Source organism: Ruminococcus sp. RTP21204st1_B2_RTP21204_210225 (assembly GCF_040914135.1).
GTDB classification, from domain to species: Bacteria; Bacillota; Clostridia; order Oscillospirales; family Ruminococcaceae; genus Hominimerdicola; species Hominimerdicola aceti.
This window is the reverse complement of record NZ_JBCPGA010000017.1, coordinates 1-47,955: the sequence shown is the minus strand read 5'-3', so window position 1 is coordinate 47,955 and position 47,955 is coordinate 1. Positions and strand designations below refer to the sequence as shown.

Sequence of the window (47,955 nt, the reverse complement as noted above, 5' to 3'; positions counted from 1 at the left end):
AAAATGATCAGTTTAAAAATCAGAGAAAAAGAAACTGAAAAGACAGTAAGGAGGGCGATAAAAATATGCCAAGACAAAGAGAAATCCCGAAAATCAATTCAGTCACTGTTATCTATAATGGCGACGGAAAGACATTTGATACCTTCATGGAGTCCATGATTAACAACTATTTGAATTCAGATAGTATGTCCAAATGCTCCGACTCCGATTTTATTGAAAAGGTAGAACTTGTTGATAAAACAGCGTAATCGCTGGACTTTCAGGTCGGCTTGTGGTAGTGTCAATCTGAACGAAGTTCAGATAGGTAACGCAGACACACCACAGCGTGCCTGCCGAATTTAAAGGAGGTCGATAAAATGAGAGCGTGGCTATACTACAGATTATCTCGTGACGAAGATGAGGAAATGAACAGTCTGCAAAATCAACGACAGATTTTAGTTGATTACGCTGAGCAGAATGGTTACGAAATCGTCGGAGAGAGCTTTGATGACAATGTTTCAGGAATGACGTTTAACAGAAAAGGCTTAGGAGAACTTGAAATTGCTGTTGATGAGGGTAAGATCGATGTTGTTCTAGTCAAGGATCTATCAAGATTAGGACGACACAGAACGCAAACTGAACTGTTTATTGATCACTTGCGACAGAATAACATTAAGGTAATTTCTGTGACTGAGGGAATAGATTCATTCAATGAAAACGACGATTTGCTGATTGGGTTCAAGCAGATCTTCAACGATTTTTATGCTAAGGACATCAGCAAAAAAGTAAAAGCAGGTGTACGTCAAAAGCAGAAAGGAAAAGGTCTGATAGAGTCCTTACCCCTCGGTTACAAGCGTGACCGAAACACAAATACTGTTTTGGTAGACGATGAAACAGCTTGGATAGTGCAGGAAGTATTCAAGCTATACGTTGACGGCTACGGCTTGACCACAATCGCAAAGAAGATGAACGAACGTGGAATAAAATCACCAGAATACTATCAGCGCAGAAAGCTAGCAGATTGGAAACCCGACATCTCTAAAAAATACTTGTGGGTACAAACAGCAGTCAAACGCATTCTCACAAATGAATTATACATTGGCACAATGGTTAATCATAAGACAGTAACTTCAAAAATATACAAAACCAAAACTTTCATTCCGCCCGAAGAACAGTATCGCCATGAGAATTTCTGCGAACCAATAATTGATGAAACAACTTGGAAACAGGCACAGTTTTTACTGGAACAGCGTTCACAGATTAATCCACGTTCGCAAAATGGCAGGAATCTTCATCGCTATTCCGGATTAATAAAATGCTCCGACTGCGGGGCTTGCTTTGTAGCTCGCACAAGAAAATGGAAAGGCAAAGAGTACGTTGAATACACTTGCAACAGCGCACACCGCTACGGCAAGCAATACTGTACTCCGCACACAGTCCGTGAAAATCAGCTTGACGCTTTGATCGAAGATGAAGTCCGAGGACTTCGTGAAACGATACTTGCCGAAAGCGAACGCTACAACAAGATTGTCAAGGATTGGGTAAAGAAAAAGCCGCTGTATGAACGTCAGATACAGCAGCTCAACGATAAGATATTATCACTCCGACAGCAGATCGAAGATTTGATTATAGAGCGAATCGGCGACAGAGAACACGCACAAGTTTACAACAATATGATTACTAAGCGTGAAGAAGAAATATCCGCTATTGAAAAACGGATAACCGACTTGAGGGAATATGACAAAATCTGCAAACAGAGAAAAGAACAGCTTAAAAACACAACACAGATACTTGATGAAATCCTGTCCGAGGGTACGATTTCGGATATCAATCTAAGAATGTTAGTCAAGCGAATTTTCATTCATCAAAATGAAGATAAAAGTCTTGATATCAGATTCGAGATGAACGGAGAGTTTAATGGAACTGTCAGCGTGTTTATTGAGCCAACAGAAGAATTAGAAAGTGCATAGAAATTAAAACGAAATCCGCAGTATCGCCTGCGGATTTGTTCGTTACATATATGAATATATTAACCGACAGACGCATTAGCTATGGTAGTGCGTTTTAGCATAATATCAATTAAAAATTGTTCTTAGAGCCAGCGTGTCTGCCCATTTATTTTTACTGGAGCAAAAGAAAAAAGCCCGATAAAATCGAGCTTTTCGTGGTGCGGATGACGGGACTTGAACCCACATGACCTTGCGATCACTAGCACCTGAAGCTAGCGCGTCTGCCAATTCCGCCACATCCGCATATAAAAATTTGAAACTTTTGCTCGGCTCAAATTCAAAAGCCGAGGTGGGTGCTAATCACACTAATCCACATTTATGATGAACCGAAAAGCAGCCAAGCAAATAAATTCACTATCGTTACGCTGCCTGAAGCCAGCGCGTCTGCCTATTCCGCCATATCCGCATATAAAAATTTGAAACTTCTTACTCGGCTCAAATCTAAAACCGAGGTGGGCTTTTCACAAACAGCTCCACATGATATATGAACAGGAAATCGGCAAGCAGATAAATCCACTGTCGTTACGCTGCCTGAAGCTAGCGCGTCTGCCAATTCCGCCACATCCGCATATAAAAATTTGAAACTTTTACTCGGCTCAAATTCAAAACCGAGGTGGGTGCTTATCACACTAATCCACATTTATGATGAACCAGAAAGCAGCCAAGCAGATAAATCCACTGTCGTTACGCTGCCTGAAGCTAGCGCGTCTGCCAATTCCGCCACATCCGCATATTTAACGTTGCTCAATGCAACGTATATATTATATCATATTACACGTACTTTGTCAATACTTTTTCGCAGTTTTTTCGATAAAAACGCCAAAAAATAAAGCCTGACTAAAAAGTCAGGCTAATTTTTATATCGGAATCGTCACCCATTTTTAAACTGCTCACTAAGAGCCTGATCACTCATGCCGAAAGTCACAAGCTTGCTGAAATACTTGTTCTTCATAAGCGCCTTGATAAGTATTACACCAACTATCGTTACGCATACAAATTCGCCTAAGGCTACCCAGCCCATGTTCACAAGAAGCGGCGTCTTGAAGACATATGTCAGTTCAAAGCCAACTATCACAGCATTTGATATCACTGGGAAAAGCGACGCAACTACAAGATTTACCTTGTTTCTCAGCAGATAGATAAGAACCGCTGCCACAACTGTAGCAAGCGTTCCAAATACTACGTCCACCATTCCGAGCGTACTGAATAGATTGACTATCAAACAACCTATAGAAAGCGAAATGATGTAATCCTTGTTGAAATAACAAAGTAGCATCAAAACCTCAGATATGCGGAACTGTACCTGTCCGTATGCAAGCGAGCTGCAAAGCATCGTAGCCACAACGTATATCGCTGCAATAAGTCCCATGTTTGTTAAACGACGTGCACTGAAAATTTCCATAAAAAAATCTCCTTGTTTTTATTTGTGAGTGGTTGATCTAGGTTACACTCTATTTAATTGGAAAATAAAATAACATAAAAAGGCTGCCGCCGAAACGACAGCCCGTTTATTTACGTTAATTTAGCTATTGATTAAGCCTTGCCAACAGAACCGAAGAGTTCCATCTTCTCCTTGACCTTAGCCTTGATAGCCTCGAAGCCAGGATTGAGAAGCTTTCTTGGGTCAAAGCCCTTGCCCTGAAGATCCTTGCCCTCTTCAATGTACTTTCTTGTAGCTTCCTGGAATGAAAGCTGGCACTCTGTGTTTACGTTGATCTTTGCAACGCCAAGTGAGATTGCCTTCTTGATCATGTCATCAGGAATACCTGTACCGCCGTGAAGTACCAGTGGCATATCGCCAACCTTTTCCTTGATAGCAGCAAGTGTCTCGAATGAAAGACCTGGCCAGTTTGCTGGATACTTACCGTGAATGTTACCGATACCAGCTGCGAGCATTGTAACACCGAGATCAGCGATTGTCTTGCACTCGTCTGGATCTGCGCACTCGCCCATACCTACAACGCCGTCCTCTTCGCCGCCGATAGAACCAACTTCACACTCAATTGAAAGGCCAAGCTGATCTGCAACGTGAACGAGTTCAGTTGACTTAGCAAGGTTCTCATCAAATGGATAATGTGAACCGTCGAACATGATAGATGAGAAACCAGCCTTTACGCACTTGTAGCAGCCCTCATATGTTCCGTGGTCAAGATGAAGTGCAACAGGTACTGTGATACCAAGCTCTTCGTCCATTGCCTTAACCATAGCAGCAACTGTCTTAAAGCCTGTCATGTACTTGCCTGCGCCCTCAGATACACCAAGAATTACAGGTGACTGCAGTTCCTGAGCAGTGAGAAGGATAGCCTTTGTCCACTCAAGGTTGTTAATATTGAACTGACCTACAGCATACTTGCCTGCAAGTGCCTTTGTCATCATTTCCTTAGCTGAAACTAACATTTTTTAACGACCTCCGTTATTTAAAATTTTCCTCTATTATTATACAACATTACACCGTAAATTGCAATAGCGTGACATTAATTTAACAATTATGTAACATTTAAACCTCGTACATCTCGATGACCTTCTGAGCCACCTCGATCTTTGTGCATCTCTTATCCATAGCCTGCTTTTCAAGATATTTATGAGCCTGCTGTTCTGTAAAGCCAAGATACTGCATAAGTGAGCACTTTGCTCTGTTTATCGTTCTTATCTCTTCAAGCTTTTTGTGCAGTTTCAGGTTTTCAGACCTTATGCCCAGCATTCTTTTTCTTGCGGCACTGACAAATTTCATTGAACGGTAAAAATACTGTCTGCCTAGTGGCTTTGGTATCACCATTACGCCGAAATCTTCCAGTTTATCAGCAAGGATATCCGCATTTTCCGACTTTGCGATAGCCACACAGCTTGCGTCAGTTGAGGTGCAGACTATCTCCGCAAGCTCGTTGCCATATTCGTCTGACAATGGACAGTTTATCACGACACAGTCATAACTGCCTGACCCTACCGCACGCCTTGTTTCAAGACCCGTTGCGGCTATAGAAGTCTTGCAGGTGGGAAAGGTTTCTTTTAACAGATTCACAAGCATAGCTGTTGCCTTGTCATTGCTCGAAGCCACAAGTATCCTGTCCATTTCCCCACCTCCTTTTTTTAGCTTTCTCTGACATTACAGATGATAAAAATATCTGGCTGTTTCAAACTGCTCCTTATCGGCAGCTCTCTCATATTCTATGATAAGCTCCTTTTCTATTGCGATAAAACGCTCCAACATATGCTCAGGAAGCCTATCCGCAAGAAACTCGCTCTTTTCAGCACGTTCCACTGCCTCTTTCAAAGACTGCGGAAGTGTTTCAAGCTTTGCAAGCTCGCTTTCATCTGCCGAGCCTATATTGAAATTAATAGGTCTTGGAAGTTCTTCCTTATTTATAACGCCGTCTATGCAGGCATAAATAAGCAGACCCATAGCAAAGTAAGGATTACAGGTGTTGTCTGCTGAACGGAGTATTATACCATTCTCATCTGTATCAGCAAGCGGTGCACGAAGAAGCTGTGCATAATTTTCATGTGACCATGAAATGTACTTAGGTGCAAGCAGACTGCCAAAACGTTTGTATGAATTTGTAGTGGTGTTTAGAAACAGCGTCATATCGCCAACGTTTTTCAGTATTCCTGCTATCATGCGCTCAGCCTCTTTGGAAAGTCCGCCAAGCTGAGGTCTGAAAACATTTTCTGTGCCTTTCATGCACATGAGCATTATATGCAGACCAGATCCGCAGTTGTCGACGATAGGCTTTGGCATGAACGTTGCGTAAAGCCCGTTTCTGTCAGCCACAGATTTTACAACGTTCTTGAACGTCACAAGATTATCGGCAGCTTTCAGTGCGTTTGAATACTGAAAATCTATCTCGTTCTGACCCGGACCGGTTTCATGTCTTGAGCTTTCTGGGAAAATATCCATTTGCTCAAGTGTCAGGCATATGTCACGTCTAAGGTTTTCTCCCCTGTCAACAGGCGCAGCGTCACAATAGCCTGCATAATCGTGAGGACGCTTTGTAGGCATATCAGTATCGTCCTTTTCAAAACAGTAAAACTCGCATGAAGTACCTATCTGGAAGTTATATCCCTTGCCCTTCGCATATGCGATAGCAGTTTTGAGGAAAAACCTGCCATCTCCCTCGAAAGCCGTTCCGTCAGGATATTTCAGGTGGCAGAAAAATCTTACTACCCTGCCGTGCTGCGGTCGCCATGGAAGAAGCGCCAGCGTATCAGGGTCAGGGAAAAGTCTAAGGTCTGAAGCAGTCACATTCAAAAAGCCACCGAGCTTTGAAGCGTCAAAGATAAGTCCCTCTCTGAATATTTTCGGCAGCTCGCCTGCTATAACAGAGATAGTCTTTAGCGAACCGAATATATCGCAGAACATGAGCTTTACGAACTTTACGTCGTTTTCTTCAACGAACTGCAAAACCTCTTTCTCTGTGTATTTCATAATAAATCCTCCGTAATGATACTGTTCAGAAAAGTTTTCCGTTCCTTACTTATAATTATATCTGAACAGCCAATTCTGTAAAACCGAGCAGTTATAAAGATTTTGTTACTTTATTTTTACCTTGCGTTATTTGTCGATATCCTCCAGCCAAAGCTTAGCCACAGCGTCAGACGGCATTCTCCAATCCCCTCTCGGTGACAGGGTAACAGAACCGATCTTTGCGCCGTCAGGCAGGCAGGAGCGTTTGAACTGCTGTGAGAAAAATCTGCGATAGAATGTTTTGAGCCACTTGTCTATGACCTCGTCAGGATAATCCCCCTCAAAGGCATATTTCGCAAGCCTTTTCACCTTTGACGGCTCAAAGCCCCAGCGTATGCCATAGTAAAGGAAGAAGTCATGAAGCTCATATGGACCGACAAGGTCTTCTGTTTTCTGTGTCATCTCAGTGCCACTCTCGTCGGTAGGAAGAAGCTCAGGAGAAACAGGAGTGTCCAAAATATCGTACAGTACATCTCTCAGAATATCAGATGTGCAGGTGTCGCCGTAATATTGAACGATATGTCTTACCAGCGTTTTAGGGATAGAAGCGTTCACACCGTACATGGACATATGGTCGCCGTTGTAGGTCGCCCAGCCGAGAGCAAGCTCGCTCAGGTCGCCTGTGCCGACCACCATTCCGCTCACCTGATTTGCGATATTCATAAGCACCTTTGTGCGCTCTCTCGCCTGACCATTCTCGAACACAACGCTGTGATCGTTATAATCGTGACCGATATCTTCAAAGTGCTGTAAAACTGCTTTTGAGATATCCACCTCTCTGAACGTTACCCCCAAAGCGTCGCAAAGTATCTCCGCATTGGAGCGTGTACGCTTTGTTGTGCCAAAGCATGGCATCGTCACCGCAACGATATCAGTATGAGGACGTTTCAGCAAGTCCATTGCCATTACACACACAAGCAGTGCAAGCGTAGAATCAAGTCCCCCTGAAATGCCAATGACCACAGTCTTGGAATGTGTGTGTGCGATACGCTTCATAAGTCCATGGGACTGCATTTGCAAAATAAGGTGACAGCGCTCGTTTCTCTCCGCCTGATTTGACGGGATAAAAGGCGTTTTTGCAAATTTTCTTGTCAAAGCTGTTTCGCCAATTTCGAAGGAAAATCTCTCACGAGAAATGTTTTCCATATTCAAGAAACCGCTGTCTTTGGAAGAATAGTCCCACTCAGCACTTGCAGGATAGGTAGAAATTTTTCTGCGTTCAAAGGCAAGCTTTTTAAAATCTATTTCCGATATGGTAATGCCGTTTTCAAAAAGCCTGCTCTCTGCAAGTATAGAGCCGTTTTCCGCAATGATATTGTGACCTGAAAAGACCATATCCTGCGTTGACTCGCCGTCACCTGCAGAACAATAGATATACCCTGCCACAAGCCTTGCGGACTGGTTCGATACAAGCTGTCTGCGGTATGAGTCCTTGCCGATAACTTCATCGCTTGCAGACAGATTGCATATAAGGGTAGCCCCTGCTTTAGCAAGATAATTTGAAACAGGGTCAGCTACCCACAAGTCCTCGCAAAGTTCAAAGCCCACCACAAGCTCGGGTATCTCTTCACATACGAAAACGGTCTGTTCCATAGGCGGTATAAATTCAAACTGTCCGTACTCTCTCAGATCAATGGCAGCACATTCGCCTCTGTATGGTGCAAAATGTCTTGCCTCATAAAATTCGTTATAGTTCGGCAGATGCGTTTTAGGTACAAAGGCACGCACCTCGCCGTCCTGTATCACAGCCGCACAGTTATAAAGCTTGCCGTTTGCTCTCACAGGCACACCCACAGCCACAAGCATATCACTGTCAGCGGTAGTCTTTGCTATCTTTACAACACCCTCCATTGCCTTGTCAAGCAAAGCGTTCTGAAAGAACAAGTCCTGACAGGTATAGCCTGTTATACAAAGTTCAGGGAAAACAGCGACCTTTACGCCCTCTTCCCTGCACTTTTCAAGCTGACTGATTATTTTATCCACATTGAAGTCAATGTCTGCCACCTGTATCTCAGGGGTGCAGGCGGCGACCTTTATAAAACCGTCTTTCATAAAAATATGCTCCTTACAAGAAATTATCATTGTTATCATTATACCATTTTTTATAGGTATAAGTCAATGATTTTTACAGTATAGCAAAACTATTTTAGAACGATACTAGACAATCCGCCACTAATGTGTTAAAATTGAGATATCACATCAAAGGGGGAACGCCATATGAACAAGCTGTGGGATAAGTTTCTTTTAGGCCTTAGCTGCTGTGCATTCATGCTTGCAGAGGGAACAGATCCGTCAAACATCACCACATTGCTATTGGCTGTCATATGCTCCGCTATCTTTCAAATAAAACCAAGCTCTGCCGTTGCATACCTTCCAGTTATTGCGTACAGCTCACTTTGCATTTTCAATAAAGAAGCTTTGATACTCGCCCCTTTGGTACTTTATGATGCTTTCTGTACAAAATTTTACCCTGCTATAATCTTAACATTCATAGGCGTACTTGCAAATATATTCACTCTGGGAAAAGACATCTTCCCACTTGCCGCTCTTTTTTTGGTAAGCTTCACAATTTCAAGCCGCAGCGTTCTGAACGAAAAGCTGACAAAGATGCTCATAAATACCCGTGACAATTCAAAAGAACTTACCACCCAGCTTGTAGAGAAAAACAAAGCCATGCAGAGAAATCAAGACTACGAGATATATCTTGCCACGCTGAAAGAGCGTAACCGCATTGCAAGGGAGATACACGATAACGTGGGACATATGCTCACAAGGTCTATTTTACAGCTTGGTGCGCTCTCGGTCATAAACAAAGATGAAACTGTCGGTGAAGCCATCAACGACCTGAGCGGCACGCTGAACACCGCCATGACGAGCATACGAAGCAGCGTTCATGATCTTCATGACGATTCTATCACACTAAAGCCTGCTGTTGAAGACTGCATAAGACCTCTGAAAGACAGATTTGCAGTAAGCTGTGATTATGACTTTTCCGAAAGAATGTCACGAGATGTGAAGCTTTGCTTTATTGGCGTTATAAAAGAAGCACTTTCCAATACTGCAAAGCACAGCAACGGTGACAGCATAAAAATAATCATTCGTGAACACCCTGCTCTTTATCAGCTTAGTATCGCAGACAACGGAAGCTGTCCCGAAAAGATAGACGAAAGCGGAATGGGGCTTGCCAATATGCGAGAGCGTGCGGCTTCTTTAAATGGAAACATAAACATCACATCGGGCAGCAAGGGATTCCGCATTTTTCTGTCTGTGCCGAAACAAAACCTGACTGAACGGAGGTCTTGACATGAACATTGTTATAATAGATGATGACAAGCTTGTGGCGGTGTCGCTGAAAACCATTTTGGAAAGCACAGGCAGTGTGAAAGTTCTTGCCATGGGAAGCTGTGGCGAGGAAGCCATAGAGCTTTATTCTCTTCTCAAGCCTGATGTTCTGCTTATGGATATCCGCATGAACGGCATGAGCGGCATTGAAGCCGGCGAAAAGATCCTTGCTGGGTACCCTGACGCAAGGATACTTTATCTTACCACGTTTTCTGATGATGAATACATTATAAAGGCTGTGCTTATGGGAGCAAAGGGATATATTTTAAAGCAGGATTTTGAAAGCATATGCCCTGCCCTTGAAACCGTCATGAATGGGCAGACAGTTTTCGGCTCAGATGTTGCAAGCAAGCTTCCTGAGCTTCTTACCAATCACAGCAGTTTTGATTTTGACCACTACGGCATAGTCGAAAAAGAGCAGGAGATAATTGAACAGGTGGCAAAAGGGCTTAGCAACAAGGAAATAGCCTCACTGCTTTATCTCAGTGAGGGCACAGTGCGAAATTACATCAGCACTATCCTGGAAAAGCTCTCCCTCCGTGACCGCACACAGCTTGCTATTTTCTACTACACCAACATACAATAGCACTACAATTTCATAAAAAAGTAAAGAGGAGACGGCATGACCGCTCCTCTTTTTGTTATTATTACATTTTAGCTCTTTCCTTAGCTCTCTGTGAGTTGCTCAAAATACGCTTTCTTATTCTTATGCTCTTTGGTGTTACTTCAAGAAGCTCATCATCAGCGAGAAACTCAAGTGAATCCTCAAGGCTGAGATTTCTTGGCGGAACAAGTCTGAGCGCGTCATCAGAACCGCTTGCACGGGTATTTGTAAGGTGCTTCTTCTTGCAGACATTTACAACAAGGTCTTCCTGCTTTGGTGAAGCGCCAACTATCATTCCCTCATATACAGGTGTGCCTGCTGTGATGAACAGCTCGCCTCTCTCCTGTGCGTTGTAAAGACCGTATGTTACAGCCTCGCCTGTTTCAAACGCAACAAGTGAGCCTGTTGCTCTCTTTGGTATCTCGCCCTTATATGGCTCGTAGTCATGGAATACAGAACTCATGATACCCTCGCCCTTTGTGTCTGTAAGGAACTCGCTCTTATATCCGAAAAGTCCTCTTGCAGGGATAAGAAATTCAAGTCTCATTCTGCTTCCAACAGGTGCCATTTCCTGAAGCTCGCCCTTTCTTGCACCTATCTTCTCCATAACAGAACCTACGCAATTCTCAGGAACGTCGATAACAAGTCTTTCAATAGGCTCGCAAAGCTTGCCCTCTATCTCTTTGAACAGAACGTGCGGTGTGGAAACGCTAAGCTCATAACCCTCACGACGCATATTCTCGATAAGTATAGAAAGGTGCATTTCGCCACGGCCTGCGACCTTGAATGCGTCTGTGCTGTCTGTTTCAGAAACTCTCAGTGAAACGTCCTTAAGAAGCTCCTTGAAAAGTCTGTCTCTCAGGTGACGGCTCGTTACGAACTTGCCCTCTCTGCCTGCGAATGGCGAATTATTTACAGAGAATGTCATTTCAACTGTAGGCTCGGATATCTTTACAAAAGGTACAGCCTCAAAGTTGCCGAAGTCACAGATAGTGTCACCGATAGTGATGTTCTCGATACCGCTTATACAAACGATATCGCCAGCCTTTGCACTCTGGCATGGAACTCTGTTAAGTCCCTCTATCTGATACATTGTAACTATCTTACCACGATATTCCTTCTTAGTCTGATGATAGTCGCCGATCGTAACGTCCTGATTAACTTTCATTTCGCCACGCTCGATACGGCCGATAGCTATTCTTCCTACATACTCGTTGTAGTCGATAGCGGAAACAAGATACTGCATTGGACCCTCAGTATCTACCTCAGGTGCAGGGATATAGCTGAGTATCTCATCAAAGAGAGGTATCATATCCTTGCCCTCTTCGTCTGGCGAATGAGTAGCTGTACCTGCTCTGCCTGAGCAATAAAGGATAGGGCTGTCAAGCTGCTCGTCAGTAGCGTCAAGATCCATTAGAAGCTCGAGAACTTCGTCGCCTACCTCGTTAAGACGAGCGTCAGGTCTGTCTATCTTATTAATAACGATGATTATTTTATGACCAAGCTCAAGTGCTTTCTGAAGCACAAATCTTGTCTGTGGCATTGGACCCTCGGCTGCGTCCACAAGCAGTATAACACCGTTTACCATTTTAAGAACACGCTCTACCTCACCACCGAAATCAGCATGGCCTGGGGTGTCGATAACGTTTATCTTAACATCCTTATACTTGATAGAAGTATTCTTTGCAAGGATAGTGATTCCTCTCTCACGCTCGATATCGTTTGAGTCCATGACTCTTTCTTCTACAGCCTGATTTTCTCTGAAAGTACCGCTCTGCTTGAGCATCTGGTCTACAAGGGTAGTCTTACCGTGGTCAACGTGGGCAATAATAGCAACATTTCTTAAATCTTCTCTAATCATACATACTCCTCCGATTTATCAAGACACAGCAAAGCGAATGCTTTCTGTAACGATTTGCTTAATATATTTCGCAAAAATTATAAACAATAAAAATTATAAATATATTTTCTCCCATCAAAGGAAAGAAAATCGTAATTTTTCACAAAAAGCCTATAAAACACAAAAGCACCTTGCGAAATTTTCCGCAAGGTAACTTTCCTAATTGAGAATTATAGCACATTTTTGCCGATTTGTCAAGAAAAAAGTATCATTCACAGGTTACGCCTTTTGTATGGTGTGCCTTAGATTAAATGATTTATGTTTTTGGCTGTTTTACACAATATTGCGCCGCTAATATTTTACACAAAAATAATTGAAATCATGGTATAAAAGTTGTATAATATCAATAATCAAAGATATAACTTTGATAACAGAGATCATATATTTTGAAAGGCGGAATAATCAAATGGCTAACAGAATGATACTTAATGAAACTTCATATTTCGGTGCAGGCTCGATCAGCAAGATAGTTACAGAGGCAAAGAAGAGAGCTTTTAAAAAGGCTCTTGTTGTAACAGACCCTGACCTTATCAAATTTAACGTTGCAAAGAACGTTACAGATCTTTTGGAGGAAGCAGGACTTGCTTATGAAATATTCTCTCAGGTAAAGGCTAACCCTACTGTAAAGGTAGTAAAGGCTGGTATCGAGGCTTTTAAGGCAGCAGGTGCTGACTATCTTATCGCTATCGGCGGCGGCTCATCAATGGACACTGCAAAGGCTATCGGTATCATCATAAACAACCCTGAGTATGCTGACGTTACTTCTCTTGAGGGCGCTATCGACACAAAGAATCCTAGTGTTCCTATAATCGCAGTTCCTACAACAGCAGGCACAGCCGCAGAGGTAACTATCAACTATGTTATCACAGACGAGGAGAAAAAGAGAAAGTTCGTTTGCGTTGACCCTCATGATATTCCAGTTGTTGCAGTTATCGACGCTAAGATGATGTCATCAATGCCAAAGGGACTTACAGCTTCAACAGGTATGGACGCTCTTACACACGCTATCGAGGGCTACACAACACTTGGCGCTTGGGAGCTTACAGACATGATGCACCTTAAAGCAATAGAGATAATCTCACGTTCACTGAGAAAGGCTGTTGAGAATGACCCACAGGGACGTGAGGATATGGCTCTCGGTCAGTATATCGCAGGCATGGGCTTCTCAAACGTTGGTCTTGGCGTTGTTCACGGCATGGCTCACCCGCTCGGTGCATTCTATGACACACCTCACGGAATTGCAAACGCTGTACTTCTTCCATATGTAATGGAGTACAACGCTGAATACACAGGCGAAAAGTTCAAGTACATCGCAGAAGCAATGGGCGTTGACACAACAGGCATGAGCCAGGCTGAATACAGAGCAGCCGCAGTAAACGCAGTTAAGCAGCTTTCAAAGGACGTTGGAATTCCTGAGAAGCTCCACGAGATAGGCGTTAAGGAAGAGGATCTTCAGGCTTTGAGCGAATCTGCATTTGCAGACGTATGCACAGGAGGAAATCCAAGACCTTGCACAGTTGAGTCTATCCTCGGCATCTACAAGACAGCATTCTAATTCAAAAATCTTTTATCTGCCCTCGGTTTTCGGGGGCAGATTTTTATTGCCCGAAAAGAATATTTATGGTATAATACATTTAAAGTGAGTTTAAAGTTCATAGGTTATCATATATCGTAAGATATTATACTGACTTATAGGGAGGAATTTTAATGAGATTACTTCTTGCTGAGGACGAGGTTGAGCTTGCAAATGCGATTTCGGCAGTGCTTAAACACAAAAATTATTCTGTTGACGCTGTTTACAACGGCATCGACGCATACAACTATGCAATTGCACAGGATTATGACGGCATAATACTTGACATTATGATGCCCGGTATGGACGGCATACAGGTGCTTACAAAACTCCGTGAACAGGGTATCGACTCCCCTGTTCTTCTGCTTACTGCAAAGTCTGATATTGACGATAGGATAACCGGACTTGATTCGGGTGCTGACGATTATCTTACAAAGCCCTTTGCAATGGGCGAGCTTCTTGCGAGAATAAGGGCAATGACACGCCGCCGCACTGAGTTTGCACCCTCTACCCTTACTTTTGGAAACGTTTCTCTCAACAGACAGAGCTTTGAGCTTTCAGGTCCTAACGGCTCTCAGAAGCTTGGCAACAAAGAGTTTCAAATGATAGAAGCCCTTATGCTAAATCACGGCACGCTTATTTCAACGGAGCGTTTCATGGAAAAGATATGGGGCTATGACTCTGACGCTGAGATAAACGTGGTGTGGGTGTATATTTCATATCTGCGTAAAAAGCTTGGTCTTATCGGTGCAGATATCGAGATAAAAGCCACAAGGGGCGTGGGCTACACACTAGAGGAAAAGCATAATGATTAAGCGTTTACAGCGGAAATTCGTTGTTATCGCCGCTGTGTGCCTTCTTATCGTAGAGTTTGCCATAATAGGCGGCATAAATGGAGTGAACATCTATCAGACCAACAAGAATGCAGACAATCTGCTGAACATAATAATCGAAAATGACGGCAGATTTCCTGAGTTCGACCCCAAGGGCATGAAGCATGACAAGCCGCAGGATAATTCAGACAGCTCATCTCCCCCTGAGAGCAAAAAGCCTGATAAGCACAGAGGCTTTAACGAGGAAACTAAGTATCAGACAAGGTATTTTGTTGTATACGCCGACAGCAATGGCGAAATAACCAAGGTAGATACAGGACACGTTGCGGCGGTGTCAAGTTCGCAGGCTATAGAATACGGCAAAAGCATTCTTGACAGCGGCAAGACTTCAGGCACGTCAGGAAACTACCGCTACAAAACAGGCGACACTGACAAAGGCAAGATAATAGTTTTCATGGACTGCCGCAGTGACGCCGCAACTAAAAACCGTTTCCTTCTTGTGTCATGTGCCATAGGGGCGGCAGGATATATACTTGTATGTCTGCTTATCATAATCTTCTCAAAGCGTGCAATAAGACCTGTTGTGGAAAGCTTTGAAAAGCAAAAGCAGTTCATCACCGACGCAGGGCACGAGATAAAAACGCCGCTGGCCATAATCTCCGCAAACACGGAAGTTCTTGAAATGGTGTCAGAGCCAAACCAGTGGACGGTGAGCATAAAAAATCAGATAACAAGGCTCAACGGTCTACTGAAAGAGCTTTTAAGCCTTGCAAAAATGGAGGAGGAAAAGCCTGCTCTTACCATGGCTGATTTCAATATTTCTGACGCTGTTTATGACGCCGCTTCGCCTTTTACTACCCTTGCGGAAACAAAGGGCAAAAAGCTCACCATTGATGTTGCCAACGGACTTTCCTATCACGGCGACGAGGGTGCGATAAGACAGCTTGTTTCTATCCTCACGGAAAATGCGGTAAAATACGCTGACGATGGCGGCGAGATAATAGTAAAGCTTTTCACCTCTCACAGTGGCAAGGAAACTGACCTTGAAGTTTCAAACACCTGCAAAGAACCACCGCAAGGCGACCTAACAAAACTTTTTGACAGATTTTATCGTGACGACAGCTCACGTTCTCGGTCAAAGGGAGAGAAAAAAGGAGGCTACGGCATTGGGCTTTCTATTGCACAGGCAATAGTCAGGTCGCACAAAAGCAAGATATCATGCAAAGCCGAAAACGGCATGATGATATTTACAGCACAGCTTAAATAACTGCAAAGCAGAGTTGGTCACCAGCCACTCTGCTTTTTTATAATATGACATTTGTCACATGAAGATGTGACTTTGCTCACTAGCTTTTTGGCGGATAGTATTGTATAATGATAATACAAACTAAGGGAGGTTTTTTCTTATGGCTGAAACTGTAGTAAAAATAGACAATCTGGTAAAAAGATACAAGGAACTTATTGCTCTTGACCACTTTGATCTTGAAATAAAAAAAGGCGAGGTCTTCGGACTTCTCGGTCCTAACGGTTCGGGCAAGACCACCACGATAAACTGCCTGCTCTCACTGTTGGCATACGATAAAGGCGACATCGAGATATTCGGTGAAAAAATGTCCCCTGTGAACTATGGGGTAAAAAAGCGTATTGGCGTTATAATGCAGAATGTTGCGGTGTTTGACGAGCTGACTGTGTATGAGAACATTGACTATTTTTGCGGGCTTTACATCACCGACAAAGCCACACGAAAGAAATATGTTGACGATGCCATAGCTTTTGTGGGGCTTGAGGACTTTGTGAAGTTCCACCCTAAAAAGCTTTCAGGGGGTCTGCTCAGACGACTTAACATTGCCTGTGGTATCGCTCACAAGCCTGAGCTTATCATACTCGATGAGCCGACAGTTGCTGTTGACCCACAATCAAGAAACAAGATACTGGAGGGCATTTTACAGCTCAACCGTGAAGGTGCGACTATAATTTACACCTCCCACTACATGGAAGAAGTCGAGCAGATATGCACCCGTATCGCCATAATGGATAAGGGCAGTAAGATAGCCGAGGGTACTACAGAGGAACTCAAACGAATGATAAAAAACACCGAAACTATCACCGCCGAGATACTCCAGCTTCCTGAAAACGTCCGTGAACAAATAGAAGCTTTGGAACACGTTTATAATGTTTCCTATGCCGACAACAAGCTCGTTGCACGCTGTACAGGGGGACGGCACAATCTTATTGAGATACTGAAAATATTGCAGGAAAATCAGGTGGGCTTCGGCAGCGTTTATTCTGAGCAGCCTACCCTCAATGACGTTTTCCTTGAAATAACCGGCAAAGCTCTCAGGGATAAGGAGTGATAGAATGTTCTCAAACATATTCAAATACGAATTTAAAAGCTGTCTGCGTCAAAAAGCCGTACTCTTCTGGCTAATAGCCTTTCCTATAATACTGGGTTGCTTTTTTAAGATGGCGTTTTCAGGAATATACGAAAAAGATGTTGTATTCAATGCGATACCTGTTGCGGTGACAAATATAGAAGAAAACGATATCCTTAAGCAGGTGCTTGAACAGATATCAAATAGTGATGAGGCTCTTTTCAAGGTGACTTATACAGACATTGACAAGGCAGAAGAAATGCTTAAAAGCGAGGATATAAAAGGCATTATAAAGGCTTCCGACCTCTCCCTTGAGTTTGGCTCAACAGGTATCCAGCAGACCATTGTAAAGACTTTCATACAGCAATACAAAACGCAGGAAAAGATAATAACCGACACTGCAAAGAACGCTCCGCAAAAGCTTGATAAGGTCATAGCTTCCCTTTCTGAAAAGATAAGCCCAAATGAGGATATACCTCTCCACGGCAATCCTGACATAACGATACAGTTTTTCTATAATCTCCTTGCCATGACGGCACTTTTCGGCTCGATGTCAGGTCTGTTCGTGGCACAGGAAAATCAGGGCGACCTGTCTGCACTTGGCGCAAGACGTTGCTGTTCTCCAGTGAACAAGCTTACAAGCATAACGGCAACGCTCCTTGCTTTTCATGTGGTGGAAATGATATGCATGGTGATATCGGTGACGTTCCTGAGATTTGTGCTTAAAGTGGATTTCGGCAGTAAGCTCCCCCTTGTTTACCTTGCCGCAGTGCTAGGCGGAATAATGGGAATATCCATGGGATTTTTCGTTGGCTCTTTCCGCATAAAAGAGGGTTTAAAAATGTCTGTAGTCATGGCGGTATCAATGACCTGCTGTTTCTTCAGCGGTCTTATGTCAAACACCATGAAAGGCACTGTTGCAGAGCATTGCCCGATATTCAATGAAATAAACCCTGCCGCCATTATCTCAGACAGCTTTTACTGTCTTAATCTCTACGAGGACTACAGGCGGTTCACAGTGAAGATAATTTCAATGGCGATATACACAGTGCTGTTCACCCTTGGTGGATATGTTCTTACAAGGAGGCGTAAATATGCAAGTCTTTAAGACCTTTATGAAAATACTCAAAACAAGGCTTACGTCTGCTATATTATATCTCGTCATATTTATGGTCATAGCAGTAATAATGGCGGATACTGCAAAAGATAACAATGGCTATGAGGACTACAAAATGTCCATATCCGTCATTGACCGTGACAACAGTGCCGAAAGCAAGCGTTTGCAGGACTTTATATTCAGCGGCAACAAAAAGGTGGAGCTTGCAGATGATGAAGACGAGGTCATCGACGCCGTTTATTATCAGCGTGCCAACTATGTTCTGTATATAAACAAGGGCTTTGGCGACAAGATAAACGCAGGGGATTTTGACGGACTTTTTGAGAATTTCAAAATGCCCTCCAGCTACGGCGGACAGCTTTTTGAAAGCAGGCTTGACGGCTATCTTTCAAGCGTAAAGGCGTACATGACGGCAGGTGAAAGCACAGAAAACGCTATGGAGCTTGCCCAAACGGCAGTTTCTCAGCAAGTAAAGGCGGAGCTTAAAAACTTTAACAACAAGGGCGGAACAGGTATGCCGGCAATATTCGGCTACTATTTTCAGTATCTTGCATACGTTATGCTTTCCATGCTCATTGTTACCCTTTGCCCCGTTATACTTACGCTAAACAGAAAGGGCGTTCGAGAACGCACAATGTGTTCAAGCCTGACGTCAGCAAACTACAGCAGACAGACGGCTCTTGGGGCAAGTATCTTGGTGTTTAGCATATGGCTTTTGTTTATGATAGTCGCAATAATTTGGGGCAAAACGCTCAGCGTGAAATTCTGGCTTGCCTGTCTTAACAGCTTTGTATATATCATTGCCGCCGCAGGCATAGCAATGATAATAGCGCAGTTTGACCTTAGCGACAACGGTATAACTGCTATATCGAACATAATCGGTCTTGGCATGAGCTTTCTTTGCGGAGTTTTCGTGCCGCAGGAATTGCTCACAGGAGGCGTTCTTGCAGTGGGAAGATTGTTCCCTGCATACTGGTACACCAAAGCCAACAATATGCTTTTCGGCATGAGCGGTGGAGTATTCAGCACAAAGGAATATCTTATCTGCATCGGTATCGAAGCACTGTTTGCAGTGGCATTCTTCGCTGTGGCTGCTTTGCTTGTTAAGCAAAAGCGTGAGGGTGATGTAAATTCCCTTGCATAAGTTGACAATAATATGGCTGTGTGTTATACTCTTATTGTTACGGAGCTGACACACAGCCTTTTTGCGTCAGCTAAAGAAGATCATAGATGAAAAAAGAGGAAAAAGTATGGATAGATTACAGCTTGACAAAAATGCAAAGCTCACAGGCAGAGTATATTTCAAAGACGAGGTAATGTGGCTCGGTCTTTCAGGAAGCGGTGCGTCATTCACATTTGACGGCACAAAGCTTGTTTTGAAGCTCAAAGGCGACAATATCGCAGTGGGCGATAATCCTATCGACTATGCAAGGATAGCCGTTTATGTTGACGGCAAGAGAGTAGTTGACGAGATGATCGACTGTGCAGAAAAAGAGATCACGGTAATAGACCGCACGGAAAACGCTCAGTCAGTTGTGGAGATAATAAAGCTTTCAGAATCTCCAATGTCAGCAGTTGGCGTTGAGGCTTTCGCCGAGGGCAGTGCTGAGGCTTTGCCTGAAAAACCGCTTAAAATAGAATTTATCGGCGACTCTATAACCTGTGGCTATGGTGTTGATGATGAGGACGAAAACCACCAGTTCACCACCGCCACAGAGGACGTTACAAAAGCCTATGCCTACAAGACCGCCAAGGCACTTGACGCTGAATACAGTATGTTTTCAGCCAGTGGCTACGGTATAATCTCAGGCTACACAGAAGGTGACGAGCCTATCAGTGAACAGACAATTCCACAGTTCTATTGCAGCTACGGCTTTTCAAGGGGCAATTTTGCAGGAACTGCTCCGCAGGATATCCCTTGGGATTTCAGCAAATATATTCCGCAGATAATCGTTATAAACCTTGGCACAAACGACGACAGCTACTGCCGTGACTACAAGGACAGGCAGGCTGTTTTCTCAAAGCTTTATGCTGATTTTCTTGCGGTCGTTCGTGAGAAAAATCCGCAGGCTTACATTCTCTGCACTGTTGGAATAATGGGCGAGAGGATATTCCCTGCTGTTGAGGAGGGAATAAAGATATATCTTAAAAGCCACGCTGACAGCAAGATAAGCTCAATGATGTTCCATGAGCAGGACGGTGCAAACGACGGCTTTGCGGCAAACTGGCACCCTACTGAAAAGACCCACCAAAAGGCAGCGACAGTGCTTACGGAAAAACTCAGAGAGATAATAAAAAGTATATAACAAAAGCGACAGTCGGTAACGGCTGCCGCTTTTTTGTCATTTTACGCCAATTCTCATTCTGTAGCAGAACGAACAGGAAAGCATGGCTAGTTTCAGACCTGTTCTTTGAAAGCTTTCCTTATAAGAAAACATATTTCAGCACGAAAAGCACTGCAAGCACATACATAAGCGGTGTGATATCCTTGCGCTTTCCACAAACAAGATTTATAACAACGTATGAGATTATTCCAAGAGAGATGCCCTCTGAAATGCTGTAGAAAAGAGGCATTGAAAGAATACAAAGATACGCAGGGATAGCCTTTGTATAATTGCCGTCATCAAACTTGATGTCAGTGATAGAGCTGAACATCAAAAAGCCTACTACTATAAGTGCAGGAGCTGTTGCAAAGGATGGTATAGCCGTGAAGATAGGTGCAAAGAACATTGACAGTGCAAACAGCACTGCGGCTGTGATAGAGGTAAGACCTGTTCTGCCTCCTGCGGCAACGCCTGCTGAGGACTCAACGAATGTTGTGGTGGTGGAAGTACCAAGAACTGCGCCTGCTGTTGTGGCAACGGCGTCAGCAAGAAGCGCAGGCTTTATCTGCGGAAGTCTGCCCTTTTCATCAAGCATATCTGCCTTTGAACATACGCCGATAAGAGTGCCTAAAGTGTCGAAAAGGTCAACGAACAGGAAGGAGAATACCACGACTATAAAATTGAAGATGCCAATACTGTGCATATCCACCTTAAAGCACTGACCAAATGTTTCGCCAAGCTTTGAAAAATCCGTAAGCGACATTGTAGGGAAAAGCGAATTATAGCCGCTTTCAGCGTCAGGAACATACAGCCCCACAAGTTGACATATCATGCCTATTACCCATGTTGCCACTATACCCATAAGAATAGAGCCACGGACTTTTTTGATATATAGGATAATAGTGATGAAAAGTCCTACGATAGTGAGAAGCGCACATATGCCCGAAGTTGTGAAATTCTTGCGGAAGCCTGTTATGGTAACAAGAGTGGCTGAACTGTCAACGCAAAGTCCGGCATTCTGAAGTCCGATAAAGGCAATGTAAAGACCGATACCAACGGACACCGCTTTTTTCAGCACCACAGGTATTGCATTGAAAATGGCTTCTCTGACGTTTGTAAGAGAAAGCACGATGAAAACTATGCCCTCGATGAACACCGCCAGCAGTGCAACCTGCCATGGATAGCCATAGCCTGCCACAACAGTGTAAGCCATATAAGCGTTAAGTCCCATGCCTGCGGAAAGCACAAAAGGCAGATTTGCCATAAGTCCCATGCACACTGTTCCAATAACAGAGGCGATACAGGTGGCAAGAAGTACGGCTGTAGGATCCATGCCCGTTCTGCCGAGAATGCTCGGGTTTATGGCAAGGATATATGCCATGGTCATGAAAGTCGTCACACCCGCCATTATCTCAGTTTTAACATCGGTGTGATTTTCTTTCAGCTTGAATAATTTTTCCGTCATATTTTATTATGCCTGCGTTGCAGACATTTCCTCCTTTCAATACGGGGATACTATCTTATTATACCGATTTTACAGCATTTTTCAAGCCCGATTTATTAAGGCAACACCGCACAAAGCCCGCCTGACGGCTTTGCACGCCATCTGCTTGCAGATTTTCCGTCATATCACACAAAAATCCCTTGACATACGGCAGTATGCCTGCGGAATTTTTGTGCAATCTGACAAAAAATCTGACTACGCATCTGACGCACAATCTTTGTGCGGTATTGCCTTAATTGAATAAAATTTATCATTTAAGAAGCACTGTTACTAACGTCAGACTTTATTTTCCACTGACTATTGAGCCAATAAATGCGGTTTTCGATCCAATTGAAAAGATCCTCCGCAGAGTCAGGACCCCACTCTTCGCCTTTTCTAAGGTCGGCGTCATACTCTTTGAGATATTCACGCTCTGTTTTTATACAGCCCTGCAAAAGCTTCTCCCGGCTCATCTCCGTCCACTTTTCCTTGACAGTAGCCATAAACCAATCCTGCTTACAAAGAATGATAAACCATGGGTTTGAACGGTCACCTTTTTTAGCCACAAAATTCTTGTCTGTGAAAGCACCAGCATAATATTTCTCAGTGCTGTCATTATATGCCCAGTTAAAATCCCAAGGTGAGGTAAATTTAAGCTTAGGACATTTACTGTCCTTTGAAAGATCGACGCACATATAGAAGCTTCCCTCACCACAGTCATAGTCATGTACGATCTCATAAAGAATATACATATCTCTCACTGAGTCTATATCCATAACGTTAGAAACGGCTTCCTCAGCGGTGGTAACATCAGAGTCAACAAGGTCATAATTTTCATCAAATTTATAATACTTGCCGTTCTCGCAGGCTTCATAAACTATCTTGAACAGATTGTTGAGATACTTGTCAATAAAGTCTATCTGATTTTGCGAATAGAGGTCATTCTTGATAGAATATTCCGCAGGAACGAACTGCCTTGTTTCGCCGTTTATGTCGGTGACAGTGGCATTTTCATAGTCCATGCTTATATAATGGTTATCCTCATCGCTTGTTGCATAGTTGTCAAGCTCAAGATAATAGCCTATATCAGTGTCGGTGCAGCCCTCCGCAGGCTCGGAGATATCCACTCTGTTCGGATTTATCTGACACTGTTCGCAAAGCTCATAAACGCCTTGAAACTCCTCGTTCACATAGAGGTGAACAAGCTGACCGTCTGAGCAGAAATTGCTGTCACCCATGATAGTTCTGCCAAAACGGAATGCGATATCGTTTCTTATTAGATCCCAATCTGATTTCAACAGCACCCAGCTTTTGCACTCTGCGCCGTTATTAAGCCCAAGCATATTTGTCTTTTTATCAAATTTTATCCTATAAGGCACTTTGTTTGCAAGGATCTGACTAACATCGCCGTAATATGCGCTTGAATTTCCTCTTACCTTTATGCCTGCTGAGGCTTCGTTTATCTCCAATTTTTCATCACAATTGAAAACGTCCACCACGCAGGAAGTATACTTCTCCCTTGAAGCTATCATATCGTCAGGGGCAGTCGTGACGCTTATAACAGGTATCTTACTTTCTGATCGTACCTTTTTCTTAAAACTTTCTTTTTCAGCCTTGTCAGCACTCAGGCTTTCATAAGTAGCAGGTTCAGAGTTTATCACCTGTTTTGTGGTGGCAGGGAGAGTTACAACAGGTTCAGCCGTTGTTGTCACAGCCTGAGATTCGGCAGAACTACTCTCTGCTTTTGAGCTTTCCCCTGTTTCTTTAGCACAGCTTGTGAGCATTGCTCCCGTCATGACTACTGCACATACAGCAGCGATAATTCTTCTGTTCATATCATTTCTCATATTATTATCTTTCCATTTATTGTGCATTACACACATATTTTTTATCATATAACTTATTCAATTATAGCACATTGACATAGATAATACAATATGCTATAATCATAAAAGTAAGTGGGATAATTTATGCACTAACACGATTATATAGGAGGTTTTTTGAAATGTTTATACCTGACGATAAAAGATATGACAAAATGATATACAACCGCTGTGGAAAAAGCGGGCTTAAACTATCAGCTGTATCGCTGGGATTCTGGCAGAATTTCAGTTTAAAAAACAATTTTGAGAACATGGAAAGAATGGTACACACTGCATTCAACAGCGGTATCACACATTTTGATCTTGCAAACAACTATGGCAATCCCTACAACGGCTCGGCAGAGGAAAACTTCGGCAGGATACTCGATCGTGGCATGAGAGAGTTCCGTGACGAGATGTGTATTTCCACCAAGGCAGGCTATGAAATGTGGGCAGGTCCATACGGTGACAGAAACGGCTCGAGAAAATATCTCACGGCAAGCCTTGACCAATCTCTCAAAAGAATGGGACTTGAATATGTTGACATTTTCTATCACCATGTAAGAGATCCCGAAACGCCTCTTGAAGAAACTGCCCTTGCACTTGACAATGCAGTAAGACAGGGCAAGGCACTCTATGTTGGCATATCAAATTACAACAGAGCCGACACAGCCGAAATGCTGAAAATTTTCCGTGAACTCAGAACTCCTTTTATTATCAATCAGCCCTCATATTCCATACTCAACCGCTGGATAGAGGACGATAAGCTTGACAGCCTTGCACTTTCTGAAGGCTTTGGCATTGCAGTGTTCTCGCCGCTGTATCAGGGATTCCTTACAAGCAAATATCTAAAAGGCATACCGGCAGATTCAAGGGTAGGCAGAGGCGAAACATGGATAGGCAATGAGCTTAATGACAAAATGATAGAAAAGCTCAACAAGCTTAATGATATCGCCACTTCAAGGGGACAGACCCTTTCGCAAATGGCACTTTCATGGGTGCTTCACAACAAGGCTGTTACTACTGTGCTTATCGGTGCAAGCCGTCCTGAGCAGATAACGGAAAACATAGGCTGTCTTGACCGCCTTGACTTCACAGAAGCTGAACTTGCAGAGATAGACAGGCTTGCGAAGATGTAATAAAGAAGCTGTCAGAGCCACCGTCCTGACAGCTTTTTTATGCGTTATAATAGTGAACGTAATCGTCAAGCACATCTGCCGTAAGCTCAAAAGGATAATTTTTAAGCTTGGCAGGGTTGGCAAGTATTCCGTCCCTGTCCTTTTTCCAAAGCTCCTCTGACATATCAAGCTTGCCAAAAAGCGTCCTGATATAATCCCTGAAAGCGTCGATATCGTCAAAGCCAAGAAGCTGTTTTACAACATACTCAGCTTCGGTGCTGTCACCGTATTTTTTCAAAAAGCCTGACAGAAAAACGCCTACTGCCTTGCCGTGGGGTACGCCATTTTCATAGGTCAAAGTATAGCTCAGACCGTGAGGTATGCTTGTGCCTGTGTAGGCTATCGCCATGCCTGCAAGCACTGATGCCTGCATGAAAGTTGAGAACTCATCATCGGTCATATGAGCAAATCTCTCCTCAGTTTCAAGACAGCCCTTACAGCTTGCCCAAAGCCTCATGCCCTCCTCTGTATATGCACGGCTGAACGCATTTGCGTTGGTGTTGAGCCGTGACTCTATCATGTGAGCAAGTGCGTCAACGCAGGTGCTTTTCATACCGCCATATGATGATGTTTTAAGATAGCTGTAGTCAACCAATGCAAGTGACGGAAAAATTTTGTGGGCAATAGATTTCTTGGTCTGCTTGATGTGGGAAGTCAGGATAGAATAAGGTGTAGCCTCCGAGCCTGTTCCGCAGGTGGTAGGCACACAGACTATAGGATAAAAAGGTAGTTTCGCAGGAGTGTACAAAAGCTCCTCCACCTTGGCAATGCTGTCTGAAAGCTCACACTTCTCAGCTTTTACAACGCCCTCGCTTTCGGAAAACTCGGCATTTTCGCAAACTATCCCATTCTTAGCAAGCATTGATATCGCCTTGCCTGCGTCCATTGGCGAACCTCCGCCCACTGCCACGAACATATCCACGCCGTATTTTACCGCCGCCGTTGCCGCTGTGTAAACAGTTTCCACAGACGGGTTTTCCTCAATATCATTATATATCACATATCCAATGCCCTGACTTTCAAGCACTGCCTTGACATCATCAAGAGAACCATTAACCGCAGAAGAATGTCTGCCTGTGACTATCATGGCTTTTTTGCCAAGTTCCGCTATCTCGCCCCCGTGATTTTTTACCGCTTCATTTTCTATGTAAATATCTGTAGGTATATTTCTCATTTTTTACGCTCCTTTGGACTTTTTATCCATTATAGCACCTTTAAAGTTGTTTTTCAAGCCTCGGCATCGCAGAACATACGTGCTATGATATTAGTAAAAAATCATGTAGGAAAAAGTTATGCACTTCACAACGGCAAAAGATATACTCTCGCAAAAAAACGGCATGAATTTATATGGTGGTTGCACATAACGGTCAGACGAGTATTTTTGATACTGCCGATTGAAAACCTCTCCCCTTTATGTTATAATAAAGAAAAAACATCAAGGTGAAGCAATGAATAAAAATCAAAATATAGCTATGGGGGTATCCCTTGCTGTGGTGGCAATAATGGTCGGCTCGGCGGAGATCTTCGGGGAAAAGGAAATAATTTTTCCTGAGATAACGGCGGTGGCAATGGGTGCGCTAATTGCGCCTGTGCAATCTTGGAACACCTCTCGAACACGGCTTTTTGCGGCGATAGTTTCTGTCGCCGTCGCAGGCGTGTGCATAGTGCGGTTTATCCCTGAGATACTTATACTTCGTATAGCTTTGGGACTTCTTGTAGCAGTGAGCGTTATAACACTGTCAAAAGCGAACTTTGTTCCTGCCATTTCAGCCTGCATACTTCCGATACTTATGGGTACAAAAAGCCCTGTTTACGTCATTTCCGTTGCGGTCATGACAGCATTTATACTTATTTTTCAAAAAGTTCTTGAATACTTTGGTCTGCATGAAAAGTATGAATATAGACCTATCGAACCAAGCTCAGAGCTTCTCAAACTAAGAGCAAAACAAGTCATCACAGCGCTTGTTATCTGCATATTGCCTGCGCATTTTCACGAGATATTCTTTATCGCTCCGCCGCTTATAGTTGCATTTTTTGAGCTTAGCGGCAAAGGCTCAAAGCTTATGAAAAGAAAATACACAGCAATTGCTCTCATGGCGGTGGCTGCGTTCGCAGGCGTTATGGCAAGATTTTTTATCTCTGAAAAGCTTGGGCTTACCCTGACATTTGGTGCAGTTTTATCCTCGGCTGTGATATTCGTCCTTTGCCGAAAAGCAAAGCTTTATTTTCCTCCATGCTGTGCAATATCTACCTTGCCTTTTATAATCCCCAAAACTGCAATAATAAAATTTCCATTTGAGGTCACAGCAGGATATATTGTCCTTACCATTGCCGCAGTTATAATAACCCAAATAGACAATAATACAAATTAGGCATAATCAAAAACGTACAAAGCTTTATGATCCGACCCTAAGAAGTTAGACCAAAAATCTAACGATTTGGAGGTCACATCATTACGCTCTGTACGTTTTTTTGTATATTAAGAAATCATTCTCTGTTTTTAAGCACCTCGGCAGGGGTTATCTTGCCAAGCTTTCTTACAAGAATTGAGGTGATGATAAAGTATGTTGCCATTACTCCTGCGAAAATTATAACGTAAGCATACCATGGGAATGCAAGGTTTATTCCGCTTGTTACGTTTGGAATGAACACTGGGAAAACCTTGTCCATAAACATCTTTGAAAGCGGTATCTCGATAAGTGCGCCCAAAGTTATGATAATTGCGTTTCCGTTTAGGTAAAGCTTTTTCACGTCCTTGGTCTTATAGCCAAACACCTTCACAAGGGATATTCCAAAGGAAGCCCTTTCTATTGTAACATTCAGCATAAGGAACATCACAGAGCAGAAAATTATTACAGCAACCGCAATAAGCATTACTATCATTGACATCATAAGGTCCGTGAAAACTGCCGCTGAACGCTCGATATCCGATTTTGTCGTTGTGCTGTAAAGTCTGCCCTCGTCAATGTCAAGTTTCTTGTCTGAGAGCAAACAGTTGTAGTAAGTGTCGCTCTCACCGAAAAGCTCACGCATACTGTCAATATCCATGAACACCATAAGTCCGCCACGCTCGTCGCAGATATCCTCCACTGTGAATGCGTAATCCATTGAGGTCGCATCGTCTGTCAGGATAAACTTATCGCCCTTTGCCACTCCGTAACGCTCCACAACTGACTGGCTCACTGTTATAAAGCTCTTGCCCTTATGTGTTTTCACATCATAATACTTGTTGTCGCTGTCCATACCCATAACGGTGACATCAAGGTTATAGCCAAGCTGTTCTTTTGAAAGCGTTTTTACAAAGCAAGCCTCACCACCCTCCGGAACGCTTTCCTCTGGATATTTCAGAGTGTACATATACTCGTATTTTGTGTCATTTATAGTGTCTTTTCTCACGTTCTCACAAAGGTAGTAGCAATCAACGCCAAGCATAAGAATAAACAGTGAAAACAGCATACTGAGAAGCACTGTTATGCCTGTGCGCATTTCACGAAGCATTTGGCGTATCTGAAATCTGCGGATAAAATTCCTGCTCTTTATCTTCACTCTGCTGTAGTGACCTGTTTTCTGCTCGTTTCTTATAAGTGAAAGAGCCGTCTGAGAAAGCCGCTTGTTTATCACAAGGGTATTAACTATCACCGAAACAACAGGAGGCATTACAATGCTGTAAATGATAAGATACAAAGGATAAACAGGGGTAAAATCAGGGAGCGAGGAATATGCGTAGCTGTCGAGAAGCTGATAATCGATTCCCACAGGTGAAAATCCTATGACCGCACCGATTATTCCGCCAACAAATGCAACTATAGTCGGCAACGTTATGTAGTGGCGGATAAGATCTTTTTTCTTTGCGCCAAGAGCATAAAGCACACCTATAACACTGCTTTCACGCTGGATCTGATGAATGACGAAAACAGAGATAACATAAGTAAGAAGTGCCATAAGTATAACACCCACACCAAGTCCTGCATATTTGTTCATGACAACGTCACCTGCCGCACCAGCTATACGAACGTTGTCGCCCTTTTTCACAAACATTGTCAGGTTGTCAAGGTCAATGGTGAAAACCTCGTCAAGAAGCTCGTCAGCCTGCTTTTTGAAGCTATCAATACCATTTGCAAGGCTTTCTGCACCGCTGTATGCAGATCTTACACCATCTGACAGATCTTTTGAGCCGTCATATGCGGCTTTAACTCCTGCCGTGATAGCGTTCGCACCCTCTGGGAGTGCCTTTGCACCCTCGTAAAGTCCGCCCATTGCGTCATAGAGAGCGTCTGCTCCCTCAGAAAGGTCTTTCACACCGTCTTTAAGGGTCTGTGAGCCGTCATAAAGCTTGTCGATACCATTTGAAATATCGTCACGCTGCTTCAAGACGTCCTTGATAGTTTCAAGATAATACTTGTCTGTGACTTTTTTATAATCAAAGTCAAAATCCTCGATCATTTCTTTAAGCTTGTCATCTGTTGCCTTGCCGTTAAGTCTGTAAGCATAGCAAAGATCCTCTGCTTTCTGTTCACTGTCATTTTTGAAATAGTCATACTGATCGTCGCTTACGAAAAGAAGTCCGAAGCCCTTGCTTGACACAGCCGTGTCAGAGAAATTTTCAAAAGGTGTGTCATAGTCAGGTGTAGTTCCTATTCCAACTATCTCAAACTCAACACCGCCTGCTGTAAGCTTATCGCCCACTGACAGAGAATGTTCCTCGCTGTAACGCTTTTCTACCACCGCTTCGCCCTTTTTCTCAGCAAGTCTGCCACTGTCAAGCTCTATAAGGTCAATGTCATTTCTTTTACGGAAAACACGAAGCTTTGAGCCGTCCTTCGCGGTAACGTCAATGCTGAAATGCTGTTCAAGAGTAATTCCTTTGTCTGTTATTTCCTTTTCCTGCTCGTCTGTAAGAGGAATAAAAACGCCGAACTGTCCGTCCTCGACCTTGTTTTGCTTACCATGTTCGGCAGTTCCGTCGATGATAGTGTCTGCACTTGCAACCACGGAAACTATTATGTACATTCCCATTACGATAAGCAATACAAGCGCAAGATAACGTGCGAAATTTGTTTTAAGCTCACGTCTGAGTCTTTTTCTGAGTACCCTGTTCATTACAAGTCCTCCAACTCTGCGGCAGGTATGCGTGTTTCGTTAAGATAATCCTTTTTGATAAGTCCGTCCTTAACGATTATTACCTTATGCACCATATTTTTTATAGCGTTGTTGTGGGTAACGATAAGCATTGTTGTGCCATATTTTTCGTTTATCTTCTCCAACAGAATGAGAATATCCCTTGAAGTTTTCGAGTCAAGAGCGCCTGTAGGCTCGTCACACAAAAGAAGCTTTGGATTTTTTATAAGTGCCCTTGCTATAGCACATCTCTGCTGCTGACCGCCTGAAAGCTGTGACGGAAACTTGTTTCTGTGTTCGGAAAGTCCCAACGTTGTGAGAAGTTCTTCCATGTCCAGTGGCGAATCTGAAAGATATTCACAAACCTGAATATTTTCCACAACTGTCAGATTTGGAACGAGGTTATAAAACTGAAAGATAAAACCTAGATTTTCCTTTCTGTAGTCGGCAAGCTTATCAGGTTTAAGACCGAAAATCTCCTTGCCGTCGACCTTAACAGAGCCACTATCCATAGTGTCAAGGCCGCCTATGCAGTTAAGGAGCGTGGATTTACCAGAGCCGCTCGTACCCTGAATAACGCACATCTGACCTTTTTCCAGACTTGTGGTGATACCCTTTAGCACCTGAATATAGCTGGCGTCACTGCCGTAGCTTTTCTTAACATCTCTGATCTCCAAATACATATCATTTCCTCCATTTATAAGTTAGACTTAGCTAACTTTACTTTATATAAAAATGTGCATATCTGCACATTTCATCGACATTTGAGATACAAAATTCACACATAACGTTGTTATGTAGGTTTCTAAAAGTTACCGCCCGAAGGCGGCAATTTTCTAATCCTCGACTATCATTGTAAACCATATTTTTATTAGAAACTCCATTACTCTGCGCATATGGAGCTTTGCCTTTTCCACATCTCTCTCGTGAGTTAGCAAATGAGTGTAGGCGTCAACACTTATATGGGTTATCCAATGAAGCATATACTCATCAACGTGGCAGTTAGGCATTTTTGCGGCAGCTTTTTCCGCTGATATCCTAAAGCCCTGTTCTGTCATATCCACGATCATATCCACAGTATTTTCATACTCAGACCCCTGCGCACCCGTGAGCAGCAGCATAAAAACGTCATAGTGGAGATACATATACTCCACAAGCTTGTCAAGGTCGGTGTGGGTGTCAATGTGATACTCAGCAGAAAGCACCGCAGGGTCATCGCTATCCATATCCTGAGCATCCTGCATATAATGCTCCGTAAGAAGCTTGCAAAGCTCTTTCAGCGGCTCATCGACAATAGCCTTGAACAAGTCATTTTTATTTTTAAAGAAGAAATACAGCGCACCGGTCGTCACGCCTGCGTCAGCGCATATTTTTCTCAGAGAAGCCTTCATATAACCATTTTCAGAGAACTCGGCCATTGCACTTTCCAACAGCTTTTCCCTTGTTTCAAGTTCGTCACCCATTACTGCACCCCGCTTTCCACTTCACATAACACTGTTATCTTAGCATATAACGCTCGATATGTCAATACATTTACTATATTTTCAGCATATTATATGATATTGAAACATAACGGTGTTATGTGATTGGTGACTATTACAAAATAAAATGGGAAGCGTCATACCTGTCTGGTCAGCTCTTACGATTTCTGACGGGTTAAAGTATATAAGCGATAACTATAAAATTGCCATGGTATACAGCGGTGACAGTGCTCCTATGCTGGTCCTTGAAAACAAGTACTCATATAGCTGGGATATTTGCATTAGTGCAAGTGAGGTGTCGTCAGGAGTTGCTTTCTACTCATACGATGACATTGCACAAGCTTTCAGCAACTACGGAGTAAGCATTTATGATATGGGACAGCTTCACATATTTACCTCTAATTATACCGAGATCTACGGAGTATATGCGGCTCAGGTCTGATATTACAACATAATAACTATTCAAGTCAAATAAAAATCGGACCGAGCAAAATGTTCCACCGGAACATCTTACTCGGTCTTTTTCGTAGTATCGATAATTCAACATATTTACAACTATCCTGCATTTTTCACGCAATCACCAATCTGGTCATTTTCTCTATCCACTTATCAATGAAGCTTATAAACCCCTCAAAGCTTCATAGCTCTCCATTTGTTTGAAATAACGCTGATATTCCAGTATGTGATAAAGCAGATAAACAACATACTGATTGCCGATACGACAACTGCTTCAATAATAAGAAACGGTGTCGAATAGGTTGATATGAATCTTGACGTAATTGTCAAAATGATATTTTGACAAAACCTAACAAATGTCCCCGATAAGATAATGTCTAATATGAACCGCCATAGGAATGATTTTGTGAATTTGGTCATGTCTTTCTCATGTTATCAAATTATAATTTCAATAGCGTTGCTTACTTGTGTATATGAATGTGTGGTAGAATCATAATCAGTACACAATAATACTGTATATACTCCTTCCGGCACATCCTTTCGCAATTTGAATTCGTTTATTTCACTTGCATCGACAATTTTTTGAATTTCACCGTCCTTGACTATAAGCCAACATATATTTTCTAATTCTGAATTATCGCTCTTTGTAACAGTATATAAATCAGAATTTTCTTTCACAGATATATTTTCTGAATATGACGGCGAATTTTTTTTCTCAACCAACTGAATTGATTCTATGTATCCCAAATTCTTTCCATCTTTATCAGTATAAAACTCAATTTGAAACTCATCATTGTTATTAGCTGATTTTATCAAGTCATTATAATAGTCAAACTCTGATTTACTAAGACTTAATCTTAGTTGAGTATTTATGCTTTCATTATATACTTTTAATTTGTCTGAATCCGCATAAACTCCATAAAAATTATACAATTGAGTAGCCTGAACACCTTGAAATCGTGATGGATAAGAAGACTTTTTCGATTTTTTTGTATAAACCGAAATATTATCATCTTGCTTGGTTAAATTAATAGTTTTCTTAAAAGCACTTCCGTTGCTTATTTTTTGCGCAACAGAAATTTCTTCAATTAGATTTTTTATGCCGTATGTACTATACTGAGACTGAACAGATATAAAATTCATCCACAATATTGAAACAAAACACGAAAATACGACTCCAACAATTTTATGACCTAAACCGTAACCTTTTTCATTAACGAATGTTACAGCCGATTTTATCATAAACATGATCATAAAAAAGGCTAGTACAATTGCTGAGATTGCTTTAATTTTCAAAAATAAACAAACTAAATTTATATTTTCTTGACCAATCAATGAGTTTGGAGCAAAAAAATTCAATAATATATTTCCGAATATCAGCACTAACAAAAACCAACTGCAATTATTATAAATTGTTTTAATAGCTTTCATATTTTTCCCTACAAAATCTCCTCATTAATATGTTTGATATTGTTATATGCGTATTTATCATATACATAATCAACATCATCATAAGTTTCCATACTTCTTGACAGAATCGCCAAGATAATGTTCTGCAAAAGTCTTACGAAAATTCCAAGTAGAATTATATCTAGTATAAATCTCCATAGAAATGATTTTGTGAATTGGGTCATTGTTTTTCCTACTTATTATTCAACCGTGTATTCAATCGTGTTACTAATGGGAGTATATTCTCCTGTAGCATCATCATAATCAATCACTAAAGTAACTGTGTAATCGCCTTTATCAGCAAAAGTCAAAAAATTAGTCCAAGTTTTACTGTATGCCTGAAAACATTTGCATAATTTGCCATTTTGGGTTACATACCAAAATAAGTTTTTATCAGTTTCTTTCTGCGGTATTTCGGGTCTGTTTATAAGAATAATATTTTTATTTTCTTCAATCGTAATTTCCGCTAATAGAATTGAATCATCATCTTTTAAATCAGAAGAGGATACAACGCTCTGATTTTCTTTAATATTTGTTTGATGTTCAGGCGTAATTTCATAATCAAATGCTTTTAAATTCATATGAATGAGCATACAGAGAAAAAAGAGCAAAAACATTATAAAAATGCGAAAAAATTGTTTTTTATAAATTGCCTTGAAAAAATTAAATTTATTCCTGTATGTATAATGCTCACCCTTATAGGTTCTGTACGGAAACTCAACCAGCGTCAAAATGAGTTTAGAAGCATTATAAGAACATATCACAATCATTAAAAAGTATAATATCTTTGTTAAATGAAGTTCTGCCTTAAATTCACAAAATACATTATTATAAAAATAATCAAATCCTGCAAATGCAATTATGTATAGCATCAAATTCGGAAATATCAAAAGAGAAAGGTAATTATCTTTCTCTTCTACATTTCTGGGATATTTACGCATCTGTCAACACCTTCTCAAGCTTTGCTATCATTATTTTCGCAGAAGTTATGTCAGAATTATCACGCAGTGCTGAAAATAGTTCTGGAGCACTCTCTTTAAAATCGACATATTTCTTTTCAGATAATAATCTTGCATAAGCTAACCTATAATAATAATTTTGAACATCCACTAGTCGAATATTGTAGTACTGATTGACAATTGGTATTTTATTTATTTCTTCTTCAAATTCTTTATTTACACTGTAGGCTATACTCGATGCGCCATATGCCATTACTGCACTTTTACATTGACCGGATATATTACATAATTTATCAGGTATAAACCTTGTAACAACAAGCGATATACCAAAGTACACTCCGCCGATCATGGCAAGCGTACCAAGCATATAAAACAATGTACAGAAAAACAGTTTAATAGGTGTATTCTCTCCAACAAAGCTGTTAGGAAATACCAAACAATAAATTGTTAGACTAAGCACAAGACCACAAGCAGTTATTAATCCTGACAATGCAAATGTCTTTGGAGGCAGCGGCTTAATGGTGCCTTCGTCAACAAATCTTTTGTAGTTATACCAAAATAATGCCTTGTTGGCCATAATTATGTCACCTCAGATATGAATCTTGACGTAATTGTCAAAATGATATTTTGACAAAACCTAACAAATGTCCCCAATAAGATAATGTCTAATATGAACCGCCATAGGAATGATTTTATGAATTGAGGCATTGTTTTTCCCCCTAAAATAATCAATCTTCTTTTTCCAGTGGTACACTCTCATACTCTTCAGAATTACTATTCTTACTCCTCTTAGAATATAAAATGGTATTGCTGATAGGGGCTTGATCTTCGATTTCTTCGTCATTATCCAAAACAAGAGTGACAGCGTAATCTCCGGCAGGAGCAAAAGTTAGAATATTTGTCCAGTTTGACCGAATAGCTAAACTGCGCTTATAAAACTCGCCGTCACAGGTAATGTACCAATATATTTTCTTTTCCATCTCAGCTAATTCTACGCTGTTCGGATCTAAATCATCATACACTGCAATACCAGAACGCTCTACAAGTATTGTATTGTTTTCATTGACGCTTAATCTTATTTCAATATTTTGTTTTATAAAATATGAATATGATGGAGAACTAAGTGACAAATTGTAATCGGAGGTATCCGTTATATCCAGAACTTCTTTTACATAACCTGATCTTTTATAATATGAGATTCGAAAATGCCGTTCAACTGGAATTTCTTTTTGAAATCCGTTGTCGCCCTTGATCGTTTCGACCTGACTTGATTTTAGTGATCGTTTAACATTAACACCATCACTGTTTTCTACCCAAATATTTCGATTATCGTATAACTCAATGCTGTCGGTTTCAATACTTATCGGATCATCATATTCTATATCGTCATTTATTTCGGATATCAGAGACAACTGTTCAAATACTGTCATATTGCTGATCTCAAATATTTTATTTATACCTGCACCTACTCCTATAAGCAAACAAATAAAAACTAATATCCGTATCCGATTTTTTAACAAAAAATCTTTATCATGGTTTATTACGGCTGATGTAATAATTTTCAAGCCTAATTTTTTTGACTTATTAAATTTCCTATATCTTGCACTTAGCAAAAGGCCCTCACCCATAGCCATTATAATGACTGCGGCATTATACACAACCAAAAGATAGCATATAAAATTAAATATTATCAATCTTTTGAAATCAGATATACCGTTAGTGAATATCCCTTCATACAAATATTCATAATAAACACCATAAGCCGCAAATACGCCAATCAGAAATAAAATAACATTTATTAAGCAAACATAGTAAATATGATTTTCTAACTCATTATTGCCATCTATCAAAAAAAATCCTCCTCTAAGATCAATAATCTTCTTATTTCATTAATTACAAGTTTTGACCGTGTTACTGAAAAGGTCCGATATACATGAAAAAGCAGTAGATATGCCTTGATTACCTAATTCTAATACTGAAATAAGCAATGGAAACAGTGTATAGAATTCAGAATCTTCAGCCTTTTTAGTATCTGCTTCGACTGCATACTCGTCATCTATTTTAAATTGTATCACAGCTTCTTCAATTTTGCAACCCTCATCGTAAATAAATTCCGAAAAAATTCCTAAAGTTGCATCATTTGTCATTGCTTTTGAGCAAAGGCTTTCTCTTGCATCAAGATTTGACAGAATATTCCCTGCAGCTTTTATTTTAACCGATACATCGAAAGGATTTGTATCGGTATTAATATTTGAAAAATTTTCGACAACTGACGGAACGTCAACTTCAAATATATACTCAGAATCAGGCACGCCAAAAGTCTGGGGATTTAATGGATCAAGTCCTAGAGCTATTTCATCGCCGTCGTTTATACCGTCGTCATCTGTATCGTATTTTAATTGTATTGTGCAAAAGAAGTCAACACAAGACCAGTTTCAAGAAATTCAAGCGATTTAAAGTTTTCGTTAATAGTCACTCTATTAACTATACAGTTGAATATTTCCGCTGTTACACCTCTTTCCTTTAAAGCTTTGAATCCAAATGTTTTAGTTTCATTAGCTGCTATCGGGGTTGTTGTAATGTCGTTTGCAATAGAATATGAATTTGCATCTGCAGATACCAGTCTCGCATTCCATATATCCTCAATTGTAAAATTAGTATCAAAATTGAGTCGCCAAGCTTCTATTGGTTCGGCTGAGAGATTTTGTATTTTTATTTCACCGGTAAAACCGTTACCCCAATCGTTGGTAACATTCAGCGAAACAATATATTCATTTTCTGCTTTATCGGTTCTTTGTAAACAGATTTCAAAAGCTTTTGGAATTTCAAGACCTTCTCCTGTCACACAGTAACCGAAATTCACTTCCTGATCGGGCTGAATTTCATAATTATATCCTGCGTTTTTTATAATATACTGAGTTTCGCTGCTGTAAGCAATGCCGTTCCAAAGTCCGCTTATCTCTCCATGAGCGTCGTATTTCAAAGCCCAGTTTGATATAGTTTCTGAACCTATATTTTTGATTTTTATTTCAATATTCTGATTATTGCCCCATGAGCTTTTAATATCATAATAAACAACATAACCATTGCCTATATAGACAGATGAATTGTTATCAGCGACATCTGCTGCCGAAGCGTAGACCGGAACAATTATGTTGATGGGGACAATAACAGACATGAAAATTGAAATGATTCTTCTTTTCAATTTTTTCTTCCTGATATGTGAAATCTTGTTTTCATAGGAATCCGACGCACAGTTTTCCATGCTGAAAAATTATGATCAGAAATCCGATTGCCGCTCCTATGGTAATGCTTTCTTATATTTTTTTAGTCATCAAAATTAGAAGAAAGTGTTTTTTTCTTGCTGAATAATGTCCGACAATACTTTCTCCGGGTTTCAGACTGATTGTTTCAGACTCGCCGTCTTTTAAAAGAGCCGTTAAGAATCTTTGAATATTTTTCTTGTCCACATTTCCGTTTTCCCACGGAATAATATCAATTATTCCATTAGGATAAACAACCGTCATGTCGTTTACATTAAGGAATTCTGAGTATCCGCTCTAAAAAACAAAAAAAAGCCGATCCTATTGGTTTCTCTATTTTAAGAGATACCAACAAAATCGGCAGATCCAATAAATTTGTATTGAAAACTTTGTGAAAGTTCTTTTATATACAAAACGGCAGGCTTAGAGCAAAATATACTCAAAGTCTGCCGTTTTGTTTGACGATGTTTAATTGTTGAGGGTTCAGATCCTTTTTTACGAAAAAGCATCTACGGTTTTACACCTGAAATTTTTACCCTCAAAACGCAAAAAAAGCTCGTAAATACGAGCTTTTCGAGGTGTGCATCTATTTTATTGCACAAGTATGTGTTGCGACTATGAAATAGATGATGCTGTTTTTTAGAATTTTTGTTTCAAACATCATTCCTCTTTTCAAAATAACAGTAAGATTATTTATCATCTCAGCATTTTTGCTGCCAATAAATTCAGATGAAAATATTGAATCGTCCGACAATATTTTTGCCGTTATCGCATCTTGCCTATCTTTACCGATATAGGCTAAAATATCGCAAATCCTTACTACACAGCCCTCCAAAGTTGACGGAACAAGTTTTTTTATTGCCTCTCCGCCCTCAGTATAACAAAGCTCAACATTATTGTCATATTGCTCAAATGTCAGACCCTTTTGGGGGCGATATTCATTAAGCTCAAATTCACCATTGTGGCACAGTATCCCGTCTAGTGTCTGTAAACTTATATTTCGCCTGTACAAAATATCAAGAACACGTATACTGTGAACATTATGATTAAAATGCCGTCCGGTTTCTTTCTGCAAAAGCTCGCTGAGATAACGTTCTCCTGCGTGGCCAAAAGGTGTGTGTCCAACATCGTGTCCAAGTGCGATAGATTCTATCAGATCAAGATTAAGGCCAAGCATTCTTCCAATATTTCTGCTTATCCGTGACACAAGCTGAACGTGCAGGCCTCGTCTAGTGATATCATCATTGTTGTAGAATGAAAATACCTGCGTTTTATCATTATATCTGTTGTACAAAGGCAAATGAAGAATTTTCTCTATATCACGTCCAAAAGACGGACGAAGTACGCTATTTTTGTCCTTTTCCATATTTCTTCGCACAGCATTTTCGTCCATAAATCTGTATGAACTCAATATTCCCTTTGATATATTTTCCTTTATCTGTTTCTCAACAGAACTATCAAGCTGATGATATTTTAACGACATATTTTACCTCCCTTAGATTATTAAGTTTATACCAAATTGCACAGCGTAACAAGATAAAAAGTTTAATATTGTCTGATTATAACATAATGCAACGCCACACAAATAAAGTCTGACGGTGTTGTGCAGTATCACCTTATAGTTTTTACACTGTCGTCGTACCATTTTACTAATGTTGTAATTTCTAAGAGCGATTTCTACCATCTCCGGAACCTACATTCATCGTATCAATAATAAGTGGAATACGTTTTATAGTCTGTTCCACTATAGACCTTAGCAATGGTCTTTGCTTTGTTTCTACCACGGCTTATATTGGAATAAGATTGTTCAAAAACTGCGTAAAAGTAAACTTTGTAGTGCCTCTGCCGTTTATTGAACTCCAGGTAAAACCGCTTTTCTTTTGAAATTCCTGTGTTATAGTTATTTTGTTCGTAATACCTAACTATCCTGTAACAACACTTCTGCATTTTAGCATTGTAACCTAAACTGCCAAAGCTGTGCTGACATTGCTTGTGTATTTGTCATATGTAGAAATATCAGCGGCAAACACACTTTTTGAAAAAACTCCTTTTGAAAATCTACTATTAAACTCTGTATTACCCGTTTCAATAATACATAACAACACTGGAGGCGTATTTCTGACATTTTTTTAGATTACTACTTATCATTCTACCTTTTGCACAAATTCAATTGTAATTCTTAGTCTATTTTTACTAACATTTGAGTTTATCATAATAATATACTCACTATTATTCCATATGTAATAATTAAATCTACGATTATCTGTGAACGATATGCTTTCTTTTTCTGTAATATCTTTGAACGTTATCTCAGCACTTTCCGTTTTTAATCTTATATTAAACATATCTTTTGTTCATTATTGAGAAATTCCAAGTATATAATATGCCTTTAAAGATCGGATCTGTCATTGAAAATTATACTGTAGTCACTAAGATTATAATATATTTCATAAAACTCATTGATCGTATTGGAATATGAATTGTCAGATATATCTGCCGTTACGTCAGAATGATCTGAGAATATATTCATTAAAAACTTTCTTGAATGCACGTTTCTATGCATCCACACTCACCACAATCGAAAATGAAACAATCAGTACCACATCGATTATGGACGCCATTCGTCTTGAGGTAGTGCTGATAAATTTGTGATAAGGTTGTCTTTGCCTTTTTATCAATTTATCCATATTTTTTATTAAATTCATCAGAAGAAATATTGTCACACCCGTGTTTTGAAATCGTTTCAGCACATTCTTCGTCTAATGTATCAGCAATAGCGTCGAGAATTTATTATTCAATAATCTCGCATTCCTCAAAATATATATTTTTTAACATTCTGACTCTGGAAATTCTTTAATAGACATTTGTATTTGATATATCAAGCAAATCCGAAATCTCTTTAGCAGATAAATCTTTTGTGTAGTATAAATGAATGACATCCATATAGTCTTGTGGCAGCTTTTTTATAGCCAGCCTTAATATAGCATTATCATTTTCATTATCAATCACGTTGTCAAATTGCTGACAAAGATTCACAGCAAATGGACGATAGAAGCACGCAGAGGGTTCCAACAATATAACGCAATGATGAAATTAAAAGACTGGAACAAAGGTAAACTATTCAAAGGAGTATAACAAAGTCCGTAATTAGAGAAACGAACACCTTAAAAATGCAACTTAGATTATTGGTGCGATTCTGTTGAATGCTCAATATCTGATGTTAATTTGAGAATGCTTGTCAAACTAATTCTTATTCATCAGAAAGAAGATAAGAAACTCGACATAAGATTTGAGACAAACAAAAGTTAAACGATACCGTCAGTGTATTTATCAATTAGAAAGTGCGTTGCGTGAGGATTAACAAAAAAAATGCAGATTCTTTATTCTTATATAATCATATTAAACGACAGACTAACTACATATTACAATGAACCTTAGAATAAAATCTATTTTACTCATCAGATATTGCTACCAAATTTATTATAGTAAAAGAAAAGAGCCCGATAAAATCGAGCCTTTCATGTAATATCGTTATCAAAAAAATTATTTATACGCAAGATAAAAACTTAAAGCCATCAAATATCTAATGTGACATTCTCAAAAAAGTCAACCCTACAATAAATTCGCCTGAACTATAATGGCTCGAATTTCAACAAATGAGTAGATTTAAGGTACGTAGATTATATTAGAATGTGCTTTATCATAAAGATATTCTAAAAACTTCTTTGGATCAATTTTCTTGCTTGAGTAAAGATAGAAAAAACTATAACGCTTGTCTAAAGCTCCTTTGTCCTCTCCCTCTAGTTTTTTATAGGTAGTATAATTTTGAGAAACATTTCCAAATCGTATATATAACTTATCCGCATCTATACGAGCATAAAATGTATTTTTAGCGGGTAATATTACATACGACGTATCCGGGTGATACTCCAACAAAACATTAATAAGATTTTGAACAGTCTCTTTATCCTGCCTTTCATTTAACGAATCATCCAGAAGGATTTTACTATCAATCTGACGCAAATCTGTAATATCATCAACATTATTGAAAAAATTTATCAGCGGTGCCATATATTCAGCTACCTCTGCCGCCTTATCCTCATTAGAATCTAAACAATATAAAAATTCTTCGCTTGATTTCCACACGGGACTTTTTCTTTCATCTCTAGAAAAATATTCTGATACAACAGAATACTCCATGTGAGATTTCATCAAATTCAATATTTCAACATCAGATAATAGCCTAAATTTTCCACCGAAATATTGGTGCCCTTCCTTTGATAATGAAGCCGAAGAAAAAATAAAGTTTATTATTTCATCGGAAGAAAGCACAACGTTATCTGTATTCCGTAGGCCTGAATTCGCTAAGGATATTCCAATCGCTTTGCATAGCAAATATGCTTCATATATTACAACGGGGTGATTTATAATCCATTTTGCTTGAGAGTTCTTCGCAATGACAACATTGTTTAATACGCTCAGAGCTCCTTTTCCAAAAGCCGGATAATATATTCCATCATTGTCAACTATACAAACATTATCCAAAAGTCGCTTGTTATCTAGCACAATACTATCATAACCTGACATCTGCGTATCTCTTGCTATGTAATCCAATTTGTCAACATCAACAGTCGATGAATTAAGCAACCTTATCAAACAGTTTTTTATCCCTAGTTCAAGCCGTTTATCTTCGTCATCAGTTCGTTTGTAGGAATAACAACAACCTATTATAGAACGAACGAACTATAAGATCCAAGTTTAAAGAATTTATATTTTCGCTTTCAAAGAATTTATTATAATCACCAAATTTCCTGCAAGTGATAATGGAACTCATAATTTCATGAGGTGCAGGCGGATTCTTCATTATAAGACTGAAGTAATCCTTCTCAAAAACATGATAAGCCGGATCATCAAGATGAGATTTAATTTCTGCAAGAAGTTCCTTATTAATCTTTGAATTTTTATTGTTAATCTTTTCCTTATAACTAAAAAGATTTTCACACGTGTGAGAAAACGGTGCATGACCTATATCATGCAGCAGGCAGGCCAAAAGGAATGAATATTTATATTTTTTTACTATTTCTGCATCTTTATCATCACAGTTATTCAAAAATCCTTGAATCGCTTTTTGACCTAGATGATAAACGCCAATAGAATGAATAAATCTATCATGTCTTGCAGATGGATATAAAACTCGATAGCTGGTCTGTTCTATCCATTTTAACCTTTGAAATTCTGCCGTATCAATTATTTTCCAAAACGGTTCTTCCAAACGTATGTAACCATGTATAGCATCTTTTATACTTTTTACCTTCAAATTCTATCCTCCAACACTTTTTGTGAAACAGTTTGCATCTCATTTATTACGACCTTTGGTAATCCCATTTTAAAATATCTGCTGAGTTTGTTTGATAATACATATTGGTCATAGGAATCAGTCATACATACATTGATTTCGTTCACAGACTTTACAAAAAAAGGATAGTCCTCTGCGAAATCCAATATATTCATATAGTTTAAACAGGTAAAATAATTAAGATGATTCAAATTTGAACCTAAAAGAGATTCAAACATAAATAACTTATCAACATTAATTCGATCATCTCCCTTTTCCAAAGCCGCAAGGAGAAAGTTCCCGATTATTGATTCGCTACTAATCATTTTACACATAGTTCTATAAGCTCCATTCTTAAAATATCGATATATATATCATAACACTTTTCCATAATAATGTCAACATATTTTTATGTAAATTTTACAATTCCCATGAATTAATCCGTACTAATTTTGATAAAAAGTATGAACAATACGCACAAATTCCATTGTTTGTCATTTCACATTCAATTCTGCCAGAGCACAATTCTCAAATCAATTGCAAATAAAAAACGACAACCTATTGTCGAAAGCTGTCGTTTTTACTGTATAGAGAATACGATATTCATGAGCATCATATGAATCATCGCCTTGAAATCCAGGCTGTGGAAGATGAAACTCTTCAAAGGGAAGTTCTAGAATCTCCGCAACTTCAGATACACCTGATCCCACCTTACCACAAAGGCCTAGAACTATAAATTCCTTTTGCACATTATATAAATGTTCATTAATTTTATATGACGCAGATTCTTTAAAATCAAAAATACTCATAATAACATCTGCCTTTCTATTACAAATAGTAACTATGCAATTAATATACTACAATACTTTTTATCCGCACTTTTCTGCATTCTAACCATCTTCACGAGGAATATATTTCCTAACTTTTGGTAAGACAGCAAGAAAAAGTTACAAATAACAATCTAACTTTTTTAGTATAGATATAACGTCAATTATTAACTTAAATCTATTGAAATAAATTGATCAAGTGAGTAATTATCTCGTTTAAGTTTCGTATGTTTTAGCATACCCTCCAATGTCTGGTAACTTAAGTCCATACCACATATTTCTGTATATTCTTCTTCAAGCAAAGTAGCAACCCTTATTGATTGATAATTGTGTTTAAAACCTCCAAATGACAAATCTCCACTAAACGATTCAACATTTTTAATTATGTTAAACTTTCCCTGCAGAATGCTATCGAGGATCCTTTCGCCCTGATGTCCGAAAGGCGTATGACCTATATCGTGACCCAATGCAATAGCCTCAGTTAGATACATATTTAGTCCTAACCCCTCTGCTATTCCACGAGCGATTTGTGAAACAGCTTGAGTATGAGTCATTCTCGTTCTATAATAATCTCCTTTCGAAGCACTAAAGACCTGCGCTTTATCTACCATTCGCCTAAAAGCCTTTGAATGAACTATGCGTTCATAGTCACGCTGCCCCCTATGCTGCATTGGTGCACGAAGATTATATGCCCTTTCACAGTACTCATTTCTTTGGGCCAAGTCAGCAAGGCCATTCTCTGAGTTTATTTTTTCATAACGCTGTTCTTTTGTTTTTTCTTCAAATGGTCTATTAATTATAAAATCTATTTGTTTGGCAATTAACTCCGATTCTTCTTTTAGCACATATTCATCTTTTCTAAAGTCATCAGAAAGGCTTAATTCAGACAATTTGCAAATATTCTTGATTGCTGTTCCATAATTGCGTTTTGATTTAATGTTAAATTTTATACTAAATCCCTTATCATTATGAGATATTGTTCCCGTGCCAAGATATGAATAAATAATTTTATCATTGTCGTGTATTAGGGCAATTAAAAAATAACTGCTACCAATAGAAGCTTTACTGATTTCTAGCTCATCTTCAGCATAAGAACTCAAATTATAATAATAATTCTTTCTCTCATCAAAAGAGTTTCTAAAATATTCAATAGGTTTGCAACCTTCTTTTAGTTTTATATAAATAATTTTATTGCCCATAAAATCCACCTATTCTTCACTATATTTCCCATTTCAAAAATATAAACGAGCGTGCTGCAATGTATAAACTTTCCACACAAAGATGATTTACAAAATTTGTGAATGTCCTTTAGAAATATGCTCTAATTTTCACCTTTAAACCAAAGATAGAGGTGTTTTGAAACTATAAATAGAGCAATATATCGCATATTCATCTTAGCTTAATTTTATCATAATATGACAACTTAAAATATAAATAGTAAAAATAAGTGCTCATAATGTCAAAATTATGACTTTAAGTCAATAAACTTCCCCTCACAGTCAATATAATCTTTCGCCAACTGCTTCGCCTCAGCCAAACTGTTCTCCAGTATCTCAAAACCCACAGCCGCAGAAAAGTTGTCGATCTCAATACGTTCGGTCTCGTCAGCGAAAACCTGTATCAAAAATCCCTCACAGAGAATATCTCTGCCTTTCTTGTCAACTCTGGGGATATATTTGTCTGGCGTAATTCTCACATAAAAATCCTTGTATCTCATTTGACCACGCTCCTTAAAGTTTCATCTGAAAATCATCATCTTCGTCAAATTCCTCGTCCATATCTTCATCAAAATACTGTTCGCAACCCGACCTTTCAAGTGCCGCCCTCAGATAGCTAGTATCCATATCGTTCGCCTCATATCCCTGATTTATGACGTTGTAATAATAACTGGTCGGCGGCGATATCTGTCCTTTGTTCATCAAGTACGCCATGCACTCTTTCTTTTCTCCGTCTACCTCTATCTCAAACAGCTCCTTGCGGTAAAGATTCGGAAAGCCCTCATATTTGTCAAGACTGTACTCATCTCGTCCGTCTATCTCCCATATGAGTACGGGAACTTCCGATTTATCATTCGGCACGATCGTCGCAACACCTCTGAATTCAAGCTCGTATCCTTTCAGCATCTCCTTGCTTACGATCTTTGAATTTGGACAGCGGTATGCCATTTGTTCAAGATTGATGTTACTTCCATAGGCGATATATAATCTTCTGTATTCCATAAAAACTCCTTTGCAATTTTACATACTCATTTCAAGTTCCTCTTCAACGCCCTCACATTGGCTCTCTGTGGGCTCGTTGTTTTCTTCGGGTACATTTTCGGCTTGTGTGCTGTTGCCGCTTACAGGCTCGGCACGCCGCTCACGAGCCGCTTGTTTTTCAAGCTCTCGTTTTTTTTTTAGCCTTGCCCTTGCAGCAATGCCGTCCTCCGGGTGCCTCCATGCAATATCGCCTTCCAGATGTTTCAGCAAGTGAGATCTGCAATTCTTGAATTCTTCACCTATCAGCCCCAGATTCAATAGCCATACCCGAAAGCTATACCGCATATTATCACTTTGAGAAACGTGAGGAGAACAGTATTTCTTTGTCATTGCCGCATTGCTTATGGCTAATGCAAGCACTATCTGACTTCTTACCTCTCCTGCGTGAAGAGAACCGTTGTACGCTCTTATCTCATAATGTCCGTGCTGAAAAAAGCTGTGCAGATTGCAGATCACATATCGGCTGTTTGAATAATGCTGAAACTGCTCGCTCATTCTGCCGTGATACCAAAGCCGCTTTATCGTTTCCATATCGGTAGGTTTCTTTTGGTTTATCTCTTTGATAAATTCCTTGTCCATTTTGCGACAGTAACTTTCACGAGCGGTCGAAACCTGCAAAGCGTCCCACAGAAAATCTTCTTTGCTTGCAAATATGTTCACTAGATTTCGTATCTGTTGGGGTGTATAATCGTCCGCTGAAATATGGATATGCGTCCCTGCACAGTACCGAGGACCTGTTACTCCGCCTGCACGGCGTAACGCTCTGACAACTTCCTGCAAAAGCGGTATGTCTCCATATTCCAGCACAGGAGAGTTCATTTCCACGCTGTAAGACTTAGACGCTCTGTCTCCGTTTGCATTATAGCAGTTGATACTACCGTCATAAACTATCGCCCACTTTCTGTTCTTTGAATCAGTTACAACGTATTTGTCATAGCTTCCGCCCTCGTGTTCAACACGCCCGTCAAAGACATTTGCCATAGCCTTTGCCGCCTGACTTCGTGTAAGTCCAGTCATTTCGATCTCAATGCCGTATTTTCTCGTTTTTATGCCGTCAAAGTTTGATGACAATGTTACACCTCCCAACAAAAACAGCCTGCGAATATATCGCAAGCTGTAAATTTTAATCGTTATTCAATCTCCGTTCTGACCTCATACCCACCTTTAAAGATCAACAGTATCTCCGTCTTGCTCAGAACCTTCACACATTCTATCAGCTTTCTGATAAGCACATTATCGAACGTTTCCAGCTCGAATTTCTCATGCTCTATCATATCTATTATCTTATCAAGCTTGGCTTGAGTTTCGGCGGAAGTTTGATTTTTTGATTTCAGCATTGCAAGTCTTTCACTCAGGCTTTGCTCTTCCTTATACAGCTTTTCAAACTCGCTGTCCAGCTTGTCCTCATCACAGCCGCCTGTTGCTATGAGGCTTATCAGATCATTTCTTGCTTGGTCGATCTCTTTAAGTCTGTTTTCAGCTGCAATAATTTCTTCCTGCCCCTGACATTCAAGCACATTGCCGATATTAGCTTTTAAGATCTTTTCAACGTCGTTACCACAAGAGTAGTAGTTATTTATCGCTCGTATTATAGCTTTGTGGAGCTGTTCTTCCTTTATCGTGGGCGAATCGGGGCAATATCTTTTGCCGTGTTCCAGCCGACTTATACACCGCCAGACTATTAACTTTTTCCCTCTTGAAGTCCACGTTGTACGGCGGTAAGGCGTGCCGCATTTTCCGCAGATAAGCAGTTCGGTAAGAGCATATTTAC

44 protein-coding genes and 1 tRNA gene are annotated in these 47,955 nt (G+C 40.2%); 14 read left to right on the top strand and 31 right to left on the bottom strand.

The window, feature by feature from the left end; genetic code table 11:
• The first annotated feature begins 65 nt into the window (after positions 1–65).
• Positions 66–248 carry a hypothetical protein gene (locus tag AB5123_RS07985; RefSeq protein WP_368364677.1) on the top strand — a complete coding sequence of 61 codons (183 nt, stop codon included), beginning with the start codon at positions 66–68 and terminating at the stop codon, positions 246–248.
• Positions 249–356: 108 nt separating this feature from the next.
• Positions 357–1,949, top strand: coding sequence for a recombinase family protein (locus AB5123_RS07980; RefSeq protein ID WP_368364676.1), 1,593 nt, complete (start codon positions 357–359; stop codon positions 1,947–1,949).
• A 195-nt stretch (positions 1,950–2,144) separates the two neighbouring features.
• Here AB5123_RS07980 and AB5123_RS07975 read toward each other — a convergent pair.
• The 6 genes from AB5123_RS07975 to AB5123_RS07950 all read right to left on the bottom strand — a co-directional run bounded on the left by AB5123_RS07975 (position 2,145) and on the right by AB5123_RS07950 (position 8,502).
• Positions 2,145–2,231, bottom strand: a tRNA-Leu gene (locus tag AB5123_RS07975).
• A 628-nt stretch (positions 2,232–2,859) separates the two neighbouring features.
• Complete coding sequence (locus AB5123_RS07970; protein WP_038671335.1) at positions 2,860–3,390, bottom strand: QueT transporter family protein; 531 nt, start codon at positions 3,388–3,390, stop codon at positions 2,860–2,862.
• Positions 3,391–3,521: 131 nt separating this feature from the next.
• A complete protein-coding gene (gene fba, locus AB5123_RS07965) occupies positions 3,522–4,385 on the bottom strand; it encodes a class II fructose-1,6-bisphosphate aldolase (RefSeq protein ID WP_038671333.1) in 864 nt (287 codons plus the stop codon).
• Positions 4,386–4,485: 100 nt separating this feature from the next.
• On the bottom strand, positions 4,486–5,058 hold the full coding sequence (locus AB5123_RS07960) for an ANTAR domain-containing protein (protein WP_337812456.1): 573 nt from the start codon (positions 5,056–5,058) through the stop codon (positions 4,486–4,488).
• 33 nt (positions 5,059–5,091) lie between these two features.
• Positions 5,092–6,411, bottom strand: a complete 1,320-nt coding sequence (locus tag AB5123_RS07955) for a glutamine synthetase family protein (RefSeq protein WP_022288386.1) — start codon at positions 6,409–6,411, stop codon at positions 5,092–5,094.
• Positions 6,412–6,537: 126 nt separating this feature from the next.
• The gene (locus tag AB5123_RS07950) at positions 6,538–8,502 is read right to left on the bottom strand and encodes an NAD(+) synthase (RefSeq protein ID WP_337812455.1); all 1,965 of its coding nucleotides are present in this window, start codon (positions 8,500–8,502) and stop codon (positions 6,538–6,540) included.
• Between the two features lie 165 nt (positions 8,503–8,667).
• On the opposite strand from AB5123_RS07950, the gene AB5123_RS07945 reads away from it, so the two are divergent.
• Both AB5123_RS07945 and AB5123_RS07940 read left to right on the top strand, forming a co-directional pair.
• Positions 8,668–9,753: a histidine kinase gene (locus AB5123_RS07945; RefSeq protein ID WP_337812454.1), complete on the top strand. Its 1,086-nt coding sequence runs from the start codon at positions 8,668–8,670 to the stop codon at positions 9,751–9,753.
• A 1-nt stretch (position 9,754) separates the two neighbouring features.
• Positions 9,755–10,378 carry a response regulator transcription factor gene (locus AB5123_RS07940; protein ID WP_022288383.1) on the top strand — a complete coding sequence of 208 codons (624 nt, stop codon included), beginning with the start codon at positions 9,755–9,757 and terminating at the stop codon, positions 10,376–10,378.
• A gap of 61 nt (positions 10,379–10,439) precedes the next feature.
• Here the strand turns inward: AB5123_RS07940 and typA are convergent, their stop codons facing one another.
• Positions 10,440–12,257 carry a translational GTPase TypA gene (typA, locus tag AB5123_RS07935; RefSeq protein WP_117856712.1) on the bottom strand — a complete coding sequence of 606 codons (1,818 nt, stop codon included), beginning with the start codon at positions 12,255–12,257 and terminating at the stop codon, positions 10,440–10,442.
• A 445-nt stretch (positions 12,258–12,702) separates the two neighbouring features.
• On the opposite strand from typA, the gene fucO reads away from it, so the two are divergent.
• The 7 genes from fucO (at position 12,703) to AB5123_RS07900 (ending at position 20,497) form a co-directional block, all read left to right on the top strand.
• Complete coding sequence (gene fucO / locus AB5123_RS07930; protein WP_117924039.1) at positions 12,703–13,851, top strand: lactaldehyde reductase; 1,149 nt, start codon at positions 12,703–12,705, stop codon at positions 13,849–13,851.
• A 152-nt stretch (positions 13,852–14,003) separates the two neighbouring features.
• Complete coding sequence (locus AB5123_RS07925; RefSeq protein WP_278946250.1) at positions 14,004–14,684, top strand: response regulator transcription factor; 681 nt, start codon at positions 14,004–14,006, stop codon at positions 14,682–14,684.
• A complete protein-coding gene (locus AB5123_RS07920; RefSeq protein WP_368364675.1) occupies positions 14,677–15,969 on the top strand; it encodes a sensor histidine kinase in 1,293 nt (430 codons plus the stop codon). Before AB5123_RS07925 ends, AB5123_RS07920 begins: the two co-directional genes overlap by 8 nt.
• A 139-nt stretch (positions 15,970–16,108) precedes the next feature.
• Positions 16,109–17,056 (top strand): ABC transporter ATP-binding protein, encoded by a 948-nt coding sequence (locus tag AB5123_RS07915; RefSeq protein WP_038671318.1) that lies wholly within the window; start codon positions 16,109–16,111, stop codon positions 17,054–17,056.
• A gap of 4 nt (positions 17,057–17,060) precedes the next feature.
• Complete coding sequence (locus tag AB5123_RS07910) at positions 17,061–18,182, top strand: ABC transporter permease (RefSeq protein ID WP_337777729.1); 1,122 nt, start codon at positions 17,061–17,063, stop codon at positions 18,180–18,182.
• A complete protein-coding gene (locus tag AB5123_RS07905) occupies positions 18,169–19,335 on the top strand; it encodes an ABC transporter permease (RefSeq protein WP_278460382.1) in 1,167 nt (388 codons plus the stop codon). The genes AB5123_RS07910 and AB5123_RS07905 overlap by 14 nt, the downstream gene beginning before the upstream one ends.
• A 106-nt stretch (positions 19,336–19,441) precedes the next feature.
• The gene (locus AB5123_RS07900; RefSeq protein WP_195247378.1) at positions 19,442–20,497 is read left to right on the top strand and encodes an SGNH/GDSL hydrolase family protein; all 1,056 of its coding nucleotides are present in this window, start codon (positions 19,442–19,444) and stop codon (positions 20,495–20,497) included.
• A gap of 118 nt (positions 20,498–20,615) precedes the next feature.
• Here AB5123_RS07900 and AB5123_RS07895 read toward each other — a convergent pair whose 3' ends face one another.
• Together AB5123_RS07895 and AB5123_RS07890 are read right to left on the bottom strand one after the other, a co-directional pair.
• Positions 20,616–21,980 (bottom strand): NCS2 family permease, encoded by a 1,365-nt coding sequence (locus AB5123_RS07895; protein ID WP_256322234.1) that lies wholly within the window; start codon positions 21,978–21,980, stop codon positions 20,616–20,618.
• A gap of 293 nt (positions 21,981–22,273) precedes the next feature.
• Positions 22,274–23,845, bottom strand: coding sequence for a CotH kinase family protein (locus tag AB5123_RS07890; RefSeq protein ID WP_337795098.1), 1,572 nt, complete (start codon positions 23,843–23,845; stop codon positions 22,274–22,276).
• Between the two features lie 158 nt (positions 23,846–24,003).
• Here AB5123_RS07890 and AB5123_RS07885 point away from each other — a divergent pair, with 158 nt between their 5' ends.
• A complete protein-coding gene (locus AB5123_RS07885) occupies positions 24,004–24,999 on the top strand; it encodes an aldo/keto reductase (RefSeq protein WP_337812012.1) in 996 nt (331 codons plus the stop codon).
• A gap of 37 nt (positions 25,000–25,036) precedes the next feature.
• Here the strand turns inward: AB5123_RS07885 and AB5123_RS07880 are convergent, their stop codons facing one another.
• Positions 25,037–26,212 carry an iron-containing alcohol dehydrogenase family protein gene (locus tag AB5123_RS07880; RefSeq protein ID WP_337812011.1) on the bottom strand — a complete coding sequence of 392 codons (1,176 nt, stop codon included), beginning with the start codon at positions 26,210–26,212 and terminating at the stop codon, positions 25,037–25,039.
• 274 nt (positions 26,213–26,486) lie between these two features.
• On the opposite strand from AB5123_RS07880, the gene AB5123_RS07875 reads away from it, so the two are divergent.
• On the top strand, positions 26,487–27,410 hold the full coding sequence (locus AB5123_RS07875; RefSeq protein ID WP_278643588.1) for a hypothetical protein: 924 nt from the start codon (positions 26,487–26,489) through the stop codon (positions 27,408–27,410).
• A 115-nt stretch (positions 27,411–27,525) separates the two neighbouring features.
• Here AB5123_RS07875 and AB5123_RS07870 read toward each other — a convergent pair whose 3' ends face one another.
• The 3 genes from AB5123_RS07870 to AB5123_RS07860 all read right to left on the bottom strand — a co-directional run bounded on the left by AB5123_RS07870 (position 27,526) and on the right by AB5123_RS07860 (position 31,619).
• Positions 27,526–30,138, bottom strand: coding sequence for an FtsX-like permease family protein (locus tag AB5123_RS07870; RefSeq protein ID WP_337812010.1), 2,613 nt, complete (start codon positions 30,136–30,138; stop codon positions 27,526–27,528).
• On the bottom strand, positions 30,138–30,839 hold the full coding sequence (locus AB5123_RS07865; RefSeq protein ID WP_117928143.1) for an ABC transporter ATP-binding protein: 702 nt from the start codon (positions 30,837–30,839) through the stop codon (positions 30,138–30,140). The genes AB5123_RS07870 and AB5123_RS07865 overlap by 1 nt, the downstream gene beginning before the upstream one ends.
• Before the next feature lie 153 nt (positions 30,840–30,992).
• Positions 30,993–31,619: a TetR/AcrR family transcriptional regulator gene (locus tag AB5123_RS07860; protein ID WP_038671296.1), complete on the bottom strand. Its 627-nt coding sequence runs from the start codon at positions 31,617–31,619 to the stop codon at positions 30,993–30,995.
• 145 nt (positions 31,620–31,764) lie between these two features.
• On the opposite strand from AB5123_RS07860, the gene AB5123_RS07855 reads away from it, so the two are divergent.
• Positions 31,765–32,079 (top strand): hypothetical protein, encoded by a 315-nt coding sequence (locus AB5123_RS07855; protein ID WP_038671294.1) that lies wholly within the window; start codon positions 31,765–31,767, stop codon positions 32,077–32,079.
• 449 nt (positions 32,080–32,528) lie between these two features.
• Here AB5123_RS07855 and AB5123_RS07850 read toward each other — a convergent pair whose 3' ends face one another.
• From AB5123_RS07850 to AB5123_RS07765, 18 genes are all read right to left on the bottom strand, one after another.
• Positions 32,529–33,524 carry a hypothetical protein gene (locus AB5123_RS07850; RefSeq protein WP_278643592.1) on the bottom strand — a complete coding sequence of 332 codons (996 nt, stop codon included), beginning with the start codon at positions 33,522–33,524 and terminating at the stop codon, positions 32,529–32,531.
• 218 nt (positions 33,525–33,742) lie between these two features.
• Positions 33,743–34,483, bottom strand: a complete 741-nt coding sequence (locus tag AB5123_RS07845; RefSeq protein ID WP_302839630.1) for a hypothetical protein — start codon at positions 34,481–34,483, stop codon at positions 33,743–33,745.
• Positions 34,476–35,078 carry a hypothetical protein gene (locus AB5123_RS07840; RefSeq protein WP_302839631.1) on the bottom strand — a complete coding sequence of 201 codons (603 nt, stop codon included), beginning with the start codon at positions 35,076–35,078 and terminating at the stop codon, positions 34,476–34,478. Before AB5123_RS07840 ends, AB5123_RS07845 begins: the two co-directional genes overlap by 8 nt.
• A 151-nt stretch (positions 35,079–35,229) precedes the next feature.
• Positions 35,230–36,351 carry a hypothetical protein gene (locus AB5123_RS07835; protein WP_117905717.1) on the bottom strand — a complete coding sequence of 374 codons (1,122 nt, stop codon included), beginning with the start codon at positions 36,349–36,351 and terminating at the stop codon, positions 35,230–35,232.
• Between the two features lie 39 nt (positions 36,352–36,390).
• Entirely contained in the window at positions 36,391–36,813 is a 423-nt protein-coding gene (locus AB5123_RS07830) for a hypothetical protein (protein ID WP_302832731.1), read from the bottom strand.
• Positions 36,814–36,896: 83 nt separating this feature from the next.
• Complete coding sequence (locus AB5123_RS07825; RefSeq protein WP_302832730.1) at positions 36,897–37,706, bottom strand: cellulose binding domain-containing protein; 810 nt, start codon at positions 37,704–37,706, stop codon at positions 36,897–36,899.
• Between the two features lie 112 nt (positions 37,707–37,818).
• Positions 37,819–37,971, bottom strand: coding sequence for a hypothetical protein (locus AB5123_RS07820; RefSeq protein ID WP_368364673.1), 153 nt, complete (start codon positions 37,969–37,971; stop codon positions 37,819–37,821).
• Positions 37,972–38,350: 379 nt separating this feature from the next.
• Positions 38,351–39,247: an HD domain-containing protein gene (locus tag AB5123_RS07815; RefSeq protein ID WP_287239223.1), complete on the bottom strand. Its 897-nt coding sequence runs from the start codon at positions 39,245–39,247 to the stop codon at positions 38,351–38,353.
• 1,370 nt (positions 39,248–40,617) lie between these two features.
• Positions 40,618–40,773 carry a sigma factor-like helix-turn-helix DNA-binding protein gene (locus AB5123_RS07810; RefSeq protein ID WP_197695733.1) on the bottom strand — a complete coding sequence of 52 codons (156 nt, stop codon included), beginning with the start codon at positions 40,771–40,773 and terminating at the stop codon, positions 40,618–40,620.
• Between the two features lie 657 nt (positions 40,774–41,430).
• Entirely contained in the window at positions 41,431–42,351 is a 921-nt protein-coding gene (locus AB5123_RS07805; RefSeq protein WP_368364671.1) for a hypothetical protein, read from the bottom strand.
• Between the two features lie 109 nt (positions 42,352–42,460).
• Positions 42,461–43,081: an HD domain-containing protein gene (locus AB5123_RS07800; RefSeq protein WP_368364670.1), complete on the bottom strand. Its 621-nt coding sequence runs from the start codon at positions 43,079–43,081 to the stop codon at positions 42,461–42,463.
• On the bottom strand, positions 43,078–43,434 hold the full coding sequence (locus AB5123_RS07795; RefSeq protein WP_038670417.1) for a hypothetical protein: 357 nt from the start codon (positions 43,432–43,434) through the stop codon (positions 43,078–43,080). Before AB5123_RS07795 ends, AB5123_RS07800 begins: the two co-directional genes overlap by 4 nt.
• A gap of 198 nt (positions 43,435–43,632) precedes the next feature.
• Positions 43,633–43,908: a hypothetical protein gene (locus tag AB5123_RS07790; protein WP_038670419.1), complete on the bottom strand. Its 276-nt coding sequence runs from the start codon at positions 43,906–43,908 to the stop codon at positions 43,633–43,635.
• 185 nt (positions 43,909–44,093) lie between these two features.
• A complete protein-coding gene (locus AB5123_RS07785) occupies positions 44,094–45,125 on the bottom strand; it encodes an HD domain-containing protein (RefSeq protein ID WP_117957539.1) in 1,032 nt (343 codons plus the stop codon).
• 266 nt (positions 45,126–45,391) lie between these two features.
• Positions 45,392–45,643: a hypothetical protein gene (locus AB5123_RS07780; RefSeq protein ID WP_038670421.1), complete on the bottom strand. Its 252-nt coding sequence runs from the start codon at positions 45,641–45,643 to the stop codon at positions 45,392–45,394.
• 13 nt (positions 45,644–45,656) lie between these two features.
• Entirely contained in the window at positions 45,657–46,145 is a 489-nt protein-coding gene (locus AB5123_RS07775; protein ID WP_038670423.1) for a gamma-glutamylcyclotransferase family protein, read from the bottom strand.
• 18 nt (positions 46,146–46,163) lie between these two features.
• Positions 46,164–47,255 carry an amidoligase family protein gene (locus AB5123_RS07770; RefSeq protein ID WP_368364669.1) on the bottom strand — a complete coding sequence of 364 codons (1,092 nt, stop codon included), beginning with the start codon at positions 47,253–47,255 and terminating at the stop codon, positions 46,164–46,166.
• Positions 47,256–47,314: 59 nt separating this feature from the next.
• The coding region (locus AB5123_RS07765) for a zinc ribbon domain-containing protein (protein WP_368364668.1) at positions 47,315–47,955 on the bottom strand (641 nt) is incomplete at its 5' end.

What these genes read in the sequence shown, in the direction of transcription:
- AB5123_RS07945 (WP_337812454.1), top strand. Translation starts at nt 8,668, where the DNA reads ATGAACAAGCTGTGGGATAAGTTTCTTTTAGGCCTTAGCTGCTGTGCA.
- AB5123_RS07910 (WP_337777729.1), top strand. Translation starts at nt 17,061, where the DNA reads ATGTTCTCAAACATATTCAAATACGAATTTAAAAGCTGTCTGCGTCAA.
- AB5123_RS07970 (WP_038671335.1), bottom strand. Translation starts at nt 3,390, where the DNA reads ATGGAAATTTTCAGTGCACGTCGTTTAACAAACATGGGACTTATTGCA.
- AB5123_RS07775 (WP_038670423.1), bottom strand. Translation starts at nt 46,145, where the DNA reads ATGGAATACAGAAGATTATATATCGCCTATGGAAGTAACATCAATCTT.
- typA (WP_117856712.1), bottom strand. Translation starts at nt 12,257, where the DNA reads ATGATTAGAGAAGATTTAAGAAATGTTGCTATTATTGCCCACGTTGAC.
- fba (WP_038671333.1), bottom strand. Translation starts at nt 4,385, where the DNA reads ATGTTAGTTTCAGCTAAGGAAATGATGACAAAGGCACTTGCAGGCAAG.
- AB5123_RS07905 (WP_278460382.1), top strand. Translation starts at nt 18,169, where the DNA reads ATGCAAGTCTTTAAGACCTTTATGAAAATACTCAAAACAAGGCTTACG.
- AB5123_RS07900 (WP_195247378.1), top strand. Translation starts at nt 19,442, where the DNA reads ATGGATAGATTACAGCTTGACAAAAATGCAAAGCTCACAGGCAGAGTA.
- AB5123_RS07805 (WP_368364671.1), bottom strand. Translation starts at nt 42,351, where the DNA reads ATGTCAGGTTATGATAGTATTGTGCTAGATAACAAGCGACTTTTGGAT.
- AB5123_RS07780 (WP_038670421.1), bottom strand. Translation starts at nt 45,643, where the DNA reads ATGAGATACAAGGATTTTTATGTGAGAATTACGCCAGACAAATATATC.
- AB5123_RS07915 (WP_038671318.1), top strand. Translation starts at nt 16,109, where the DNA reads ATGGCTGAAACTGTAGTAAAAATAGACAATCTGGTAAAAAGATACAAG.
- AB5123_RS07920 (WP_368364675.1), top strand. Translation starts at nt 14,677, where the DNA reads ATGATTAAGCGTTTACAGCGGAAATTCGTTGTTATCGCCGCTGTGTGC.
- AB5123_RS07890 (WP_337795098.1), bottom strand. Translation starts at nt 23,845, where the DNA reads ATGAGAAATGATATGAACAGAAGAATTATCGCTGCTGTATGTGCAGTA.
- AB5123_RS07940 (WP_022288383.1), top strand. Translation starts at nt 9,755, where the DNA reads ATGAACATTGTTATAATAGATGATGACAAGCTTGTGGCGGTGTCGCTG.
- AB5123_RS07815 (WP_287239223.1), bottom strand. Translation starts at nt 39,247, where the DNA reads ATGTCGTTAAAATATCATCAGCTTGATAGTTCTGTTGAGAAACAGATA.
- AB5123_RS07985 (WP_368364677.1), top strand. Translation starts at nt 66, where the DNA reads ATGCCAAGACAAAGAGAAATCCCGAAAATCAATTCAGTCACTGTTATC.
- AB5123_RS07925 (WP_278946250.1), top strand. Translation starts at nt 14,004, where the DNA reads ATGAGATTACTTCTTGCTGAGGACGAGGTTGAGCTTGCAAATGCGATT.
- AB5123_RS07860 (WP_038671296.1), bottom strand. Translation starts at nt 31,619, where the DNA reads ATGGGTGACGAACTTGAAACAAGGGAAAAGCTGTTGGAAAGTGCAATG.
- AB5123_RS07795 (WP_038670417.1), bottom strand. Translation starts at nt 43,434, where the DNA reads ATGTGTAAAATGATTAGTAGCGAATCAATAATCGGGAACTTTCTCCTT.
- AB5123_RS07855 (WP_038671294.1), top strand. Translation starts at nt 31,765, where the DNA reads ATGGGAAGCGTCATACCTGTCTGGTCAGCTCTTACGATTTCTGACGGG.
- AB5123_RS07870 (WP_337812010.1), bottom strand. Translation starts at nt 30,138, where the DNA reads ATGAACAGGGTACTCAGAAAAAGACTCAGACGTGAGCTTAAAACAAAT.
- AB5123_RS07955 (WP_022288386.1), bottom strand. Translation starts at nt 6,411, where the DNA reads ATGAAATACACAGAGAAAGAGGTTTTGCAGTTCGTTGAAGAAAACGAC.
- AB5123_RS07895 (WP_256322234.1), bottom strand. Translation starts at nt 21,980, where the DNA reads ATGACGGAAAAATTATTCAAGCTGAAAGAAAATCACACCGATGTTAAA.
- AB5123_RS07840 (WP_302839631.1), bottom strand. Translation starts at nt 35,078, where the DNA reads ATGGCCAACAAGGCATTATTTTGGTATAACTACAAAAGATTTGTTGAC.
- AB5123_RS07790 (WP_038670419.1), bottom strand. Translation starts at nt 43,908, where the DNA reads ATGAGTATTTTTGATTTTAAAGAATCTGCGTCATATAAAATTAATGAA.
- AB5123_RS07850 (WP_278643592.1), bottom strand. Translation starts at nt 33,524, where the DNA reads ATGAAAGCTATTAAAACAATTTATAATAATTGCAGTTGGTTTTTGTTA.
- AB5123_RS07885 (WP_337812012.1), top strand. Translation starts at nt 24,004, where the DNA reads ATGTTTATACCTGACGATAAAAGATATGACAAAATGATATACAACCGC.
- AB5123_RS07785 (WP_117957539.1), bottom strand. Translation starts at nt 45,125, where the DNA reads ATGGGCAATAAAATTATTTATATAAAACTAAAAGAAGGTTGCAAACCT.
- AB5123_RS07880 (WP_337812011.1), bottom strand. Translation starts at nt 26,212, where the DNA reads ATGAGAAATATACCTACAGATATTTACATAGAAAATGAAGCGGTAAAA.
- AB5123_RS07865 (WP_117928143.1), bottom strand. Translation starts at nt 30,839, where the DNA reads ATGTATTTGGAGATCAGAGATGTTAAGAAAAGCTACGGCAGTGACGCC.
- AB5123_RS07950 (WP_337812455.1), bottom strand. Translation starts at nt 8,502, where the DNA reads ATGAAAGACGGTTTTATAAAGGTCGCCGCCTGCACCCCTGAGATACAG.
- fucO (WP_117924039.1), top strand. Translation starts at nt 12,703, where the DNA reads ATGGCTAACAGAATGATACTTAATGAAACTTCATATTTCGGTGCAGGC.
- AB5123_RS07845 (WP_302839630.1), bottom strand. Translation starts at nt 34,483, where the DNA reads ATGCGTAAATATCCCAGAAATGTAGAAGAGAAAGATAATTACCTTTCT.
- AB5123_RS07960 (WP_337812456.1), bottom strand. Translation starts at nt 5,058, where the DNA reads ATGGACAGGATACTTGTGGCTTCGAGCAATGACAAGGCAACAGCTATG.
- AB5123_RS07875 (WP_278643588.1), top strand. Translation starts at nt 26,487, where the DNA reads ATGAATAAAAATCAAAATATAGCTATGGGGGTATCCCTTGCTGTGGTG.
- AB5123_RS07980 (WP_368364676.1), top strand. Translation starts at nt 357, where the DNA reads ATGAGAGCGTGGCTATACTACAGATTATCTCGTGACGAAGATGAGGAA.